Genomic DNA, 42,541 nt, shown 5'->3' with positions numbered 1-42,541 from the left:
CAGAGACTGGATGCCGTGGGTGCCCTCGTGAATCGGATTGAGACGGTTGTCGCGGTAATACTGCTCGACCGGATATTTTTTAATGATACGGCGACCACCGAGAATCTGGATAGCGTGTTCGTTAGCCTTGAGGCAGAACTCGGACGGCCAGGACTTGACGATCGGCGTGAGCAGATCGAGCAGTTCAAGGGCGGTCTTGCGCTCCTCTTCGGTTTCCAGGGTCTCGGTATCATCGAACAGGCGTGCAGCGTAGAGGCCCAGATCGAACGCGCCTTCCACATAGGCTTTCTGGGTCAGCAGCAGGCGCTTGATGTCAGTGTGCTGGATGATCGACACCTGTGGCGAAGACGGGTCCTTGCCATCGGGTAGCCGGCCCTGGGGACGATCACGAGCATATTCCAGGGAGTACAGGTAGCCGGCATAGCCGAGCATGACCGCGCCCATACCCACACCGATACGTGCTTCGTTCATCATCTGGAACATGTACGACAGCCCGTTGTGCGGCTTGCCTACCAGATAGCCCACGCACTCGCCTTTTTCGCCAAAGTTCAACGCGGTTGAGGTGGTGCCGCGCCAGCCCATCTTGTGGAACAGACCGGCCAGGGCAACGTCGTTGCGCTCGCCGACGGTGCCGTCATCATTGACCAGAAACTTGGGCACGATGAACAGCGAAATGCCTTTCACACCGGGGGGAGCATCGGGCAGCTTGGCCAGCACCATGTGCACGATGTTTTCCGAAAGCGGATGGTCGCCACCGGAAATATAGATCTTGTTGCCCTTGAGGCGATAGCTGCCGTCCTCGGCAGGTTCTGCCTTGGTGCGGATATCCGACAGCGACGAGCCGGCATGCGGCTCGGTCAGCGCCATGGTGCCGAAGAAGCGACCCTCGATCATAGGCTGCAGGAAGCGCTCCTTCTGCTCTTCGCTACCAAAGTTCTCGATCAGGTTGGCTGCGCCCATTGTCAGCATTGCATAAGAGGAGGTGGCGGCATTGGCTGACTGGAAATGCGCAAAGCAGGCCTGGGACAGCAGGTTGGGCATCTGCATGCCGCCCTGCTCGAAGGTGCGCGTTGCATTCAGAAAGCCGGCTTCGAGGAAGGCGTCGACGGCCGGTTTCACTTCCGGGATGAGCTCGGCCGCACCATCGACGTACTTGGGCTCGTTCTCGTCGCTCTTGCGGTTGTGCGGCGCGAAATACTTGTCGGCAATGGTGCGCGCAGTATTGATAGCCGCGTCAAAGGTCTCACGGTTGTGATCGGCGAAGCGAGGGCGCTCGGTCAGGCCTTCGGCATCCAGCACTTCGTAGAGTTCGAAGGCCAGGTTGCGTGAATCAAGTAGGGTATCGGACATGCTCGGTGCCTCTGTGAAAAGTGCGTGCAGTGTATGCAGTCAAAAGGTGACTGAAAACGGCCATTGATATCTCTTATGCCGTCTGATCAGAACAGCCGAAGCAGCGGCTCATCAAGCGCCGCGCGCTGCTCGCGCAGGGTCAAGACCTGGTCTGCCCAGTACCGCTCGCTGGCAAACCAGGGAAAGTGCCGCGGAAAGGCCGGATCGTCCCAGCGACGTGCCAACCAGGCGCTGTAATGTACCAGACGCAATGTTCTCAGCGATTCTATCAGAGCCAACTGGCGTGGATCGAAGTCGTGAAACTCGTTGTAACCTTCTACCAGCTCGGCCAGTTGGGCCTGACGCTGGTTATGGTCACCAGACAGCATCATCCACAGATCCTGAATTGCCGGGCCCTGCCGGCAGTCGTCCATGTCGACCATATACAGGCTTTCGTCTCGCCAGAGCAGGTTGCCTACATGCAGATCGCCGTGAAGCCGGATCGTTTTGTACGGGACTGCTTGCATGCGCTGGTCGATCACCTGCATCAGGTCGTCGGCAACGGAGAAGTACGCCGGACGCAGATTCTCGGGTACTACGCCAGAGTCGCGCAGCCAGGCAATACTGTCGTGGCCGAAGCTCTGCACAGTGAGCGATGGTCGGTGTTCGAAGGGGCGCATCGCTCCCACCGCATGCAGGCGACCAACCAGACGGCCAAGCATCAACAGGTGGTCGGGATTATCCAGTTCCGGTGCGCGTCCACCAAAGCGCTTGAACAGGCTGAAGCGAAAGCCGGCAAACTCGAACAGCGTGCGGCCTTCGACCTGCATCGGCGGAATGACTGGAATGTCCCTGTCAGCCAATTCGAGCGAATAGGCATGCTCCTCGAGTATGGCTTCATCGCTCCAGCGCACAGGGCGGTAGAATTTGGCAATCAGTGGCTGTGCGCCCTCAATACCTATCTGAAAAACCCGGTTCTCGTAGCTGTTCAACGTTAGAGTGCGTGCATCACTGAGAAAGCCAAGGGACTCCACCGCATCGAGCACGGTGTCGGGTGTCAGTAGAGCAAAGGGGTGTTGCGAGTCCATGGTTGAGCAGCCAGCAAGAATAGACGGTCATGTTCGCGCTTATGACCGCAAGCCGCAAGCTTCAAGCGACAGAGCTAGGGTGCCGGTGGAGATTTGCCGGGGGATGGCTCAGGGGGTTCTGGCTATGCACCAGATGCTCACGCTGGCAGCGCCGGCCTCTATCAATGTCTGACTGGCTGCGTCGGCGGTGGTACCGGTAGTCACCACGTCATCGACAAGAGCCAGATGCAGGCCGGTAACCGCCGCCGTTGGCGGAGATTGAAAAGCGTTGGCCAGATTGCGTTTGCGATCATTGGCACTTAGCCCCTGTTGTGCCGCGGTGTGGCGCACCCGCCGCAGGCTATGCCTGCACAGTGGGAGCTGCAGATATCTGGCCACCGGACCGGCGATTTCCTGGGCCTGATTGAAACCGCGTCTGGCCTGGCGCTTTGGATGCAGCGGCATAGGCAGCACCCGGTCGGGCAACGATTGATCATGTTCGCTGTAGTGAAAATGAACTGCCTCAGCCAGTAGGCGCGCCAGGAGTCTGCCGTAGATCAGTTGGTCGTGATATTTGAAGGCTGGAATCAGGCTGTCGATGGGGAAGCGGTACAGCAGGGGGCTGACCACCTGTGCAAAGGTGGGGTTGCGCAGCTGACACTTGCCGCACAGCTGGTTGTCTACGGGGAGCGGCAGGGCGCAGCGTCGGCATTGGCTGTGCAGCCAGGGCAGATCTGTGCGGCAGGCGTCGCAGATTCCGCTAGTGGTCTGGGCGCCGTCGCCCAGGCACAACAGGCAACGGCTCGGATGGCTATTAATTAACCACTTGTAAACCTGCGATATGTTCAATGGTTGACAGCCTCCTTGCCGCCGTTATCATGCGACTCATAGCTTCAACCAACTCCGTTTTCCGTGCAACCGCCAGGATCTAATTCATGACAGCCTCAGTAACCCGCCACAACTGGACACCGGCAGACGTGCTGGCCCTGTTCCGTCAGCCTTTCAACGACCTGCTGTTCCAGGCCCAGACCGTTCACCGCCAGCATTTCGATGCCAACCGGGTGCAGGTCTCAACGTTGCTGTCGATCAAGACCGGTTCTTGCCCAGAGGATTGCAAGTATTGCCCCCAGTCCGGCCACTACAACACTGGCCTGGAAAAGGAAAAGCTGCTGGAAGTGCAAAAAGTGCTGGATGAGGCCGCTGCAGCCAAGGCGATTGGCGCAACCCGCTTCTGTATGGGCGCGGCATGGAAGCATCCTTCCGAGAAGGACATGCCCTACGTTCTGGAGATGGTCAAGGGTGTACGCAAGTTGGGTCTGGAAACCTGCATGACCCTGGGCAAGCTGACCAAGGAGCAGACAGCTGCACTGGCCGACGCCGGGCTGGACTACTACAACCACAACCTGGACACCTCCCCCGAATTCTATAGCAGTATCATCACCACTCGCACATTCGGTGATCGCTTGGAAACGCTTTCCTATGTGCGTGATGCGGGCATGAAGATCTGCTCCGGCGGTATTCTGGGTATGGGTGAATCCATTGAGGATCGCGCTGGTCTGCTGATCCAGTTGGCCAACCTGCCAGAGCATCCCGAGAGTGTGCCGATCAACATGCTGGTCAAGGTCAAGGGCACGCCGCTGGAAAACGAAGAGGATGTTGATCCCTTTGATTTTATCCGCACCCTGGCCGTAGCGCGCATCATGATGCCCAAGTCCCATGTGCGTCTGTCTGCAGGTCGCGAACAGATGAACGAGCAGACCCAGGCCCTGGCATTTTTCGCTGGCGCCAACTCGATCTTCTACGGTGACCGGCTGCTGACCACCTCCAATCCGCAGGCCGAGAAAGACATGCGTCTGTTCGAGCGTCTGGGCATCAAGCCCGAAGAGCGCCAGGAGCACGACGACGAAGTGCACCAGGCCGCGATCGAGCAAGCCCTGGTCGAGCAGCGTGATAGCGAAATGTTTGTTAACGCGGCAGGCTGATAAACAGCAGCCGCAAGCTTCAAGCTTCAAGTGACAAGCTGCGGGTGCTCTCGGCACCCTCAGGGTGTCCCCGATCAATTCGACTATCAGTGCGCACGGTCAGCTTGCTGCTTGAAGCTTGCCGCTTGCAGCTGTGTGAGCCATATGTCCTTCGACCTGTCGTCCCGTCTTGCCGAGCGCCGTGCCGCTCACCTGTATCGTCAGCGTCCGCTGCTCGAGTCGCCCCAGGGCGTTAGGGTGACGGTGGACGGGCAGGCATTATTGGCATTTTGTAGTAACGATTACCTGGGGCTGGCCAACCACCCGGAAGTGATCGATGCATTCACCCGGGGTGCGCGCCAGTGGGGTGTCGGTGGCGGCGCCTCGCATCTGGTGGTCGGTCACAGCGAACCACATCATCAGCTGGAAGAAGCCCTGGCGCACTTTACCGGTCGGCCGCGAGCACTGCTGATGTCCAGCGGTTATATGGCCAATATCGGCGCGGTGACGGCGCTGGTCGGCAAGGGCGATACCATTTTGCAGGACCGTCTCAATCACGCATCTCTCCTGGATGCGGGCCTGCTCAGTGGCGCGCGGTTCTCGCGTTATCTGCACAATGACCCGGTCAGCCTGGCATCCCGGCTGGAAAAGGCCGTGGGAAATACGCTGGTTGTGACTGACGGGGTGTTCAGTATGGACGGCGATCTTGCCGACCTGCCTTCCCTGTGTGCGACCGCACGAGCCAAGGATGCCTGGGTCATGGTGGATGATGCCCACGGTTTCGGCTGCCTGGGCAGGAACGGCGGCGGCATTGTCGAGCATTTCGGCCTGGGCATGGGGGATGTCCCGGTATTGATAGGTACCTTGGGCAAGGGTTTTGGTACCGCGGGCGCCTTTATTGCTGGCAGTGAGGAGTTGATCGAGACATTGATTCAATTCGCCCGACCATACATATACACCACTAGCCAGCCACCCGCAGTGGCATGCGCCACACTGGCCAGTCTGCAGTTGCTGCGCGATGAACACTGGCGCCGCGATCACCTGCAGCAACTGATTACACAGTTTCGCGCCGGCGTTGCCGAGCTCGGGCTGGAGCTGATGGACAGCCCTAGCCCCATTCAGCCTATTCTGGTGGGTAGCAGCGCCCGCGCGCTGGCATTGTCTGCCGCGCTGCGTGAGCAGGGGATTCTGGTTACCGCGATTCGTCCGCCGACTGTACCCCAAGGCACCGCCAGATTGCGCGTCACCCTGTGCGCCGCTCATAGCGAGGATGACGTGGGGCAACTGATAGCCGCCCTGAAGCATGCGCTGACCAAACTGCCGGAGCAGACACATGACTGATATCAGCTTGCTGCCTGGCTGGGCGATGGCCCCAACAACAATGCAGTCGCTGCGTGATGCCCTGCTGGAGCGCTTGCCAGCCAGCCGAGTGGGGTGTCATGCGCTGCCAGCAATCCAGCTTTCCAGCATGGAGCCGGATTTGACCGCGCTGGCTGAGAGCCTGAAGCCGGGCGTGCTGGTTGGCTGGTCACTCGGAGGCATGCTCGCACTACAGCTGCAGCGTCGTTTTCCCGAGCGCTTCAGCGCGGTAGTTACTATCGCCACTAATGCCTGTTTTGTCGCGAGAGCCGACTGGCCGACCGCGATGCCGTCTGACACTTTCAAGCAGTTCTTCGCGGATATGCGCAGCGAGCCAGAGAAAACGCTGAAGCGTTTCGCACTGTTGGTGACGCAAGGCAGTGCGCAGCGTCGCAGTCTGGGTAAGTTGCTGGAGTGGGACCGAGCCGATCACCAGCAACGCCTCAATGGTCTGGCGTTACTGGCGGTTGTGGACAATCGTGTGCCGCTATCGCGCAGTGTAGCGCCGATGCTGCATTGCCTGGGCGCTAACGATGCTCTGGTGCCCGCTGATGCGGCTGGGCCGCTGGAACGCCTGGCTGAGCCAGGCGTGGCGCGGGTGGTTGTACATCCAGAGGCCAGCCATGCGATCGTGCTCGAGCAACCCCTCTGGCTGGCCGATCAGATCGCCGGTTTCCTGGAGACCGCCAATGTCTGAGACAGCGATAGACAAGCAACGGGTCGCGGATTCATTCAGTCGCGCCGCAGCTACTTACGATCAGGCGGCAGCCTTTCAGCGGAGTGCGGGGAGTAACCTGCTGGCACGCATACCCGCCCAGCTGCAGGCGCATGAGATCGTTGATCTGGGTGCGGGCACGGGTTATTTCACCCGAGCTCTGACGCAGCGTTTTGCGGTTGCCGCAGCAGGTCTGGATCTGGCCGAGGGCATGCTACGTTTTGCCCGCCAGTGCAATGGTTCCGAACATGCCCTGCTCGACAGGCAACCGCGCTGGGTAGTGGCTGATGCAGAGGCTCTTCCTCTGCGCCCGGCCTCCCAGGATCTGATTTTTTCCAGTCTGGCGCTGCAGTGGTGTCCCGACCTTGCGCGGGCAATCGCAGAAGCGCGGCAGGCGCTGCGCCCGGGCGGTTGTCTTGCTTTTAACACTCTGGTTGAAGGGACGTTGTTCGAGTTGCAACGTGCCTGGCAGTCGGTGGATGCTTTCGTGCACGTCAACCGATTTATGCCTTCTGACGAGCTTCGACAGATTCTGGCCGCATCCGGTTTTTCGCATTGGCGTTGTGACTTAGAGACCCACGTGCTGCGGTATGGCCAGCTAGGCGAACTGACCCGCGAGCTCAAGGCATTGGGCGCGCACAATATCAATCAGGGCAGGCCGGGAGGCCTCACCGGGCGCGCGCGACTGCGCGCTCTGACCCAGGCTTATGAAGCGTTCCGCCAACCCGAAGGGCTGCCCGCTACCTATCAGGTCGCGCAAATTCTCATGTTCAAGGAGTCATGACATGCTCAAGCGTTATTTTGTGACTGGCACCGACACTGAAATCGGCAAGACCACCATCGCCTGTGGCTTGTTGTGTGCAGCTCGACGCACAGGGCTTACCACTGCAGCGGCCAAGCCTGTCGCGGCTGGCTGCGAGCGTACCAGCGAGGGCCTGCGCAATGAAGATGCCTTGGCCCTGCAGGCCCAGTGCGATCCGGCATTGGCCTACGAGCTGATCAATCCAGTCACACTGGAGGCGGCTATCGCACCGCATATTGCAGCGAATGAAGAGGGTGCGAATCTGACGGTCGAACTCCTCGCCGGTGGTTGCCTGCAGGTATTTGATCGCAAGGCCGAATTTACCCTGGTTGAGGGCGCGGGTGGCTGGCGCGTTCCTCTCAATCCGGAGCAGACCCTGGCTGATTTGGCACGCGAACTCCGGGTACCGGTCATCATGGTTGTGGGTATGCGCCTGGGCTGTATCAACCACGCTATTCTTACGGCTGAAGCGATCGCGGCGGATGGCATCGAGCTGGCCGGCTGGGTTGCAAACCAGGTGGACCCTGACATGAGTCGTCCACAGGAGAATCTGGCTACACTGAAAAAGTTGATACAGGCGCCTTATCTGGGCTATGTGCCCTGGTTGGAAGATGCTACCGCGGATCTTGTGGCGGATTTTCTGGATATAACACCGCTGGTCTGAAAGCGGTAGCGGGCCGGTATTCCAGGTAGTGGCTTTGTGCTTCAATAGCAGTGTTAACACACCAAGGAGTTATGCTCATGGCTAGTCTCGATTTGATGTCAGCCGGCATGAACAGTGTCCGTCAGGGTCAGTACCGTGCGTCGACTGCCGCAGCAGAAATTGCGCGCGTGGGCGTCCCTGCCGATCCGGCTGCCTCTCAGGCTGTACCGCTGCAGCCTGCCATCGACAAGCCCGCGGCTACTACCGCAGTGGACAGCAACCGCCCGGTCAATCTGGTAGACAGCCTGGTCGAAATGCGACAGGGTCAGCGCGAGGTCGAGGCGGGTTCTTCCGTTATCGATACTGCTTCTGAAGTGCTTGGCACTCTTCTGGACGTGAAGGCCTGATTTAATCAGGCCATTGGAACGCCCGTGAGCAGCATTGGCTCGTATTCTCCTTTTCCATCCTACATACCGCCGTCCGCTCGTGCGGAGCCCGCGCGCGGTTTTTCTGCGGGTGATCAGTTTCCCGTAGCAGTTTCCGCAGGTATGGCAACTGCCGCCCCTGGTGAGGGGGAGAATCCGCCAAGTGGACAATCTGCCGGTATCCGTAACGATCTGCCGGGTTCCCTAGTCGGAGAGGGCGGCGTTGCGAAAGAGTCGGACGATAGCTCGCAGCGCGAGGCGCAAGTTCGCCAGGAGCTGGCGAGCAGAGAAGCCAGGCTGGAAATGATCGAGCAGGCCGAGATTCAGGACCTGGCAGCCAGGGATCGTGAGGTTCGCGCCCACGAGCAGGCGCACATGGCCGTCGGTGGTCAGTACGCGGGTGGCGTCAGTTACGATTACAGTCGTGGACCCGATGGGCGTCTTTACGCGACGGGTGGTTCGGTCTCGATTGACATATCCCCTGTCTCAGGTGATCCGGCAGCGACCATCAACAAGATGCAACAGGTGCAGCGTGCCGCGCTGGCACCGGCCGAGCCCTCCGGACAGGACCGGGTAGTCGCCGCCCAGGCGGCGCAACTGATTGCCCAGGCGCGCTCAGAAATCGCTTCCAGCACCGTGGAAGCTGAACCGCGGTCTGCTGCCTCCGGGAATGAGTCCGGTGAGGCAGAAACTGATGTCATAGAGCAGCCGGATGCCGCACCGGTGGTGTCCGGCTCCCGGGAGCTGGCCACCTATCGCCAGATAGATTCCTCGTCACAGTATGCACAGGCAACCTTCAGCGCCAGCGCCTGAATCTGCCGTATCTTTCTGCTTCCCTTCCTTCGTACTTCAGCCGTTGTTTTGTGCATTGCAAGTAATGGTGCGTGGGCGCGGGCAGGTTACAAATAATTCCCGGGCCAGCGGATGACTGGGGCTTGACATATCTAAGGTCTAAACGTATGTTTCAAACGTCTGTTTGAATCAGCACCTAGTCCGCAGCCAACAGCTGCTCTTGAATCCCGTTTCAACCGTTGAGGTCAAGTACCATGCCAGATTACAAGGCTCCCCTGCGTGACATCCGCTTCGTCCGTGACGAAGTCCTGGGATATGAAGAACACTACAAGAGCCTGCCCGGCTGCGAAGACGCGACGCCGGACATGGTTAACGCCATTCTCGAAGAGGGCGCCAAATTCTGTGAGCAGGTGATTGCCCCCCTGAATCGCGTGGGCGATACCGAGGGCTGTACCTGGAGCGCGGAGGGCGTCAAGACCCCGACCGGTTTCAAGGAAGCCTACGCTCAGTACGTTGAAGGCGGCTGGCCTAGTCTGGCCCATGATGTTGATCATGGCGGCCAGGGTCTGCCCGAGTCACTGGGTCTGGCAGTCAGCGAAATGGTTGGTCAGGCAAACTGGTCCTGGGGTATGTACCCTGGCCTGTCACATGGTTGCATGAACACCATCGCGCAGCACGGCACTGACGAGCACAAGCACACTTACCTGACCAAGCTTGTTTCTGGTCAGTGGACAGGCACCATGTGCCTGACCGAATCCCATTGTGGAACGGATCTGGGCATGCTGCGTACCAAGGCAGAGCCCCAGGCTGACGGAAGCTACAAGCTCAGCGGTACCAAGATCTTCATCTCTTCCGGTGAGCACGACATGGCCGAGAATATCGTCCACATCGTTCTGGCCCGCCTGCCCGACGCACCGGCTGGCACCAAGGGTATCTCGCTGTTTATCGTTCCCAAGTTCCTGCCTGACGCGAATGGCGAGAAGGGTGAGCGTAACGGCGTGAACTGCGGTTCCCTTGAGCACAAGATGGGTATCCACGGTAACGCTACCTGCGTGATGAACTTTGACGGCGCTACCGGCTTTTTGATCGGGCCACCGAACAAGGGTCTGAACGCCATGTTCACCTTTATGAACACTGCCCGCCTGGGTACTGCTCTGCAGGGGCTGGCCCATGCTGAAGTCGGCTTCCAGGGTGGCATCCAGTACGCCCGTGATCGTCTGCAGATGCGTTCGCTGACTGGTCCGAAGGCGCCTGAGAAGGCGGCTGACCCGATCATCGTGCACCCTGATGTACGTCGTATGCTATTGACCATGAAGGCCTTTGCCGAAGGCAGCCGCGCCATGGTGTACTTCACTGCCCAGCAGGTGGACATCGTCAAGAACAGCCAGGACGAAGCACAGAAGAAGCAAGCTGACGCGCTCTTGGCCTTCCTGACTCCTATCGCCAAGGCGTTCATGACTGAAGTCGGTTTTGAAGCGGCTAACCATGGCGTACAGATCTACGGTGGCCACGGTTTCATCGCCGAGTGGGGCATGGAGCAGAACGTGCGTGATGCCCGTATCTCCATGCTGTATGAAGGCACTACCGGTATTCAGGCACTGGACCTGCTGGGTCGCAAGGTACTGATGACCCAGGGCGAAGCGCTCAAGTGCTTCACCAAGATCGTGCACAAGTTCTGTCAAACCGAAGAAGGCAACGAAGCTATTTCCGAGTTTGTAGCGCCGCTTAACGCGTTGAACAAGGAATGGGGCGAGCTGACCATGAAGATCGGCATGGCAGCGATGAAGGACCGTGAGATGGTTGGCGCGGCATCTGTCGATTATTGCATGTATTCCGGTTACGCCTGTCTGGCCTACTTCTGGGCTGACATGGCTCGGGTTGCTGCAGCCAAGCTGGCTGAAGGCACCTCCGATGCCGCTTTCTACCAGGCCAAGCTGCAGACTGCGCGTTTCTACTTCCAGCGCATCTTGCCGCGTACCCGCACGCATGTAGATGCGATGCTGTCGGGTGCTGACAACCTGATGGATATGCCGGAAGAGAACTTCGCACTGGGCTATTGATAGATCTGGAGGGATAGATCTGGCCGGATAAGTCCTGCCGGGTTGACCCGATTGGCAAGATAGAAGGCCGCTCCCGAAAGGGCGCGGCCTTTTTTTGCGTGCGGCGCGGAGGTGAGTGGCTCAGAGGTCCTGTTCGACGGTCTCGCGCACCAGTTTGAAAATCTTCCGCGATGCCGCTGGTGGTTTGTTCTCGGCAGCTTCCTTGGCGGCCTGGCGTATCAGCTGGCGTAATTGCTGACGATCAGTCTGAGGGTAGGCAGCCATGAACGCTTCCTGGTCCTCGGCATTACCTGTGAGTAGCCGGTCACGCCAACGTTCGATCTGATGGAAATGTTGGGCATGGGCTTGGCTGCTGCTGTCGAGCCGATCCAGATAAGCGCGAATGGCATCGATATCCTGATCGGGCATCTGTTTGCCAACAAAGCTCAAATGCCGTTTCAGCGCACCGCGGGCGGTGTGACGCGGCGCCTCTTCCAGAGCGGCGAGCAGTTTGTCGGTCAGGTTAAGCTTGGCCAACTGGGCAGGTTTGAGGTCAATCAGTCGGCGCCCAAGGGCGCGCAGCTCATCGCGCTCACGTTTGAGCTGCGATCTGCTGACGCCCTCGTCATCCTGTTCCTCGTCGTAGAAGTCTGTCATGGTCACCTCGTTGCGGCCCGCCTCTGGTTACTACATGCGGTTACTTTTCAATGCGCCATGATACCCGTTCACAGCGGGGCTGTCCGCGGTACAATGCCCGCCTGAGAGGAGATTACATGACCGATTACCAGCCCACCCGACAGGAAGATCCCCATGCGCTGCGCCAGGATACCCTGCGTCAGGAACTAGAACAGCGAGTTGCCTTTATTCTTGAAGAGTCACGTCGCCAGGGTGCGACTGCCTGTGAGGTAGGCGTAAGCCAGAACACCGGACTGTCGGTTGCGGTGCGTCAGGGCGAAGTGGAAACCGTCGAATTCAATCGCGACCAGGGTTTTGCGATCAGTCTTCACGTTGGGCAGCGCAAGGGCTCGGCTAGCACTTCCGATACCTCCGACGAGGCGATCAGTGCGGCGATCAAGGCAGCCCTGGGTATTGCCCAGCATGCTTCAGAAGACAGCTTTGCAGGTCTCGCTGATCCTGAGCTTATGGCCCAAGACCTGCCTGACCTGGACCTGTACCACCCCTGGAATCTGGACGCCAGCGAGGCCATCGAGCGAGCGCTTGCCTGCGAGGCTGCTGCCCTGGAAACCGACCCTCGGCTCACCAGCGACAGCGCTAACGTGAGCACTCAGAAGGGTTGCCGTGTCTATGGCAACAGCAACGGTTTTATCGGTAGTTCCATGGGTACCCGGCACAGTGCTTCTGCAGTGATGATTGTCGCGTCCGACCAGGGCATGCAGCGCGATTACTGGTACGACGTAGACCGTCAGGCGGGCAATCTGCCGAGTCCGCAAGCGCTTGGACGCAAGGCCGCGCAACGCACGCTGGCTCGGCTCGGCTCAAGACCGATCAAAACGGCCAAGGTCCCGGTATTGTTCGCCGCGGACCAGGCTGCAGGCCTGCTGGGGCACCTGATTGGCGCGATCGCCGGCGGCGCGGTTTATCGTCAGTCCACCTTTTTACTTGATGCATTGGGTCAGCCTATCTTCCCAACCTGGGTGAGCATTGATGAGCGGCCCTATATGCCGCGTGCACTTGGCAGCTCGACGTTCGATGGCGATGGTCTGGCCACCCGCGAGCAGGCATTTGTCGATCAGGGCAGGTTGATCAGTTGGGTACTCAGCACCTACTCCGGCCGCAAGCTTGGACTGCCCAGTACCGCTAACGCTGGTGGCGTACATAATTTGCACATCACCAGTAACGCTGGCGATCTCGAAGCTTTGCTGCAGGAGATGGGTACGGGGCTGCTGGTCACCGAACTGATGGGGCAGGGCGTCAATGGCGTTACCGGAGACTATTCTCGCGGAGCCGGTGGGTTCTGGGTGGAGAATGGCCAGATTCAGCACCCGGTTCAGGAAGTGACCATAGCTGGCAACCTGAAGGATATGTTCGCTAATCTGCGTTGTGTGGGATCGGACATCGAGCGACGCGGGAATAATCTGACCGGGAGCTGGCTGGTGGACGGGATGACGGTGGGAGGGGAGTAAAGCAGCGGCAAGCGGCAAGCTACAAGCTACAAGCGGCAAGCGGGAGTCTGGCTGAGTTGAGGTTCAGGTTTGTATCGAAAGAATCCGCCTGGATTCCCGCCGAGGGTATGACGGAATCAGTTGGGTGCTGAAGACAATGGAGCAGGTGTTGCAGGGAGCGCACCATTAGAGTTAACAGGCCGCAGCGTGGCTTTGGCTTTGGCTTTTAGCTTGAGGCTTGCCGCTTGTAGCTTGCCGCTTGAGCCTAGCGGCTTGCCGCTTTCACTCCCCCTCTTCGAAATAATCCTCAATCAATGCCAGCAGTTCCTGCATCGCCTGTTCAGCGTCGTCACCTTGGCAGGTGATGCAGACTTCGCTGCCCTTGCCGGCTGCCAGCATCATGACCTGCATGATGCTTTTGCCATTGACCTGATCTTCTTCTGTTGAGCCGATACGTACTTCACAGCCGTGTCGATTGGCTACGCCAACGAACTTGGCTGCAGCTCGGGCATGCAGGCCGAGCTTGTTGATAATCAGCGTGCGCCTGGTGAGCATGGTCAGGGAATATCCCTGTGGCGGATAAGCATGTTGGCTGTTTTGCTGCCCAGAGCCTGCAAAAGTCGTTCGGCAATATAGACCGAACGGTGGTGCCCTCCGGTGCAGCCAATCGCAATGGTCATGTAGCTGCGTTCACCAGCGGCGTAGCGCGGCAGCCACTTGCTCAGAAATCGATGTATGTCCTCGAACATTTCCTGGGCGTCGGGTTGGGCGTCGAGAAAGTCGCGAACAGGTTGATCCTTGCCGGAGAACTGCCTCAGTTCGGGTTTCCAGTAAGGGTTGGGCAGGCATCGCACATCAAACACCAGATCCGCATCAACGGGTACGCCCCGCTTGAATCCGAAGGACTGGATCAGAACGGACGGCGCACTACCCTGGCTACCCAGCAGACGCTGCTTCAGGGTGTCGCGTAGCTGGTAGAGATTGAGATGGCTGGTATCGATCTTCAGGTTGGCTAGGTCGATGATAGGCTCAAGCAGACGGAGCTCGGCCGCTATTGCTTCGGCCAGGGAGTGGCTCTGGTCGGTGAGCGGATGCTTGCGGCGGGTCTCTGAAAAACGCTTGATCAGCACTTCATCGGTGGCAGCAAGAAAAATCACGTCACAGGTAATGCCACTATCACGTACCTGCGCCAACAGCTCGGGAAACCGCTGCAAGTCACTGCGCAGATTTCTTGCATCGATGCTGATGGCGACCTTGGGTAATTGCATGCCTGATTTGTTGGCCTGCCGTGCCAGGTCTGGCAGCAGCCCCGCGGGTAGATTGTCGATGCAATAAAACCCGTTATCTTCCAGCAGGTGCAGCGCGGTACTTTTGCCGGACCCGGAACGACCACTGACTACAACAAGATGCATGGCGCTCAGGTATCCGAGTCTGTAACGGTCATGATGCGATAAAGCTCATCGGCATCGTCCGCTTCGCGCAAGGCTTCACGCAGGCTAGCCTGGTCAAGCTTTTCGGCAAGCATCTTGAGTATCTGTAAATGCTGTTCGGTGGCTTCCTGTGGGACCAGCAGCACAAAGATAAGGTCCACCGGTTCTCCGTCCAGTGCATCAAAATCAATTTTCGATTGCAGCTGGAACAGCGCGCCTACCGGTTTATGGCAATCCTCCAGCCGACAGTGGGGTATGGCTATACCGTTACCAAAACCGGTTGAGCCAAGTTTCTCCCTGGCTATCAGGTTCTGGTAAATGCTGTCGGGATCAAGATGACTATGTTGGGCGATCATCTTGCCGATCAGCTCGAGCATCTTTTTCTTGGAGCCCCCCTGCACACCGGCAAAGGTGCGCTGGGGGGTCAGTATGTGATCAATTTGCATGGGTTTTGGCTACGGTTGCCTTAGCGGTTAGCGGTCGTTGACGCCTTGCTGGCGATTGAGGTTTTTTTCCTTGTGCTTTATCAGCTGCCGATCAAGTTTGTCGGTCATCAGGTCAATGGCGGCGTACATGTCTGTGTGCTCTGCGTTGGCGACTACCTCGCCGCCGGCTACATGCAGGATAGCTTCAGCTTTCTGTCGGAAGTTCTCGACTTCGAGTATGACCTGAACATTGGTAATCTTGTCGAAATGTCGCTCCAGGCGGGACATTTTCTCGTTCACGTAATTGCGCAGTGGATCGGTAATGTCGAGCTGATGACCGCTTAGGTTCAGTTGCATATGACTTCTCCTGATTGGCTTGATGAAGCAGGGAAACGAAGTCGATTCCCCATAATGCCGTATTTCGTGCTCTGCGTATCAGGCCCGCCGGTCAGACAATCCGCTTACGTTCGCTCGACGGAGCGATATTGAGCGATTCGCGGTACTTGGCGATGGTACGACGGGCTACATCAATTCCCTGCTCTTCCAGTAAACCAGCGATCTTGCTGTCGCTCAATGGTTTCTTCGGGTTTTCTGTCGAGACCAGTTTCTTGATCAGCGCGCGGATCGCCGTGGAGGAAAATTCGCCGCCTTCAGAGGTGCCGACATGGCTGGAAAAAAAGTACTTAAGCTCGAAGATACCCCGAGGCGTGTGCATGAATTTCTGCGTAGTTACCCGCGAGATCGTTGATTCATGCATACCTACGGCTTCGGCTATGTCGTGCAGCACCAGGGGCTTCATTGCTTCTTCACCGTACTCGAGAAACTCGCGCTGGTGCTCGACAATCTGAGTGGCCACTTTCATCAATGTTTCGTTGCGGCTTTGCAGGCTCTTAATGAACCAGCGTGCTTCCTGCAGGTTATTGCGCAGGTAGGTGTTGTCTGTGCTGGAGTCGGCACGCCGTACCATGGAGGCGTATTGGCTGTTGACCCGGATCTTGGGAACAGATTCCTGATTCAGCTCGACAATCCAGCGGTTGCTGTCGCGGCGCACAATAACATCGGGGATCACATATTCGGGTTCACCCGAAGCTATTTCCGAGCCGGGGCGGGGGTTGAGCGTCTGGATCAACGCGATAACGCGACCCAGCTGGTCTTCCTTGAGCCGTGTGCGACGCATCAGCTGACTGAAATCGCGACTGCCAAGCAAGCCCAGATGATCGCGCACGACCTTCTGTGCCTGCTCCAGCAGCGGGGTGTCGGCCGGCAGCTGGCGCAGTTGCAGCAGCAGGCACTCGCTCAGATCACGTGCCCCTACACCCACGGGTTCGAACTGCTGGATTCGGTGCAGCACCATTTCGATTTCGTCGAGCTCCACTTCGCGCTCCGGGTCGATGGAGGCAAGGATCTCTTCGAGAGACTCCTCCAGATAGCCGTCTGCATTGATTGCATCAATGATCGATAGTGCAATGAGCTGGTCGGTTTCCGAAAGAGGAATCAGGTTCAGCTGCCATTCCAGGTGGCTTTGCAGCGTTTCACCGGTACCGGTGCGGGAAGTGAAATCCCAGTCATCATCATCGCCGCTGGGGAGCGAGCTTGCCGATGTCTGATAGACATCTTCCCACTGGGTATCTACGGGCAAATCGCTAGGAATCTGTTCATTCCAGTTGCCTTCCTCGGCGGCCTGGGAGTGCTGATCAATGGCGTCCATTTCAACCGGCTCGGGTACGGAGACGGCGGGGGCATCGTCGTTGTCGGCTCCATCTGATCCCGAGCCGCCATGATCATCGTCAGCCTCGTCAGCCATTTCCAGCATCGGATTAGCTTCAAGGGCCTCCTGAACCTCCTGTTGGAGGTCGAGACTCGACAGTTGGAGCAGTCTGATGGCCTGCTGCAGCTGCGGCGTCATGGTCAGCTGCTGCCCCATCTTGAGGACGAGCGTAGGTTTCATTATCGGACGTATTACCTTATGCGCTATTACTGGCGTTGGTGCGAGGCTGGCCTGAGGCTAGCATGCCTGAATCGACCCTGTTTTTATAGCCGGAACTCTTGGCCCAGATACACATCCTTGACCAGCTGATTGTCGAGTACGGCCTGCGCGTTTCCCTCGGCGATAATATGCCCATCGCTGACGATGTAGGCCTTGTCGCAGATGTCGAGTGTCTCGCGCACATTGTGATCGGTGATCAGCACGCCAATGCCCTTGTCCCTGAGATGCTGAATGATCTGTTTTATATCGTTTACCGAGATCGGATCCACACCGGCAAAGGGCTCATCGAGCAGAATGAACTTGGGGTCACTTGCCAGCGCGCGAGCTATCTCAGCACGACGGCGCTCGCCGCCGGACAGACTCATGCCCTTGCTGTCGGCCAGATGATGGATATGAAATTCGTGCATCAGGGAGCTCAGCTTGTCGAGCCGGCCCTGCCGGTCCAGATCCTTGCGAGTCTGGAGTATCGCCATGATATTGTCGGCCACACTCAGCTTGCGGAAAATGGATGCCTCCTGGGGGAGGTAGCCGATGCCCTGGCGAGCCCGTCCATGCATGGGCAGATGGGTGACGTCGAGGCCGTCTACCAGTATGTGACCATGGTCGGCCTTCACCAGCCCGACAATCATGTAGAAGCAGGTGGTCTTGCCAGCGCCATTAGGGCCAAGCAGGCCAACTACTTCGCCACTGCGGATGGACAGGGACACATCCTCAACGACCTTTCTCGTCTTGTAGGCCTTGGCCAGATGGCGTGCTTCGAGGACGGTTGCAGCAGATTCGGTCATGGCGGGCCCGGTCATGGATTGGCGGCTTCATCGCGTTGGCGGGGCTGGATCACGATTTCGATGCGCCCCGGTTCGCCCGAGTCACCCGCCGCCGGTCGTCCCGCGTCTACCACCTGTTCATTGATGTCGTAGCTGACGAAGTCACCCTGAAAGGTGTTGCCGCGCTGCTCCAGGCGTGCCTGGTCGATCAGTACTACGCGTTCGCTGTCGGCAAAGTACTCGATGGTCTGCGCGCGGGCGTTCACTTCGCCGTCGTTTTCGCCGGGGGTCTGAGTGTAGGTAGCGGGGTTTCCCGTGCTGGTGATCTTGCTCACCGCACCGGCACTGTCGGTAGCCAGCGTGACCTGGTTTCCAGTGAGGCGCATGCTGCCCTGGGTAATAATGACGTTGCCCCGGTAGACCGCAGTGTTGCGGCGCTCATCCAGGGTGGCACTGTTGGCCTGGATTCGGATCGGCTGGTTGCTGTCCTGAGGTAATGCCATTGCCGGCAGGCTGGCAACCAGCAGCAGTGCGACCACCGGCAGGAATTTATTGAAGCTCATGCTGACCTCGTACGTTGGACAGCAGCTCCAGGCGGCCGTCATCAAGAAAAACCTGCATGCCGTCAGCAGTGGTGACGCTGCCAGCGGTCTCGATTCTAACGCTTTGTGCCGTTTCGGCATAATCACGCTCGGGAAACAGCGTCAGAGCCTGCGTGGTCATGCGTGCCGAGGGCTCAGTGGGATCCTGCCGCTGCAGCAGTACATCGGTGTTCAATTGCACTTGATTGCCGCCTTTGGTTACGGCGCCCTGTTGCGCCTGCAGCAACCAGGGGTGCTCTTCGCCGGGGCGATAGTACAACAGGTTTGGCTGTTCAAGCTGCGTACTGTCATCGGTGCGTTGATGCGTTGCCCGGGTGCTACGCAGCTGGTATGCCGGTGTCCCCTGTCCGTTGAACATGAGTATCTGCGTATTTTCCATGAAAAAATCCGGTTGCAGCGGGTCGGTCACCAGCGGCTCCTGGTCGAAGGAGGAGGGCCGAATATTGAAATACCCCACGGCCAGTGCCAGGGCTACTGCCAGGCCTATCAGTCCGGCAGTGCGTAAGTAGCGTGGGATAGCAAACATCAGAGATAAGCCTCGCGTGCTTTGCCAAGTGTGCCCTGCGCGCCCATTATCATTTCGCAGAATTCCCGGGCTGCTCCAGCGCCGCCTGCTGCACGGGTGACGCAATGGGCCTGCTCGCGCACAAAGCTGTCAGCCGTGGCCACCGCCACACCCAGTCCGACGCGGCGCATGACCGGAAGGTCTGGAAGATCATCGCCCAGGAAAGCGATCTGCTCGAGCTCGAAGGGCAATATCTCGCGTAGCTCGGCAAGTGCGTTGAGTTTGTCTTCGCGCCCCTGAATCAAATGCTTGATGCCCAGATTTGCTGCGCGGTTTTCCACCAGCGGTGACTTGCGACCACTGATAATCGCCACTTCAACGCCCGAAGCCATCAGCATCTTGATGCCGTGGCCGTCCAGGGTATTGAAGGATTTGAATTCGGTGCCGTCAGGCATGAAGAACAACCGGCCATCGGTAAGCACTCCATCGACATCGAAAATCGCCAGTCGGATGCCGGCTGCGCGGCGGCTCAGGTCAGCACTCATGCCTGATTCGATCGAGCTCATACTACCCCCGCGCGCAACAGGTCGTGCATATTCAATGCGCCCACCGGTCGGCCATCCGGGTCAACTACAAAAAGCCCGTTGATCTTGGCGTCTTCCATGATCTTCAATGCCTCGGCAGCAAGGGCGCCCTGGCTCACTGTCTTGCACTGCGGGGTCATCACCAGGGAGATGCTCGAGGTGTGGATATCCAGGTTCTGATCCAGTGTGCGACGCAGGTCGCCGTCGGTGAATATGCCAGCGAGCCTGCCCTGTTGATCGGTAATCCCTGTGAGACCCAGGCCCTTGCGGGTCATCTCCAGGAGCGCGTCGCGCAGTGATGTTTGCGGGGTAACCATGGGCATCCGCTCACCGTCGTGCATTATATCGTCAACCAGCAGCAGTAATCGGCGTCCCAGTGTGCCCCCGGGGTGAGAGAAGGCAAAATCCTCGGCGCTGAAGCCGCGGGCTTCGAGCAATGCAATAGCCAGGGCGTCGCCCATGACCAGCGCAGTAGTAGTACTGGATGTCGGCGCCAGATTCAACGGGCAGGCTTCCTGCTCAACACCGGTATGCAGGTTGGCCAGAGCCGCCTTGGCCAAGACCGAGTCGGGATTGCCGGTAATACTGATCAGCGGTACCCCGAGACGCTTGAGCAGCGGCAGCAATGTGACGACTTCGGCAGTGTTGCCGGAGTTGGACAAGGCGATGACCACGTCCTGCCGGGTGATCATGCCCATGTCGCCGTGACTGGCTTCGCCCGGATGCACAAAAAAAGCAGGGGAGCCAGTGCTGGCCAGAGTGGCCGCAATTTTCTTGCCTATATGTCCGGACTTGCCCATGCCGGTTACAACAATGCGTCCTGTACATGACAGCAGGGCATCACAGGCTTTGACGAAGCCCTCGTCAAGGCGCTCAAGTAGGCTGTGAACCGCGTCGCGCTCCATCTCGATGCTACGCCGCGCGGAAGCGGTAAAATCAAAATCAGGCATATGCACACTTCGTCTGTTGGCAAGCGTGAGAGTATAGCGCCTTGTCTCCTTTAACTCATCCGTTGCCAGTCTTGCCGCCGCTGTTAAGTCCGCACAAGGGTGGCATTGTGTTGGCGAATATTGCGCGGCGGTTTTATTGTGCAGCCCTCACTTGGGCTGGATACACCAAACTGTTATATTAGCGCGTTCATTTTGCCCGCCTTGCGCCGGTAGCCAGGAAGCCCGATTTTTTTATGACCGACGATTCAGAATTCATCGTTGACCTCAAACAGGTCACCTTCAAGCGCAGCGGACGCACCATTTTTGATGGTGTGGATATCCGTATTCCGCGCGGCAAGGTGACCGGGATCATGGGGCCTTCAGGCTGCGGCAAGACCACCTTGCTGCGGTTGATTGGCGCGCAGCTGCGGCCCGAAAGCGGCGCAGTACTGGTCAACGGACAGGATATTCCCAAGCTCAAACGAGGCGATCTTTTCCGCGCCCGGCAGAACATGGGCATGTTGTTTCAGAGTGGCGCGTTGTTCACAGACCTGAGTGTGTTTGAAAACGTGGCTTTTCCTTTGAGGGTGCACACCGAGCTCAGCGAGGACATGATCGGCGATATCGTCAAGCTCAAGCTGCAGGCTGTGGGTTTGCGCGGCGCGCACACATTGATGCCCGACGAGCTGTCCGGCGGAATGAAGCGGCGTGTAGCGCTGGCGCGCGCCATCGCACTCGACCCGCAATTGTTGATGTACGACGAACCCTTCGTAGGTCAGGACCCAATCTCAATGGGTGTGCTGGTGCGTCTGATCCGGTTGCTCAATGATGCGCTGGGGCTGACCAGTATTGTGGTGTCCCACGACCTGACCGAAACCGCCAGTATTGCCGACTATTTATACGTGATTGCTGATGGACAGGTATTGGGCCACGGGGCGCCGGGCGAGCTGATGGAGTCCAGTAACCCGCGCATCCGGCAGTTCATGCGCGGCGAGCCAGATGGACCGGTACCTTTCCATTATCCGGCTGACGAATTGACCAGCGATCTGTTGCAGCGGGGTGAGCATAAATGAAGACCCTCGCTGATCGCCTGGCGTTGATGGGTGCCTCCGGGCTGGACGTGATCGCAGCCATCGGCCGGTCCGGCGTGTTTCTATTCCATGCCATCACTGGTCGTTCAAACTTTGGCAGTGGCTGGAGCCTGTTCATCAAACAGCTCTATGCCGTGGGCGTACTGTCTCTGGCAATCATCATCGTATCCGGACTCTTTATCGGGATGGTGCTGGCCCTGCAGGGCTACAATATTCTCAGTACCTACGGTTCCGAGCAGGCAGTGGGGCAGATGGTAGCTTTGACCCTGCTGCGTGAACTTGGGCCGGTTGTGACTGCTCTATTGTTTGCAGGCCGTGCGGGTTCCGCGCTGACTGCCGAAATTGGCTTGATGAAAGCGACTGAGCAGTTATCCGGCCTGGAGATGATTGGCGTCGATCCGCTCAAGTATGTGATTGCGCCGCGATTGTGGGCTGGCTTCGTGTCCATGCCACTGCTGGCAATGATCTTCTGCGTTGTCGGGATTTGGGGCGGAGCCATGGTTGCGGTCGACTGGCTCGGCGTTTATTCAGGCTCATACTGGGCCAATATGCAAAACTCCGTGGAGTTTGGCAGCGATATCATCAACGGCCTCATAAAGGCAGTGGCCTTCGCGTTTGTGGTTACCTGGATCGCGGTATTCCAGGGTTATGATTGCGAGCCCACCTCGGAAGGTATCAGCCGGGCAACCACCCGTACCGTTGTTTATGCCTCCCTTGCCGTACTCGGCCTGGACTTTATCCTCACAGCTTTGATGTTCTGATCAGCAAGGAAACCGAACATGCGTACCCGTACTTTAGAGTTGACCGTCGGCCTGTTCATACTGGTTGGCATCATGGCACTGCTGGTTCTGGCGCTGCGGGTCAGCGGGCTGAGCGTCAGCCCGGGAGCTGATACCTATAAGGTTCATGCCCATTTTGACAATATTGCCGGCCTGACTCCCCGTGCCAAGGTCACCATGTCCGGTGTAACCATCGGCCAGGTGACGGCCATCGAGTTCGACAAGACCCGTTACACAGCGCGGGTCGAAATGGCGATCGACGGCAGCGTCAACACCTTGCCTTCTGATAGTGCAGCCTCGATCCTTACAGCGGGTTTGCTCGGTGAAAAATATGTCGGCATCAGCGTGGGTGGTGAGGACACCATGCTCAAGGATGGCGATCGAATTGTGGACACTCAATCGGCACTGGTACTGGAAGAGCTGATTGGTCGTTTCCTCCTCAGCACCGTCAGTAAAGAAGACTAATACGGAGAATGATTATGCGAGCCATGTTCAAAGCACTGCTGGTACTGGCCCTTGCTGCTCCGCTTGCGGTGCACGCGGCGCTTACGCCCCATGAAGTGGTCGAAGACACTTCCGTACGGGTAATGGAAGTTCTGGACGCCAACCGCGAGACCTACAAACAGGACACGGACGCCTTCCTTGACGGACTCAACGAGATCATGAATCCGGTGGTCGACTTCCGTGGGATTGCGCGCAGCGTGATGACGGTGCGTTACAGCGGCCGTGCTACCGACGAGCAGATGGACCGCTTTATCGAGACTTTCAAGCGCAGCATGGTGCAGTTTTACGGTAACGCCCTGCTGGAATTCGATAGCGGTATGATCAAGGTGTTGCCACCCACAGGTCGGGGCAAATACGGTGATGACCGCACTAGTGTCGACATGGAGATTCGTACCTCCAATGGCATGGTATACCCCGTTACCTACACCATGGTTCTTATTGACGACCAGTGGAAGGTGCGCAACGTCATAGTGGAAGGTATCAACATGGGCTTGCTGTTCCGTGATCAGTTCGCCCAGGCAATGCAGTCCCACCGTGGCGATCTGGATGCCGTTATCGACAATTGGGGGACCGTGGTTGCCCAGTCCGCCAAGACAGTAGAAAAAGAGGTAGAGAATTGAGCGCCAGTATTGTCAGTGACAACAACGGCCTGATTCGGCTCGAGGGTGTGTTGGACTTTACCACTGCGGTGAGTCTGCGCTCCGATATCGAGGAGGCAGTCAAGGCACAGTCCAGCGATATTACACTTGATTTTGCCGGCGTCACCTTGACCAACAGCGTCGGACTGTCACTCATACTGGTTGCTGCGCGGGCCCTGGAAGGGCGTGAAGGCAGCCTGCGTTTACAGAGTGTGCCCGACGGACTACGGAGTATTGCCCGGGTCTGCGAGCTGGAAGACTGGCTGGGCACACTGACAGTCTGAAAATTATTTTTTAACGGATGGGAAATACATGCAGTCCGAACAGGTTAAACAATTGATAGAGCCGCAATTGCCCGACACTGAAGTGCTGGTGGAAGGCGAGGGCTGCAATTTTCAGCTGAATGTGATCAGCGATACCCTGGCGGCAATGAGTCCGGTCAAGCGTCAACAGCAGATCTACGCGCTACTGGGTGACCAGATAGCGGATGGCAGCATTCATGCCGTCACCATGAAATTCTTTACCCGTGACGCCTGGAATCAGCGCGCCTGAAGCGGTAACACGTCAAAGCCACACTTACCTGGCGTCCTGCGCCTGACAAGAGAACATATTGCACATGGACAAACTGCTCATCACCGGCGGCAACCGCCTGGATGGAGAAATCCGCATTTCCGGGGCAAAAAACTCCGCGCTGCCCATTCTGGCAGCCACCCTGCTCGCGGACGGACCGGTGACAGTCTGTAATTTGCCGCACCTGCATGACATCACCACCATGATCGAGCTCTTTGGCCGCATGGGTGTTGAGCCGGTGTTGGACGAGCGGATGAATGTGGCGGTTGACCCAACACGCATCACCACGCTGGTTGCGCCCTACGAACTGGTCAAGACCATGCGTGCGTCCATCCTGGTGCTGGGTCCAATGGTGGCGCACTTCGGCTATGCCGAGGTGGCCTTGCCCGGTGGTTGTGCCATCGGTTCACGCCCGGTTGACCTGCACATTCGCGGTCTTGAGGCCATGGGCGCCGAAATTACCGTGGAAGAGGGCTATATCAAGGCCCGCGCGCCCGAAGGCGGCTTGCGCGGCGCACATTTTTTCTTTGATGTGGTCTCGGTAACCGGTACTGAAAACATTCTGATGGCCGCCACCCTGGCCAACGGCCGCACCATACTGGAAAACGCCGCCCGTGAACCCGAAGTGGTGGATCTGGCCGAATGCCTGATCGCCATGGGCGCGAAAATTTCCGGTCACGGCACCGACACCATCACCATCGACGGAGTGAAAAGCCTGCACGGTGCGCGATACTCGGTGATGCCTGACCGCATCGAGACCGGTACCTATCTGGTCGCTGCGGCGGCAACAGGCGGGCGCATCAAGCTCAAGGATACCGACCCGACCATTCTCGAAGCGGTTTTGCTCAAGCTGGTTGAGGCCGGCGCCCAGATTGATACCGGCAAGAACTGGATATCTCTGGACATGAAAGGTAACCGGCCAAAGGCAGTCAATCTGCGTACTGCCCCCTATCCGGCATTTCCGACGGACATGCAGGCTCAGTTCATTGCCATGAATGCGGTGGCTGAAGGCACTTCGACAGTCATAGAAACGGTGTTCGAAAACCGCTTTATGCACGTGCAGGAAATGAACCGTATGGGAGCTCACATCACCATCGAGGGCAATACTGCAATCGTTACCGGTGTAGAAAAGCTCAAGGGTGCGCCTGTCATGGCCACCGACCTGCGCGCATCGGCCAGTCTGGTTATCGCTGGTCTGGTTGCCGAGGGCGAAACCCTGGTCGACCGGATTTATCACATCGACCGCGGTTACGAATGTATCGAGGAAAAGTTGCAGATGCTTGGCGGTATAATCCGCCGCGTCTCCTGAGCCAAACAAGGGATCACGCATGACCCAGAGTCTGACTATCGCCCTGTCCAAGGGTCGCATTCTTGACGATACGCTGCCGCTGCTGAAGCTGGCTGGCATCGAGCCGCTCGAGGATCTGGACAAAAGTCGCAAACTGATTTTCGAAACCACTGATCCTGATGTGCGTTTGCTGATCATCCGCGCCACCGATGTGCCGACCTATGTGGAGCTGGGTGCAGCGGACATGGGCGTGGCTGGCAAGGATGTGCTGATGGAATATGGCAGTCAGGGGCTCTATGAGCCACTGGACCTGAAAATTGCCAATTGCCGACTGATGACTGCCGGGCCGGTGAATACCCCAGAGCCCAAGGGGCGTCTGCGGGTGGCCACCAAGTTCGTCAACGTGGCGCGTCGCTACTACGCCGAACAAGGCCGTCAGGTCGAGGTCATCAAACTGTACGGCTCCATGGAGCTCGCACCTCTGGTTGGTCTGGCAGACAAGATCATCGACGTGGTCGACACCGGCAACACCCTGCGGGCCAACGGCCTCGAGGCGCAGGAACTGATTGCCACCATCAGCTCCAGGCTGGTGGTCAACAAGGCCGCAATGAAAATGAAGCACGCCCGGATCAAGGCACTGATTGAATTGCTGGCTGCTGCGGTAGAGCAGCGCTCCGCCTGAAAGCCCCTTACGAACCCACTTATTCTGAAAAGGTGAATGTGATGAATGCACCGCTGAAAATTGCCCGTCTGGACGCCAGTCAGTCTGACTTCAGCCAGCATCTCGACACGTTGCTGGCCTGGGAAGGGGTATCGGATAAAGGCGTCAACCAGCGTGTTGAAGAGATCATTGCTGCCGTGCGCGCACGGGGTGATGCTGCGCTGATCGAATATACCGCCCGTTTTGATGGGTTGGATGTCAGCTCCATGGCAGACCTGACCCTCGACCGTGCTCGGCTGGAGCTGGCGCTGGAGCGTATTACTCCAGAACAGCGAACGGCTCTCGAGTTTGCCGCCGAGCGAATTCGTGTGTATCACGAGCATCAGGTACAGCCTTCCTGGCGCTACACCGAGCCGGACGGCACCATTCTTGGCCAGCAGATTACACCGCTGGACCGCGCCGGCCTCTATGTGCCGGGTGGTAAAGCGTCTTACCCTTCGTCAGTGTTGATGAACGCGATTCCCGCCAAGGTAGCCGGTGTACGGGAAGTGGTCATGGTCGTGCCCACGCCCCGTGGCGAGATCAACGAGCTGGTGCTTGCCGCTGCTTGCCTGGCGGGCGTAGACCGCGTGTTTACCCTGGGTGGTGCTCAGGCGGTGGCGGCAATGGCCTACGGCACCGAGACCGTTCCGCGGGTGGACAAGATCGTCGGCCCAGGCAATATCTATGTAGCCACAGCCAAACGCTCGGTGTTCGGCCAGGTGGGAATCGACATGATTGCCGGCCCTTCCGAGATTCTGGTGGTGTGTGACGGTCAGACTGACCCGGACTGGATTGCGATGGATCTGTTCTCCCAGGCCGAACACGATGAGGATGCGCAGTCGATCCTGCTATCGCCGGATGCGGATTTTCTCGACGCCGTTGAAGCCAGTCTCAATCGTCTGCTTGACGGTCTTGAGCGGGCCGATATCGCCCGTGTTTCCCTGGAGAATCGCGGTGCGCTGATCAAGGTAGACAATCTGGAACACGCCTGCGAGGTGTCCAACCGCATCGCTCCAGAGCACCTGGAATTATCGGTAGCCGACCCGGAAAGCCTGTTGTCGCAGATTCGCCACGCAGGCGCCATCTTCATGGGCCGCTACACCCCCGAGGCAGTAGGCGATTATTGCGCCGGCCCGAACCACGTATTGCCTACCTCAGGCACGGCGCGCTTCTCCTCACCTCTGGGTGTCTATGACTTCCAGAAGCGCTCCTCGGTGATCTTCTGCTCACCCGAGGGTGCTTCCGAGCTGGGCAAAACAGCATCGGTACTGGCCCGCGGTGAAAGCCTGACAGCGCACGCGCGCAGTGCGGAATACCGTATAAAGCCCTAGCTGCAAGCTGCAAGCTGCAAGCTACAAGCTACAAGCCAAAAGCCAAAAGCAGCAAGCTACAAGCACCAATAACCGTTCCGACGCTCGTCGCTGCAGTATGCACGGACGGCTTGCCGCTTGAAGCTTGCAGCTTGCAGCTTGAGGCTATTTTATTGAGGATTGATCTGTGAGCCGATTCTGGAGCCCGTTCGTTGCCAGCCTGGTGCCCTATGTGCCCGGCGAGCAGCCCAAGCTGGACAATCTGGTCAAGCTGAACACCAATGAAAACCCCTACGGGCCCTCGCCCAGGGCGATTGAAGCCATTCGCGCAGTGCCTGATGACAGCCTGCGGCTTTACCCGGCGCCTGACGCCGAGGGTTTGAAGGGCGCTATCGCCGATTACTATGGCGTACAGAGCAACCAGGTATTTGTCGGCAATGGTTCAGACGAGGTGTTGGCCCATGTGTTTCATGGGCTGTTCCAGCATGGCAAGCCCTTGTTGTTCCCTGATATCAGCTACAGCTTTTATCCGGTCTACTGCGGTCTCTACGGAATACAGGCACAGACCATACCCCTGACCGACGACTTTCGGATCAATGTAGACGATTACCTGCAGCCCAATGGCGGCATTATCTTCCCCAATCCCAACGCGCCTACGGGTATTGCACTGGGGTTGAGTGCAATCGAACAGCTGCTCAAAGCCAATGCAGATTCGGTCGTGGTAGTGGATGAAGCCTACGTGGATTTTGGCGGCCAGACCGCTATCAGCCTGATCGATCAGTATCCCAACCTGCTGGTAACCCAGAGTCTGTCCAAGTCACGCTCCCTGGCGGGGCTGCGGGTTGGGCTTGCCGTGGGTCATGCTGATCTCATTGAGGCGCTGGAGCGAATCAAGAACAGCTTCAATTCCTACCCGCTGGACCGACTGGCGCTCGCTGGAGCCGAGGCGGCATTTGTTGATACGGCGTACTTTGAAGATACTCGGCAAAAGGTCATCCAGAGTCGGGAGCATCTTGCTGAGACACTTCAAGACATGGGGTTTGAGGTACTACCTTCGGCGGCAAACTTCGTATTCGTTCGCCATCCTGACCATGATGCAGCTGCGCTGGCGAAAGGCCTCAGGGATCAGCGTGTGATCGTGCGCCACTTTGCGAAGCCGCGTATCGATCAGTTTCTGCGCATCACCGTGGGGACCGAGGAGCAGAACAGCAAGCTCATCGCCGTTCTGCGCGACCTGCTCTAAGATTCTAGCGCTCAGGGGCGGAAGTTGGGCCGCACGCCCACTGCCGCCTCGAAGCTTATTGCCTTGCCCTCACGCAGCACTTCAAGGGTTACAGTTTCACCGGGGTCGGCTCTGGCCACCTGGTTCATTGCCTGTCGACCGGTAATCGCAGGTTCGTTTTCAATCCGCAATATCACGTCACCCGGCATCAGGCCCGCCAGGGACGCAGGTCCGTCACGGTACAGTCCGGAAATGACCAGGCCCGTGCCTGCGTCCACGTTGAGCGCTTCGGCCAGTTCAGCGGTGAGGGGTTGCACTTCCACCCCCAGCCAGCCACGCACCACCCGGCCGTTCTTGATGATTTCCTGCATCACCTCTGCTGCCAGCTTCACCGGAATCGCAAAACCGATGCCCTGAGATCCGCCCGATTGGGAGAAAATCGCCGTATTGATTCCCACCAGATTGCCGGCGGTATCGATCAGTGCGCCGCCCGAGTTGCCCTGGTTGATCGCCGCATCCGTCTGGATGAAGTCTTCGTAGGTGTTGAGTCCCAGCTGGTTGCGACCCGTGGCGCTGACGATCCCCATGGTCACCGTCTGACCAAGACCAAACGGATTGCCGATGGCCAGCACCACGTCGCCCACCTGCTGTTCACCGGCGCCGCTGATCGAGATGGATGGCAGATCGCCGAGTTTGATCTTGAGAACCGCCAGATCAGTTTCGGGATCGGTCCCCACCAGGGTCGCAATGGCTTCGCGCCCATCGCGCAGGCCAACCAGGATCTGCTCCGCACCGGCAATCACATGATTGTTGGTAAGCAGGTAGCCATCTGGGCTGAGAATTACCGCAGAGCCCAGACTCGAGTCGCGTCTTGTGGGTGCGGGTAAGGCGTCTGAGTAATCACCGGTGGCAGGGTTGGGGAGTAAAGGCTGCCCAATCTGATTGGCTACGCGCTTGGTTGTGTATACATTGGCTACTGCTGGCGCTGCACGCTGCACAGCTATACGGTAAGACCCTTGCCCAGACTTCTCATCCTTATCGGGTGGGGCTATCTCGATAACCGGATCACTCGCCGGCATGCCCAGAGGTTGTGGGTAATACTGCAGCAAGACGAGTGCCAGCAGCACGCCGCAGGTCACTGGCCAGCCCCAGTCGCGCATCAATTCATTCATCAAACAGTCCCGATCCCGCCCGCAGCCAATGGCCGTTAGTGCTGCATAGTATAAGGGGATCAAACCCATAAATGCAGGTATTGCGCCGGGGAGTGGCCGGGTAGGTGCAGAACTGGCCAAACAGGTTCACAGCGCAGACAATACGCGCAGGTTCTATACACAGGAGGCTCCCCCATGGTGGAAAGGTCAACGCTGGTCGATTACTGCAACAACCTGCTGGAATCAGATGCGTTCCAGGATTACTGCCCCAATGGGCTACAGGTGGAAGGAGCAGGCCAGGTACAGCGGCTGGTGACTGGCGTAACCGCCAGTCAGGCATTGGTAGATGCTGCCGTGGCCACCGGCGCGCAGATGCTGCTAGTGCACCATGGGTACTTCTGGAAAGGTGAGCCTGCGGCAGTGACCGGTATCAAGTATCGTCGCCTCAAGGCGCTGCTTGGCGCAGACGTCAATCTGCTCGCCTACCATCTGCCGCTGGATGTGCATGGCGAACTGGGCAACAACGTGCAACTGGCAAAACTGCTGGGCTGGAAGGTGCTTGGCGGGCTTGAACCGGACAACCCCCGTTCGGTAGGGCTTTACGGCGAATTGCCCGAAGCAATGGAGGGTGGCGCGCTGGCACGTCATATGGCCGACGTGCTGCAGCGCGAGCCTTTGCATATCGCCGGTAATGACCGCCCCATCAAACGTATTGCCTGGTGTACTGGTGCAGCCCAGGGCTATATCGAACGGGCTATCGCCCTAGGCGCCGACGCTTATGTGACCGGGGAAGTGTCCGAGCCCACGGTTCACGCAGCGCGGGAGAATGGCATCCACTTTTTTGCTGCCGGACACCATGCGACAGAGCGGTATGGCGTCAAGGCTCTGGGCGAGCATCTGGCCGAGCGCTTTGGCCTGCACCACGAATTTATCGATATCGACAACCCGGTTTGAGCGGTAACCGGCAGGCGACCCGAGCTATATTGATATGCTTTAAAGGTATTAAAACACGCCTTATTAGATTGCTTGGCGTTTGATACAATGCCGTCAACTGAATACGGGATGCGCCTCGTCCCCTTGATATCGCGAGTACGCCATGCTGGAAAAACTGACTCATCTCAAGCAACTGGAAGCGGAAAGCATCCACATCATTCGTGAAGTGGCTGCGGAGTTTCAGAATCCGGTGATGCTCTACTCGATCGGCAAGGACTCCGCTGTAATGCTCCACCTGGCGCGCAAGGCCTTCTATCCTGGTCGCCTGCCGTTCCCGGTCCTGCACGTGGATACCGGCTGGAAGTTCCGCGAAATGTACAAGTTCCGCGAGCGCATGGTCGAAGAAATGGATCTCGACCTGCTGGTGCATCAGAACGCTGAAGGCCTGGCCCAGGGCGTAGGCCCCTTCACCCATGGCAGCGCCGTGCATACCGACGTGATGAAGACCCAGGCGCTGAAGCAGGCCCTGGACAAGTACGGTTTTGACGCGGCCTTCGGTGGTGCCCGCCGTGACGAGGAAAAGTCCCGCGCCAAGGAGCGCGTCTACTCATTCCGCGACAAGCATCACCGCTGGGATCCCAAGAACCAGCGTCCCGAGCTGTGGAACGTCTATAACGGCAAAGTACACAAGGGCGAAAGCATTCGCGTATTCCCCCTGTCCAACTGGACCGAACTCGACATCTGGCAATACATCTACCTGGAAAGCATCCCGATTGTGCCTCTGTACTTTGCCGCCGAACGTCCGGTAGTCGAGCACAACGGCTCATTGATCATGGTCGATGACGAGCGCATGCCCATGGAAGAAGGTCAGAAGCCGGAAATGAAAATGGTTCGTTTCCGTACCCTGGGCTGTTACCCCCTCACCGGCGCCGTCGAATCCACCGCCGCCACGCTCCCGGAAATCATCCAGGAAATGCTCCTGACCCGTACATCCGAACGCCAGGGCCGCATGATCGATCATGATCAAGCCGGATCGATGGAAGAGAAGAAGAGGCAGGGCTATTTCTAGCGGTAGCTAAAAAAGCGGCAAGCCTCAAGCTGCAAGCGACAAGCAGATTGGAGCAGTCGCCGTATTTACGATTTATAACGGCAACATGGAGGTTGCTGATGGATTTTGAAAAGCTTGAGGTCTGGCATCGCAGCAAAGCGCTTTCGGTTGCCATGTATCGAGCGCTGGCAGACTGCCCGGATTATGGCTTCCGGAATCAACTGACGCGGTCTGCTCTATCCGTTCCAAGCAATATCGCCGAGGGAATGGAGAGAGCTGGCAATGCAGAGAAGCGTTACTTTCTCAGCGTTGCCAAAGGGTCTTGCGCAGAAGTGCGCACGCAGCTGATGGTAGGACAAGAGATTGATTACGTGGAGCAGGCGTTTGCCGCGCATTGGATCCATGAAACACGCGAGCTGTCGCGAATGCTGACAGGCTTGATTAATAGAATTACTGAATAATTGCACGGACAGCTTGCCGCTTGTCGCTTGCAGCTTGGAGCTTGGAACATGAGTCACCAATCAGAACTGATCAGCGAAGATATCCTGGCGTACCTCGGCCAGCACGAACGCAAGGAACTGCTGCGTTTTCTTACCTGCGGTAACGTCGACGACGGCAAGAGCACGCTGATCGGGCGTTTGCTGCATGATTCCAAGATGATCTACGAAGATCATATGGAAGCCATTACCCGCGACTCCAAGAAGTCTGGCACCACCGGTGAAGAGGTCGATCTGGCGCTGCTGGTCGATGGTCTGCAGGCCGAGCGCGAGCAGGGCATCACCATTGACGTTGCCTACCGCTATTTCTCGACCGCCAAGCGCAAGTTCATCATCGCCGATACCCCCGGCCATGAGCAGTACACCCGCAACATGGCCACCGGTGCCTCGACCTGTGATCTGGCGATCATCCTGATCGACGCCCGTTACGGCGTGCAGACCCAGACCAAGCGCCACAGCTTTATCGCCTCCTTGCTGGGTATCAAGCATATCGTTGTTGCAGTAAACAAGATGGATCTGAAGGACTTCGATGAAGGCGTCTTCAATCAGATCTGTGACGACTACCGCGAGTTTGCCAAGGGCTTGGAAATGCTCGACGGCAATAGCGTACATTTCGTGCCGATGTCTGCACTCAAGGGCGACAACGTCGTCAACCGTAGCGAGCGCAGCCCCTGGTATACCGGCCAGACCCTGATGGAGATCCTCGAGACCGTTGAAGTCGCCGCCGATCGCAACCTCAAGGATCTGCGTTTCCCGGTCCAGCTGGTTACCCGGCCGAACCTTAACTTCCGCGGCTTTGCCGGCACCCTGGCATCCGGTGTCGTGCACAAGGGTGATGAGTTGGTCGTATTGCCATCGGGCAAGAGCAGTCGGGTCAAATCCATTGTCACCTTCGACGGAGAGCTGGAAAGCGCCGGTCCTGGTCAGGCAGTGACGCTGACCCTGGAAGACGAAATCGACATCTCCCGTGGCGACGTGCTCGCGCATATCGACAACCGCCCCCTGATCGGCGATCTGTTTGAAGCCAATCTGGTGTGGATGGCCGACCAGCCGATGCAGCCGGGCCGCAAGTACGATATCAAGCGAGCAACCAGCAACAGCCCGGGCTCCTTTACCCGGATCGTACACCGCATCGACGTCAATACGCTGGAAAAACAGGATGCGCCCGAACTGGGTCTGAACGAGATCGGCCGCGTCGAGTTATCCCTTGAGCGTCCGATTGCCTATGACGACTACCGGGCCAACCGCACCAGCGGCTCGTTTATCGTCATCGACCGCATGACCAATGGCACCGTTGGCGCCGGCATGATTGTCGCCAAGGGCCTGTTGGGTCAGAACACCACCGGTAGCCGCCATGGCGGGTTCGCCCATGTGACTGCCAGCGAACGCGCGCAGCGTTTCGGCCAGGAGCCGGTTACTCTGCTGTTTACCGGTCTTTCCGGTGCCGGCAAGAGCACCCTGGCCTATGCGGTTGAACGCAAACTGTTCGACAGCGGCCGTGCCTGCTACGTGCTCGATGGCAAGGAGTTGCGTCAGGATCTGAGCAAGGGGCTGACACAGGATGCCGCTGGCCGCGCCGAGAATCTGCACAAGGGCGCACGTATTGCCCGGCAGATGAACGAAGCCGGACTGATCGCGCTGGGAGCCTTCGTGGCTCCGACCGCGGAAAGCCGCGCTCAGGCCCGTTACATTCTGGGTGAGCGCTGCTTGATGGTGTATCTGGATACACCCATGGACGTCTGCCAGGAACGTGATCCTTCCGGTCTGTATGCAGCTAATGCCGAAGGCACCATACCGGGCGTTTCCTATCCGTACGAAGCTCCGGCTGATGCGGATCTGGTGTTGGACACCAGCAAGCAGAATCTGGAGACCTGCGTTGCCGAGGTGATAGAGCTGCTCAGAACCCGCAAGTTGATCTGAGCGCGACCGCCGATGAAGCCCGCCGACATCGACTTTATGCGCCTGGCCCTGGCCGAGGCGCATCTTGCCGCGGAGCTAGGCGAGGTGCCGGTGGGCGCGGTACTGGTGCACCAGGGCCGGGTGATCGGCAAGGGCTTCAATCAACCGATCAGCAGTAACGACCCCAGTGCCCATGCCGAGATGGTTGCCCTGCGCCAGGCCGCCCTGGCCCAAAGCAACTACCGCCTGCCGGACACCACCCTGTACGTCACCCTCGAACCCTGCACCATGTGCGCGGGCCTGCTGATTCACAGCCGCGTCTCGAGGCTGGTGTTCGGCGCCAGCGAACCCCGCGCCGGCGCCGTGATCAGCCGCGCGCAGATCTTCGACCAGCCCTGGATGAACCACCGAATTGAAGTGGAAGGCGGGGTTTTGGCGGAGGAGTGCGGGGAAGTGCTCAGGGCGTTTTTTAAAGGGCGGAGGTGAAGCCCCAAGCCCAAACACAGCGGCAAGCGGCAAGCGGCAAGCTGTCCCTGCCCACTCAGATCCAGGGGTAGAGGTTTGGTCTAGGGTTTTCTTGCAGCTTGCCGCTTGAAGCTTGCAGCTGGACTAACTCCCGCAAGACTTAAAAGTTTTGCGGGAGTTGGTCCAGGATTCCCGGCGCATGATATTGCTCGGCATCCGCCTGGGCCATTTCGGCCTGTGGCTGGGTCACCCATTGCAGGATCTCGTGGTAGCGGCGGATGTTCTGCACGTAGTGCACCGGCTCGGCGCCGCGGGCATAGCCGTAGCGGGTCTTGGTGTACCACTCCTTTTTCGATAGCAACGGCAGGTGGTCCTTTACGTCGACCCAGCGATTGGGGTCGCGGCCGTTGCTGCGGGTCAGGTTGCGTGCGTCATCCAGGTGACCTATGCCCACGTTATAGGCGGCCATAGCAAACCAGGTGCGATCAGGCTCGGGGATGTCTTCGGGTAACTGGTCGCGCACCCAGATCAGATACCGGGCGCCGCCAAAAATACTCTGCTTTGGATCGATACGGTTGGTCACGCCGACGAATTTGGCGGTGGGCAGCGTCAACATCATGATCCCACGCACGCCGGTGAACGACACGGCATCCGGATCCCATAAGGACTCCTGGTAGCCCATTGCTGCCAACAGGCGCCAGTCCAGTCCGTACTGATCACCGGCTTGACGGAACAGAGTCTCATAGCGTGGCAAGCGTTGCAGCGTGTGCTGGGCGAACCAGCGGGCTCCCACGTAGTCGAGCACGTCGGCATGGCCGTAGAACCGTTCAACCAATTGATCCAGCGTGCCATCGGCGCGTATGCCGGCAAAGAACACATCCACTGCCTGTTGCAGGCTGTCATCCTCGCCGGGGGGTAAGGCCCAGGCCATAGGTTGGGGTTCGGACAAATCAAAACCCACCCGCACTGCCGGATAGAACGCCTGGTTTACCACCAGCTCGTTGGAATACACCACCGCATGGTCTATCTCGTTGTCATTGACCAGGCGCAGCAGGTCAACCACCTCGACCCGGTCGGACTCTTCAAATACCAGGTCTGGATGCTCGGTCTGCAAATCACGTAGTTGGTCCGCCAGGGTGCTGCCCTTGAGCACCATGATGCGCTTGCCGTAAAGATCTTCGAGCGTACGCGGCTGCGACTCGCCATGGCGATAGACCACCTGGGGGGTGACATCCATGTAAGGTGTGGAGAAGCGCACCTGGTCAGAACGTTGCGGGTTGACGGTAATGCCGGCCGCGCCGATATGAGGACCGGTGGGCTCCGACATCTGCTCGAACAGCTCATCCAGGGTGTCGATGGTTTCCACTTCCAGGTCCAGCTGAAGACTGTCGGCAAAGCGCTTGCTCAGCTCGTATTCCAACCCGGTATTACCGTGGCGGTCCTGGTAAAAAGTGGTGGGTGTGTTGCGGGTAGCCATGCGAACTACACCCTGGTCGCGCATTTGCTCCAGGTGGGTAGTGGGTTGCTCGCAGCCCGACAACAATGCAGTAAAAAGCACTATGGTCGAAAACGGCAGCAGAGCTAATCGAGTCAGTTTTGCTGGCATGGGAGTGAGTATATGCAAAAGCGCAGGGCGGACATAGCTGCCAGCTGTTCGACTATGTGTCATCAGCCTGCCATGGCCCCCAACGCCAGCTTGGGGTATCCTATGTGCCTTCTTTTTTACACTTCTCCGAGGCCGTAACCAGCATGCATACACTGCGTGGCGCCCCAGCCCTTTCCCCATTCCGTCGTGACAAGCTCCTGGCCCGATTGCAGGAGCGTGTTCCCGGCGTGAGCGCCGTTTACGCCGAGTTCATGCACTTTGCCGAGCTGCGCGAAGCACTCGATGAGGCGCAGCTGGAAGTGCTCGAGCGTATTCTGCGTTACGGCCCCTCGGTTCCTGCCGAAGAGCCGCGGGGCAGCCAGTTTCTGGTCGTGCCGCGGTTTGGCACCATTTCTCCCTGGTCCAGCAAGGCGACCGACATCGCACATAACTGCGGCCTGGAGTCTGTTGTCCGTCTGGAGCGAGGTATCGCCTATCACGTGACCAGCGCGGATGGGGAGCTGAGCGCCGCCGATCACAAGCAGGTCGCAGCACTGCTGCACGACCGCATGACCGAGCGTGTACTGGACAACGTCGAGGCCGCAGCCGACCTGTTCCGCCATGCTGAGCCGCAACCCTTCCAGCGCGTCGACATTCTCGGCGGTGGCCGCAAGGCACTGGAGCAGGCGAATATCAGCCTCGGTCTGGCGCTGGCGGATGACGAGATCGACTACCTGGTCGACAGCTTCAAGGAGCTGGAGCGTAATCCCAGTGACGTCGAACTGATGATGTTCGCGCAAGCGAACTCCGAGCATTGCCGCCACAAGATCTTCAATGCCACCTGGGACATTGACGGTGAAGCGCAGGACAAGAGCCTGTTCGGCATGATCAAGAACACCTACCAACTGCACAGCGAAGGCGTGCTGTCTGCCTACAAGGACAACGCCGCAGTCATTGAAGGCTTTGTCGCCGGGCGTTTCTTCCCGGTTGCCGGCAGCGGCGAATACCGCGCCCATGAAGAGCCTGTGCACATCCTGATGAAGGTCGAGACGCACAACCACCCCACAGCGATTGCACCTTTCCCCGGTGCTGCCACCGGCTCCGGCGGCGAGATTCGTGACGAGGGCGCCACCGGTCGCGGCGGTAAGCCCAAGGCGGGTCTGGCCGGTTTTACCGTCTCCAACCTGCGCATCCCAGGCTTCGTTCAGCCCTGGGAAGAAGATAACGGCAAGCCCGAGCGTATTGTCACGCCGCTGCAGATCATGATCGATGGTCCGCTGGGCGCCGCTGCCTTCAACAACGAATTCGGCCGGCCAAACCTGACCGGTTACTTCCGTACCTGGGAGCAGACCGTCAACTCCCCGCGCGGCCCTGAGATCCGTGGCTATCACAAGCCAATCATGATCGCCGGTGGCATGGGTAACATCCGTGCCAACCACGTGGAAAAGGCCGAAATCACTGTTGGTGCCAGGCTGATCGTTCTCGGCGGACCGGCGATGCTGATCGGTCTCGGTGGCGGTGCTGCCTCCTCTATGGATACCGGCAGCAGCGCTGAAGATCTTGATTTTGCTTCGGTACAGCGCGAAAACCCGGAAATGGAACGCCGCTGTCAGGAAGTGATCGATCGCTGCTGGCAGCTGGGCGACAAGAACCCGATCGCCTTCATCCACGATGTGGGTGCCGGTGGCCTGTCCAACGCCTTCCCGGAACTGGTGAATGATGGTGGTCGCGGAGGTCGTTTCGAACTGCGCAACGTCCCCAACGATGAGCCGGGCATGAGCCCATTGGCAATCTGGTCCAACGAATCTCAGGAACGTTATGTCATGGCCGTGGATAACAGCGATTTCGATCGCTTCCAGGCTATCTGCGAGCGCGAGCGCTGCCCCTTCGCTGTCGTCGGTGAAGCTACAGAAGAGCAGTTGTTGACTCTGAGCGACAGCCATTTTGAGAACAATCCGGTCGACATGCCCCTGTCGGTATTGCTCGGCAAGCCGCCACGCATGCACCGCAGTGTTGAGCGTGAAGCCGAGCCCGCGGATGACTTTGACGCCAGTGCACTGCCCTTGGAAGAAGCAGTGAACCGCGTGTTGCGTCTGCCCTCGGTGGCGAGCAAGGGCTTTCTGATCACCATTGGTGATCGTAGCATTACCGGTCTGGTTGCCCGTGATCAGATGGTTGGACCCTGGCAGGTACCGGTCGCCGATTGCGCCGTGACTGCCAGCAGTTTTGATGTGCACACCGGTGAAGCCATGGCCATGGGCGAGCGTACACCGCTGGCATTGCTCGATGCGCCTGCATCCGGCCGCATGGCCGTCGCCGAGGCCATTACCAACCTGGCCGCCTCACGCATCGACAGCATTTCCGATATTCGCCTGTCCGCCAACTGGATGGCTGCCGCCGGCCACCCCGGGGAAGACGCTCGCCTGTATGACACCGTGCGCGCCGTCGGCATGGAACTGTGCCCGGCACTCGGCATCACCGTGCCGGTGGGCAAGGATTCCATGTCCATGAAAACCCGCTGGGATGATGCCGGCGAAGACCGCAGCGTGACCTCGCCGATGTCCCTGGTGGTCACCGGCTTTGCACCGGTACAGGACGTGCGCGCCACGCTCACACCACAATTGCATCTCGACCAGGGCGATACTGATCTGATCCTGATCGACCTGGGCCGTGGCCAGAACCGCCTCGGCGGCTCTGCGCTGGCGCAGGTATACAACAGCATCGGCCAGACCGCACCGGACCTGGACGACGCCGAAGACCTCAAAGCCTTCTTTGCTGTGATTCAGGGTCTGAATCAGGATGAGCTGCTGCTGGCTTATCACGACCGGTCCGACGGGGGTCTGCTGACCACCTTGGCCGAGATGGCCTTTGCCGGTCACTGCGGCTTGAAAATCCAGCTCGACGTACTGGCCGACGCCGCGAGCGAGTTGCCTGCTGCCTTGTTCAATGAAGAACTGGGCGCCGTGATTCAGGTACGCCAGAGCGATACCGAAGCCGTTCTCAGCCAGCTTTCAGCCGCTGGCCTGGGTGACTGCAGCGCTGTGATCGGCCAGCCGCAAGGGCCGCAGGACTTCTGGTTTAGCTTTGCCGGCGAAGACGTACTCACCGGCACTCGGGCAAGCTGGCAGCGGGCCTGGAGCGAAACCAGCTGGCACATCCAACGGATGCGCGACAACCCCGATTGTGCGGATCAGGAGTTCGAGCTGCTGGCCGACGACGCCAACCCCGGGCTGCAAGCCATGCTCAGCTTCGACATCAACGAAGATGTGGCTGCGCCATTCATCAGTGGCAGTGCGCGCCCGCGCATCGCCATACTGCGCGAGCAGGGCGTTAACGGTCAGGTAGAAATGGCCGCCGCCTTTACCCGCGCCGGGTTCACCGCCGTTGACGTGCACATGAGCGACATACTCAGCGGCCGGGTGCATCTGGAAGACTTCCGCGGGCTGGTCGCCTGTGGCGGCTTCTCCTACGGTGACGTGCTCGGAGCCGGCGAAGGCTGGGCCAAGTCGATTCTGTTCAATGCCCAGGCCCGTGAGGATTTCAGCGCCTTCTTTGCCCGCCCCGATACCTTCACCCTGGGTGTGTGCAACGGCTGCCAGATGCTCTCCAACCTGCGAGAACTGATTCCCGGCAGTGAGCATTGGCCACACTTTGTGCGTAACCGCTCCGAGCAGTTTGAAGCGCGGGTCGCCATGGTCGAAATCCAGCCATCGCCCTCGATCTTCCTCAGCGGCATGGTCGGCTCGCAACTGCCCATTGCCATCGCCCACGGTGAAGGCCACGCCGAGTTCGCTGATAGCGCAGCCGTGGACGCCTGTGAAGCAAGCAATAGCGTCGCAATGCGCTACGTGGACAACCGCGGCCGCATGACCGAACGCTACCCGGCCAACCCCAACGGCTCGCCGCGCGGTATCACCGGCCTGACCACCCGTGACGGCCGAGTCACCATCATGATGCCCCACCCGGAACGCGTATTCCGCGCCTCGCAAAACTCCTGGCACCCCAGTGAGTGGAGCGAAGACGGTGCCTGGATGCGCATGTTCCGCAATGCCCGAGTCTGGGTCGGCTGACGCCACCCAGAGCAGTAACCAACACCCCGGCGCCCGCCGGGGTTTTGCTTTTTGGTCGCAACTCACAACCAGCGAAAATCCCTTTGGACAATTCCCGCTGCTCTGGATTACTCTCAGGGTACGCAACGGAATGCGAGCTCCATCCCGCCTCCAGGCAAGGACAGCCTGCACTCCTTTCAAACCAAATATAACGAGCTTCTTCCACTTGTCCGGGAACAGGATAGGGCGGTAGCGTGCCTGAACACAGTTCAGCCCAAAGGGCTCTGCACACCCGCAAAGCCCTGGCCGAGCACATGGGTGTATATCTGCGTAGTGCGCACGTCCGCATGGCCAAGCAGGGTCTGTACGGTGCGAATGTCGCTACCGCGGCGCAGCAGCTCGGTAGCGAACGTATGTCGAAAGGTGTGGCACCCAGCCGGTTTGCCAACACCCGCTTCGCCGACGGCGATCTTCACCGCTCGCTGGATACTGCTGACATGCACGTGATGACGAACACTGTTTCCGTCCTCATCCAGACAGATATTGTTGGATGGGAAAAGCCATTGCCACTCAAGAGATCGCGAAGCTGAGGGATATTTCCGACGTAACGCAAAAGGCAGGGAAACCGGGACGGCAAAAAAACCGTCCTGGCTTTTCCAGTCGGAAAAAATGCGCTGATTGCGGTGATGTAAAGCTTGAATAAGCGCCGTAGGGAGTAACGTAGTGCGATCTTTGCCACCCTTACCATCTCTCACGGTGATGATTTGCCGATCAAAATCGATATCCTTGATACGCAAGCGCGACGTTTCCACAACGCGCAAGCCGGCGCCATACATCAGCGAGGCCATCAGTTTGTAGGGTTCGGCCAACCGATCAATGATGCTCATCGCTTCTGCATGGGTCAGCACCACAGGCAAGCGGGGAGGGCGTTTGACCCTCACCGTTTCACCAATGTCTCCAAGGGGATGCTCAAGCACTCGCGCATACAGAAATACAATCGCGTTCAGCGCAAGGTTCTGGGTCGCCGCAGCCACTTGCCGATCAGTTGCCAGCCAGCTGAGAAAGGCGTTTACCTCGGCCGGGCCAAGCTCAAGCGGGTGACGCATCTGATGAAAGCGAATGAAGTAACGGATCCAGTACCAGTAGCTTTTCTCTGTTCGAATGCTGTAATGGTTTACACGAATCACCGCGCGAAACTGATCGCGCAGGCGCGGCTTGGGAGAGGGGCTGTCCATGCTGACTCCAATGCTGTGTATTTATACAGTAGTAATAGGTTCATAGAATGTCGAAGTCAAGCGAATACGAGCTGGAAGCATCGCGTAGGTGCTAAAACGTTGTTATAGCTAGGAAAAGGCTTCCGGTGCCCTCGAAGGAGTCCCGGAGTTATATCGAACCATCCGTTATGCATTAACACCGCATGCGGTCTAATCACTGTTATGTTTCCTAGGGTCATCATGGAATATCAAGAAATTATTGAACTCGATGGCGGAAACCGGATGGCACTAATTTATGTAGCCGGTGATAAGACTATTCCAATCAAAGAGGCTAATTCAAATATCGTCTGCTTTGATAACAATATGAATATAATTTGGCGAGTATCTGCGCCGGCTACTGGTTTTGAAAGAGACTCCTTCGTAGAGCTTAATAAAGAGAGCAATGGCATAATTACCGGTCGCCGTTTCTTTGGTAACACATACACAATAAATCCATCCACAGGTGAGGCAACGCAATCAGGGTGGCAGAAATGAAACATAACAAGCGGCAGCAGCATCGCCCCTTCGGGGCTGGACTCGCTGACGCTCGCCGCTGTGCCGGACGTTATGCATATTTATGAAATGGCATCCGAGCAAGAAGAAGCGCGCACGAAATGAAGAATCGGTCAAAGCATCGCGCGTGTCCGGACTCTCCATGCTAAGCGATGTTTTTGAGAGCTTGATGCGTTCCAGAAAGCAAGGCTGGCTCTATTTTTGTATTTTCGTTTTTCTCGTAATCTTTTTGGGAGCCCATTTAGCTCAAGCAGCAACGACCTTATCAGTACCCAACATTCGAACTACAGAATCAGTGCATTTTGGCACTAGGCCGGCATGGTTCACTTTTGTCGTGTTTTTCAAGCTTGCGGCCTGGCTGTTCAGCGCTACCTATATGGCCATCTTCATCAAGAGCCTTCTGTGGCGTAAAAATGCATAACCAATCACTGCATGGGACCGCTTCTCCGCCGCTTCGCGGCTACAAACCGGCCCATGAGTTCACACGTTAGCACTCTATGAAATACATCGACAGTAGAAGCCATATTGGCTATGGAATGTACAAAAATGTATCTGAACTGAA

At 58.3% G+C, this 42,541-nt stretch carries 44 protein-coding genes; 27 read left to right on the top strand and 17 right to left on the bottom strand.

What is annotated here, in order from left to right; all coding sequences use genetic code 11:
• From FZF01_RS18625 to FZF01_RS18615, 3 genes are all read right to left on the bottom strand, one after another.
• On the bottom strand, positions 1 to 1,350 hold a 1,350-nt coding region (locus tag FZF01_RS18625; protein WP_150279411.1), incomplete at its 3' end, for an acyl-CoA dehydrogenase family protein.
• Between the two features lie 86 nt (positions 1,351 to 1,436).
• Positions 1,437 to 2,417, bottom strand: coding sequence for a serine/threonine protein kinase (locus tag FZF01_RS18620; RefSeq protein WP_150279223.1), 981 nt, complete (start codon positions 2,415 to 2,417; stop codon positions 1,437 to 1,439).
• A 108-nt stretch (positions 2,418 to 2,525) separates the two neighbouring features.
• Positions 2,526 to 3,245: a ComF family protein gene (locus tag FZF01_RS18615; protein WP_150279224.1), complete on the bottom strand. Its 720-nt coding sequence runs from the start codon at positions 3,243 to 3,245 to the stop codon at positions 2,526 to 2,528.
• An 86-nt stretch (positions 3,246 to 3,331) separates the two neighbouring features.
• On the opposite strand from FZF01_RS18615, the gene bioB reads away from it, so the two are divergent.
• The 8 genes from bioB (at position 3,332) to FZF01_RS18575 (ending at position 11,153) form a co-directional block, all read left to right on the top strand.
• A complete protein-coding gene (gene bioB / locus FZF01_RS18610; protein WP_150279225.1) occupies positions 3,332 to 4,378 on the top strand; it encodes a biotin synthase BioB in 1,047 nt (348 codons plus the stop codon).
• Between the two features lie 144 nt (positions 4,379 to 4,522).
• Positions 4,523 to 5,698 (top strand): 8-amino-7-oxononanoate synthase, encoded by a 1,176-nt coding sequence (bioF, locus tag FZF01_RS18605; RefSeq protein WP_150279226.1) that lies wholly within the window; start codon positions 4,523 to 4,525, stop codon positions 5,696 to 5,698.
• Positions 5,691 to 6,413 carry an alpha/beta fold hydrolase gene (locus tag FZF01_RS18600; protein ID WP_150279227.1) on the top strand — a complete coding sequence of 241 codons (723 nt, stop codon included), beginning with the start codon at positions 5,691 to 5,693 and terminating at the stop codon, positions 6,411 to 6,413. Before bioF ends, FZF01_RS18600 begins: the two co-directional genes overlap by 8 nt.
• Entirely contained in the window at positions 6,406 to 7,215 is an 810-nt protein-coding gene (bioC, locus tag FZF01_RS18595) for a malonyl-ACP O-methyltransferase BioC (protein ID WP_150279228.1), read from the top strand. The genes FZF01_RS18600 and bioC overlap by 8 nt, the downstream gene beginning before the upstream one ends.
• 1 nt (position 7,216) lies before the next feature.
• Positions 7,217 to 7,897 (top strand): dethiobiotin synthase, encoded by a 681-nt coding sequence (gene bioD / locus FZF01_RS18590; protein ID WP_150279229.1) that lies wholly within the window; start codon positions 7,217 to 7,219, stop codon positions 7,895 to 7,897.
• 77 nt (positions 7,898 to 7,974) lie between these two features.
• On the top strand, positions 7,975 to 8,283 hold the full coding sequence (locus FZF01_RS18585) for a flagellar basal body rod C-terminal domain-containing protein (RefSeq protein WP_150279230.1): 309 nt from the start codon (positions 7,975 to 7,977) through the stop codon (positions 8,281 to 8,283).
• A gap of 141 nt (positions 8,284 to 8,424) precedes the next feature.
• A complete protein-coding gene (locus tag FZF01_RS18580) occupies positions 8,425 to 9,114 on the top strand; it encodes a putative metalloprotease CJM1_0395 family protein (protein ID WP_150279231.1) in 690 nt (229 codons plus the stop codon).
• Between the two features lie 233 nt (positions 9,115 to 9,347).
• Positions 9,348 to 11,153 (top strand): phenylacyl-CoA dehydrogenase, encoded by a 1,806-nt coding sequence (locus FZF01_RS18575; RefSeq protein WP_150279232.1) that lies wholly within the window; start codon positions 9,348 to 9,350, stop codon positions 11,151 to 11,153.
• A gap of 120 nt (positions 11,154 to 11,273) precedes the next feature.
• Here the strand turns inward: FZF01_RS18575 and yjgA are convergent, their stop codons facing one another.
• Positions 11,274 to 11,789: a ribosome biogenesis factor YjgA gene (gene yjgA / locus FZF01_RS18570; protein ID WP_150279233.1), complete on the bottom strand. Its 516-nt coding sequence runs from the start codon at positions 11,787 to 11,789 to the stop codon at positions 11,274 to 11,276.
• Positions 11,790 to 11,905: 116 nt separating this feature from the next.
• Here yjgA and pmbA point away from each other — a divergent pair, with 116 nt between their 5' ends.
• Positions 11,906 to 13,276: a metalloprotease PmbA gene (pmbA, locus tag FZF01_RS18565; protein ID WP_150279234.1), complete on the top strand. Its 1,371-nt coding sequence runs from the start codon at positions 11,906 to 11,908 to the stop codon at positions 13,274 to 13,276.
• 261 nt (positions 13,277 to 13,537) lie between these two features.
• Here pmbA and FZF01_RS18560 read toward each other — a convergent pair whose 3' ends face one another.
• From FZF01_RS18560 to FZF01_RS18515, 10 genes are all read right to left on the bottom strand, one after another.
• Positions 13,538 to 13,810, bottom strand: coding sequence for an HPr family phosphocarrier protein (locus FZF01_RS18560; RefSeq protein WP_150279235.1), 273 nt, complete (start codon positions 13,808 to 13,810; stop codon positions 13,538 to 13,540).
• Between the two features lie 2 nt (positions 13,811 to 13,812).
• Positions 13,813 to 14,667 (bottom strand): RNase adapter RapZ, encoded by an 855-nt coding sequence (gene rapZ / locus FZF01_RS18555; RefSeq protein WP_150279236.1) that lies wholly within the window; start codon positions 14,665 to 14,667, stop codon positions 13,813 to 13,815.
• Positions 14,668 to 14,672: 5 nt separating this feature from the next.
• Complete coding sequence (gene ptsN, locus FZF01_RS18550) at positions 14,673 to 15,131, bottom strand: PTS IIA-like nitrogen regulatory protein PtsN (RefSeq protein WP_150279237.1); 459 nt, start codon at positions 15,129 to 15,131, stop codon at positions 14,673 to 14,675.
• A gap of 27 nt (positions 15,132 to 15,158) precedes the next feature.
• On the bottom strand, positions 15,159 to 15,467 hold the full coding sequence (hpf, locus tag FZF01_RS18545) for a ribosome hibernation-promoting factor, HPF/YfiA family (RefSeq protein ID WP_150279238.1): 309 nt from the start codon (positions 15,465 to 15,467) through the stop codon (positions 15,159 to 15,161).
• A gap of 91 nt (positions 15,468 to 15,558) precedes the next feature.
• Entirely contained in the window at positions 15,559 to 17,058 is a 1,500-nt protein-coding gene (locus FZF01_RS18540) for an RNA polymerase factor sigma-54 (protein ID WP_150279239.1), read from the bottom strand.
• A gap of 83 nt (positions 17,059 to 17,141) precedes the next feature.
• On the bottom strand, positions 17,142 to 17,882 hold the full coding sequence (lptB, locus tag FZF01_RS18535; RefSeq protein WP_150279270.1) for an LPS export ABC transporter ATP-binding protein: 741 nt from the start codon (positions 17,880 to 17,882) through the stop codon (positions 17,142 to 17,144).
• Positions 17,883 to 17,893: 11 nt separating this feature from the next.
• The gene (lptA, locus tag FZF01_RS18530; RefSeq protein ID WP_150279240.1) at positions 17,894 to 18,424 is read right to left on the bottom strand and encodes a lipopolysaccharide transport periplasmic protein LptA; all 531 of its coding nucleotides are present in this window, start codon (positions 18,422 to 18,424) and stop codon (positions 17,894 to 17,896) included.
• Entirely contained in the window at positions 18,411 to 18,989 is a 579-nt protein-coding gene (gene lptC / locus FZF01_RS18525; protein ID WP_150279241.1) for an LPS export ABC transporter periplasmic protein LptC, read from the bottom strand. Before lptC ends, lptA begins: the two co-directional genes overlap by 14 nt.
• The gene (locus tag FZF01_RS18520) at positions 18,989 to 19,513 is read right to left on the bottom strand and encodes a KdsC family phosphatase (protein ID WP_150279271.1); all 525 of its coding nucleotides are present in this window, start codon (positions 19,511 to 19,513) and stop codon (positions 18,989 to 18,991) included. The genes lptC and FZF01_RS18520 overlap by 1 nt, the downstream gene beginning before the upstream one ends.
• Before the next feature lie 17 nt (positions 19,514 to 19,530).
• Positions 19,531 to 20,502: a KpsF/GutQ family sugar-phosphate isomerase gene (locus FZF01_RS18515; RefSeq protein WP_150279242.1), complete on the bottom strand. Its 972-nt coding sequence runs from the start codon at positions 20,500 to 20,502 to the stop codon at positions 19,531 to 19,533.
• Between the two features lie 233 nt (positions 20,503 to 20,735).
• Here FZF01_RS18515 and FZF01_RS18510 point away from each other — a divergent pair, with 233 nt between their 5' ends.
• From FZF01_RS18510 to hisC, 10 genes are all read left to right on the top strand, one after another.
• Positions 20,736 to 21,554, top strand: coding sequence for an ATP-binding cassette domain-containing protein (locus FZF01_RS18510; protein ID WP_150279243.1), 819 nt, complete (start codon positions 20,736 to 20,738; stop codon positions 21,552 to 21,554).
• Entirely contained in the window at positions 21,551 to 22,333 is a 783-nt protein-coding gene (mlaE, locus tag FZF01_RS18505; protein WP_150279244.1) for a lipid asymmetry maintenance ABC transporter permease subunit MlaE, read from the top strand. The genes FZF01_RS18510 and mlaE overlap by 4 nt, the downstream gene beginning before the upstream one ends.
• Positions 22,334 to 22,351: 18 nt before the next feature.
• On the top strand, positions 22,352 to 22,816 hold the full coding sequence (mlaD, locus tag FZF01_RS18500) for an outer membrane lipid asymmetry maintenance protein MlaD (RefSeq protein ID WP_150279245.1): 465 nt from the start codon (positions 22,352 to 22,354) through the stop codon (positions 22,814 to 22,816).
• 23 nt (positions 22,817 to 22,839) lie between these two features.
• Positions 22,840 to 23,475, top strand: coding sequence for an MlaC/ttg2D family ABC transporter substrate-binding protein (locus tag FZF01_RS18495; protein ID WP_150279272.1), 636 nt, complete (start codon positions 22,840 to 22,842; stop codon positions 23,473 to 23,475).
• Positions 23,472 to 23,777, top strand: coding sequence for an STAS domain-containing protein (locus FZF01_RS18490; RefSeq protein WP_188434485.1), 306 nt, complete (start codon positions 23,472 to 23,474; stop codon positions 23,775 to 23,777). The genes FZF01_RS18495 and FZF01_RS18490 overlap by 4 nt, the downstream gene beginning before the upstream one ends.
• A gap of 28 nt (positions 23,778 to 23,805) precedes the next feature.
• Positions 23,806 to 24,045 carry a BolA family protein gene (locus FZF01_RS18485; protein WP_150279247.1) on the top strand — a complete coding sequence of 80 codons (240 nt, stop codon included), beginning with the start codon at positions 23,806 to 23,808 and terminating at the stop codon, positions 24,043 to 24,045.
• Positions 24,046 to 24,109: 64 nt separating this feature from the next.
• Entirely contained in the window at positions 24,110 to 25,372 is a 1,263-nt protein-coding gene (gene murA / locus FZF01_RS18480; RefSeq protein WP_150279248.1) for a UDP-N-acetylglucosamine 1-carboxyvinyltransferase, read from the top strand.
• A gap of 19 nt (positions 25,373 to 25,391) precedes the next feature.
• Positions 25,392 to 26,033: an ATP phosphoribosyltransferase gene (hisG, locus tag FZF01_RS18475; protein ID WP_150279249.1), complete on the top strand. Its 642-nt coding sequence runs from the start codon at positions 25,392 to 25,394 to the stop codon at positions 26,031 to 26,033.
• Between the two features lie 41 nt (positions 26,034 to 26,074).
• On the top strand, positions 26,075 to 27,385 hold the full coding sequence (hisD, locus tag FZF01_RS18470) for a histidinol dehydrogenase (protein ID WP_150279250.1): 1,311 nt from the start codon (positions 26,075 to 26,077) through the stop codon (positions 27,383 to 27,385).
• A gap of 166 nt (positions 27,386 to 27,551) precedes the next feature.
• Complete coding sequence (gene hisC, locus FZF01_RS18465) at positions 27,552 to 28,607, top strand: histidinol-phosphate transaminase (protein WP_150279251.1); 1,056 nt, start codon at positions 27,552 to 27,554, stop codon at positions 28,605 to 28,607.
• A gap of 11 nt (positions 28,608 to 28,618) precedes the next feature.
• Here hisC and FZF01_RS18460 read toward each other — a convergent pair whose 3' ends face one another.
• The gene (locus FZF01_RS18460) at positions 28,619 to 29,758 is read right to left on the bottom strand and encodes a S1C family serine protease (RefSeq protein WP_150279252.1); all 1,140 of its coding nucleotides are present in this window, start codon (positions 29,756 to 29,758) and stop codon (positions 28,619 to 28,621) included.
• Positions 29,759 to 29,932: 174 nt separating this feature from the next.
• Between FZF01_RS18460 and FZF01_RS18455 the strand changes: the two genes are divergently transcribed.
• The 5 genes from FZF01_RS18455 to tadA all read left to right on the top strand — a co-directional run bounded on the left by FZF01_RS18455 (position 29,933) and on the right by tadA (position 34,600).
• A complete protein-coding gene (locus FZF01_RS18455) occupies positions 29,933 to 30,691 on the top strand; it encodes a Nif3-like dinuclear metal center hexameric protein (RefSeq protein ID WP_150279253.1) in 759 nt (252 codons plus the stop codon).
• 142 nt (positions 30,692 to 30,833) lie between these two features.
• Positions 30,834 to 31,739 (top strand): sulfate adenylyltransferase subunit CysD, encoded by a 906-nt coding sequence (gene cysD / locus FZF01_RS18450; RefSeq protein WP_150279254.1) that lies wholly within the window; start codon positions 30,834 to 30,836, stop codon positions 31,737 to 31,739.
• 98 nt (positions 31,740 to 31,837) lie between these two features.
• Complete coding sequence (locus FZF01_RS18445) at positions 31,838 to 32,179, top strand: four helix bundle protein (protein ID WP_150279255.1); 342 nt, start codon at positions 31,838 to 31,840, stop codon at positions 32,177 to 32,179.
• Between the two features lie 48 nt (positions 32,180 to 32,227).
• On the top strand, positions 32,228 to 34,135 hold the full coding sequence (cysN, locus tag FZF01_RS18440) for a sulfate adenylyltransferase subunit CysN (protein ID WP_150279256.1): 1,908 nt from the start codon (positions 32,228 to 32,230) through the stop codon (positions 34,133 to 34,135).
• A 12-nt stretch (positions 34,136 to 34,147) separates the two neighbouring features.
• Positions 34,148 to 34,600 (top strand): tRNA adenosine(34) deaminase TadA, encoded by a 453-nt coding sequence (gene tadA, locus FZF01_RS18435; RefSeq protein ID WP_223825550.1) that lies wholly within the window; start codon positions 34,148 to 34,150, stop codon positions 34,598 to 34,600.
• A 139-nt stretch (positions 34,601 to 34,739) separates the two neighbouring features.
• On the opposite strand, the gene mltF is transcribed toward tadA, so the two are convergent.
• Positions 34,740 to 36,248: a membrane-bound lytic murein transglycosylase MltF gene (gene mltF / locus FZF01_RS18430; protein WP_223825551.1), complete on the bottom strand. Its 1,509-nt coding sequence runs from the start codon at positions 36,246 to 36,248 to the stop codon at positions 34,740 to 34,742.
• Positions 36,249 to 36,328: 80 nt separating this feature from the next.
• On the opposite strand from mltF, the gene purL reads away from it, so the two are divergent.
• On the top strand, positions 36,329 to 40,234 hold the full coding sequence (gene purL, locus FZF01_RS18425) for a phosphoribosylformylglycinamidine synthase (RefSeq protein WP_150279257.1): 3,906 nt from the start codon (positions 36,329 to 36,331) through the stop codon (positions 40,232 to 40,234).
• 248 nt (positions 40,235 to 40,482) lie between these two features.
• On the opposite strand, the gene FZF01_RS18420 is transcribed toward purL, so the two are convergent.
• Positions 40,483 to 41,448 carry an integron integrase gene (locus FZF01_RS18420; RefSeq protein ID WP_150279258.1) on the bottom strand — a complete coding sequence of 322 codons (966 nt, stop codon included), beginning with the start codon at positions 41,446 to 41,448 and terminating at the stop codon, positions 40,483 to 40,485.
• A gap of 219 nt (positions 41,449 to 41,667) precedes the next feature.
• Here FZF01_RS18420 and FZF01_RS18415 point away from each other — a divergent pair, with 219 nt between their 5' ends.
• Positions 41,668 to 41,961, top strand: a complete 294-nt coding sequence (locus FZF01_RS18415) for a hypothetical protein (protein ID WP_150279259.1) — start codon at positions 41,668 to 41,670, stop codon at positions 41,959 to 41,961.
• 82 nt (positions 41,962 to 42,043) lie between these two features.
• Entirely contained in the window at positions 42,044 to 42,400 is a 357-nt protein-coding gene (locus tag FZF01_RS18410; protein WP_150279260.1) for a hypothetical protein, read from the top strand.
• Positions 42,401 to 42,541 lie beyond the last annotated feature (141 nt).

It is taken from the genome of Halopseudomonas salina, assembly GCF_008641105.1.
The sequence above is the reverse complement of the archived record's forward strand: the minus strand, read 5'-3'. Positions and strand labels throughout refer to the sequence as shown.

Coding starts and splice junctions, on each gene's coding strand:
- FZF01_RS18620 (WP_150279223.1), bottom strand. CDS start 2,417: ATGGACTCGCAACACCCCTTTGCTCTACTGACACCCGACACCGTGCTC.
- bioB (WP_150279225.1), top strand. CDS start 3,332: ATGACAGCCTCAGTAACCCGCCACAACTGGACACCGGCAGACGTGCTG.
- bioF (WP_150279226.1), top strand. CDS start 4,523: ATGTCCTTCGACCTGTCGTCCCGTCTTGCCGAGCGCCGTGCCGCTCAC.
- FZF01_RS18600 (WP_150279227.1), top strand. CDS start 5,691: ATGACTGATATCAGCTTGCTGCCTGGCTGGGCGATGGCCCCAACAACA.
- bioC (WP_150279228.1), top strand. CDS start 6,406: ATGTCTGAGACAGCGATAGACAAGCAACGGGTCGCGGATTCATTCAGT.
- bioD (WP_150279229.1), top strand. CDS start 7,217: ATGCTCAAGCGTTATTTTGTGACTGGCACCGACACTGAAATCGGCAAG.
- FZF01_RS18585 (WP_150279230.1), top strand. CDS start 7,975: ATGGCTAGTCTCGATTTGATGTCAGCCGGCATGAACAGTGTCCGTCAG.
- FZF01_RS18580 (WP_150279231.1), top strand. CDS start 8,425: ATGGCAACTGCCGCCCCTGGTGAGGGGGAGAATCCGCCAAGTGGACAA.
- FZF01_RS18575 (WP_150279232.1), top strand. CDS start 9,348: ATGCCAGATTACAAGGCTCCCCTGCGTGACATCCGCTTCGTCCGTGAC.
- yjgA (WP_150279233.1), bottom strand. CDS start 11,789: ATGACAGACTTCTACGACGAGGAACAGGATGACGAGGGCGTCAGCAGA.
- pmbA (WP_150279234.1), top strand. CDS start 11,906: ATGACCGATTACCAGCCCACCCGACAGGAAGATCCCCATGCGCTGCGC.
- FZF01_RS18560 (WP_150279235.1), bottom strand. CDS start 13,810: ATGCTCACCAGGCGCACGCTGATTATCAACAAGCTCGGCCTGCATGCC.
- rapZ (WP_150279236.1), bottom strand. CDS start 14,667: ATGCATCTTGTTGTAGTCAGTGGTCGTTCCGGGTCCGGCAAAAGTACC.
- ptsN (WP_150279237.1), bottom strand. CDS start 15,131: ATGCAAATTGATCACATACTGACCCCCCAGCGCACCTTTGCCGGTGTG.
- hpf (WP_150279238.1), bottom strand. CDS start 15,467: ATGCAACTGAACCTAAGCGGTCATCAGCTCGACATTACCGATCCACTG.
- FZF01_RS18540 (WP_150279239.1), bottom strand. CDS start 17,058: ATGAAACCTACGCTCGTCCTCAAGATGGGGCAGCAGCTGACCATGACG.
- lptB (WP_150279270.1), bottom strand. CDS start 17,882: ATGACCGAATCTGCTGCAACCGTCCTCGAAGCACGCCATCTGGCCAAG.
- lptA (WP_150279240.1), bottom strand. CDS start 18,424: ATGAGCTTCAATAAATTCCTGCCGGTGGTCGCACTGCTGCTGGTTGCC.
- lptC (WP_150279241.1), bottom strand. CDS start 18,989: ATGTTTGCTATCCCACGCTACTTACGCACTGCCGGACTGATAGGCCTG.
- FZF01_RS18520 (WP_150279271.1), bottom strand. CDS start 19,513: ATGAGTGCTGACCTGAGCCGCCGCGCAGCCGGCATCCGACTGGCGATT.
- FZF01_RS18515 (WP_150279242.1), bottom strand. CDS start 20,502: ATGCCTGATTTTGATTTTACCGCTTCCGCGCGGCGTAGCATCGAGATG.
- FZF01_RS18510 (WP_150279243.1), top strand. CDS start 20,736: ATGACCGACGATTCAGAATTCATCGTTGACCTCAAACAGGTCACCTTC.
- mlaE (WP_150279244.1), top strand. CDS start 21,551: ATGAAGACCCTCGCTGATCGCCTGGCGTTGATGGGTGCCTCCGGGCTG.
- mlaD (WP_150279245.1), top strand. CDS start 22,352: ATGCGTACCCGTACTTTAGAGTTGACCGTCGGCCTGTTCATACTGGTT.
- FZF01_RS18495 (WP_150279272.1), top strand. CDS start 22,840: ATGTTCAAAGCACTGCTGGTACTGGCCCTTGCTGCTCCGCTTGCGGTG.
- FZF01_RS18485 (WP_150279247.1), top strand. CDS start 23,806: ATGCAGTCCGAACAGGTTAAACAATTGATAGAGCCGCAATTGCCCGAC.
- murA (WP_150279248.1), top strand. CDS start 24,110: ATGGACAAACTGCTCATCACCGGCGGCAACCGCCTGGATGGAGAAATC.
- hisG (WP_150279249.1), top strand. CDS start 25,392: ATGACCCAGAGTCTGACTATCGCCCTGTCCAAGGGTCGCATTCTTGAC.
- hisD (WP_150279250.1), top strand. CDS start 26,075: ATGAATGCACCGCTGAAAATTGCCCGTCTGGACGCCAGTCAGTCTGAC.
- FZF01_RS18460 (WP_150279252.1), bottom strand. CDS start 29,758: ATGAATGAATTGATGCGCGACTGGGGCTGGCCAGTGACCTGCGGCGTG.
- FZF01_RS18455 (WP_150279253.1), top strand. CDS start 29,933: ATGGTGGAAAGGTCAACGCTGGTCGATTACTGCAACAACCTGCTGGAA.
- cysD (WP_150279254.1), top strand. CDS start 30,834: ATGCTGGAAAAACTGACTCATCTCAAGCAACTGGAAGCGGAAAGCATC.
- FZF01_RS18445 (WP_150279255.1), top strand. CDS start 31,838: ATGGATTTTGAAAAGCTTGAGGTCTGGCATCGCAGCAAAGCGCTTTCG.
- cysN (WP_150279256.1), top strand. CDS start 32,228: ATGAGTCACCAATCAGAACTGATCAGCGAAGATATCCTGGCGTACCTC.
- tadA (WP_223825550.1), top strand. CDS start 34,148: ATGAAGCCCGCCGACATCGACTTTATGCGCCTGGCCCTGGCCGAGGCG.
- mltF (WP_223825551.1), bottom strand. CDS start 36,248: ATGACACATAGTCGAACAGCTGGCAGCTATGTCCGCCCTGCGCTTTTG.
- purL (WP_150279257.1), top strand. CDS start 36,329: ATGCATACACTGCGTGGCGCCCCAGCCCTTTCCCCATTCCGTCGTGAC.
- FZF01_RS18420 (WP_150279258.1), bottom strand. CDS start 41,448: ATGGACAGCCCCTCTCCCAAGCCGCGCCTGCGCGATCAGTTTCGCGCG.
- FZF01_RS18415 (WP_150279259.1), top strand. CDS start 41,668: ATGGAATATCAAGAAATTATTGAACTCGATGGCGGAAACCGGATGGCA.
- FZF01_RS18410 (WP_150279260.1), top strand. CDS start 42,044: ATGAAATGGCATCCGAGCAAGAAGAAGCGCGCACGAAATGAAGAATCG.